At 71.2% G+C, this 56,142-nt stretch carries 55 protein-coding genes and 1 pseudogene (2 of these 56 cut by a window edge); 18 read left to right on the forward strand and 38 right to left on the reverse strand.

The window, feature by feature from the left end:
* Together ACIBBB_RS15180 and ACIBBB_RS15185 are read left to right on the forward strand one after the other, a co-directional pair.
* Positions 1-84, forward strand: partial view of an ATP-binding cassette domain-containing protein gene (locus ACIBBB_RS15180; protein WP_398981920.1) — the end only. It extends 942 nt beyond the left edge of the window; 84 of the gene's 1,026 nt are visible here — the last part of the coding sequence; the start codon falls outside the window, past its left edge; it ends in the stop codon at positions 82-84.
* Positions 81-863 (forward strand): ABC transporter permease, encoded by a 783-nt coding sequence (locus tag ACIBBB_RS15185; RefSeq protein ID WP_398981922.1) that lies wholly within the window; start codon positions 81-83, stop codon positions 861-863. Before ACIBBB_RS15180 ends, ACIBBB_RS15185 begins: the two co-directional genes overlap by 4 nt.
* A gap of 234 nt (positions 864-1,097) precedes the next feature.
* Here the strand turns inward: ACIBBB_RS15185 and ACIBBB_RS15190 are convergent, their stop codons facing one another.
* Together ACIBBB_RS15190 and ACIBBB_RS15195 are read right to left on the reverse strand one after the other, a co-directional pair.
* Positions 1,098-1,358: a hypothetical protein gene (locus tag ACIBBB_RS15190; RefSeq protein WP_189110477.1), complete on the reverse strand. Its 261-nt coding sequence runs from the start codon at positions 1,356-1,358 to the stop codon at positions 1,098-1,100.
* Between the two features lie 268 nt (positions 1,359-1,626).
* On the reverse strand, positions 1,627-2,430 hold the full coding sequence (locus tag ACIBBB_RS15195) for an SGNH/GDSL hydrolase family protein (RefSeq protein ID WP_398981925.1): 804 nt from the start codon (positions 2,428-2,430) through the stop codon (positions 1,627-1,629).
* 607 nt (positions 2,431-3,037) lie between these two features.
* On the opposite strand from ACIBBB_RS15195, the gene ACIBBB_RS15200 reads away from it, so the two are divergent.
* The 7 genes from ACIBBB_RS15200 (at position 3,038) to ACIBBB_RS15230 (ending at position 9,259) form a co-directional block, all read left to right on the forward strand.
* Complete coding sequence (locus ACIBBB_RS15200) at positions 3,038-3,901, forward strand: glycosyltransferase family 2 protein (RefSeq protein ID WP_398982074.1); 864 nt, start codon at positions 3,038-3,040, stop codon at positions 3,899-3,901.
* Positions 3,898-4,989: a glycosyltransferase family 2 protein gene (locus tag ACIBBB_RS15205; protein ID WP_398981927.1), complete on the forward strand. Its 1,092-nt coding sequence runs from the start codon at positions 3,898-3,900 to the stop codon at positions 4,987-4,989. The genes ACIBBB_RS15200 and ACIBBB_RS15205 overlap by 4 nt, the downstream gene beginning before the upstream one ends.
* Entirely contained in the window at positions 4,986-5,825 is an 840-nt protein-coding gene (locus ACIBBB_RS15210; RefSeq protein ID WP_398981929.1) for a polysaccharide deacetylase family protein, read from the forward strand. Before ACIBBB_RS15205 ends, ACIBBB_RS15210 begins: the two co-directional genes overlap by 4 nt.
* 68 nt (positions 5,826-5,893) lie before the next feature.
* Positions 5,894-7,003, forward strand: a complete 1,110-nt coding sequence (locus ACIBBB_RS15215; protein WP_398981931.1) for a DUF5925 domain-containing protein — start codon at positions 5,894-5,896, stop codon at positions 7,001-7,003.
* A 63-nt stretch (positions 7,004-7,066) separates the two neighbouring features.
* Entirely contained in the window at positions 7,067-7,522 is a 456-nt protein-coding gene (locus ACIBBB_RS15220) for a MarR family winged helix-turn-helix transcriptional regulator (protein ID WP_398981933.1), read from the forward strand.
* Positions 7,519-8,439 carry an ATP-binding cassette domain-containing protein gene (locus tag ACIBBB_RS15225; protein ID WP_398981935.1) on the forward strand — a complete coding sequence of 307 codons (921 nt, stop codon included), beginning with the start codon at positions 7,519-7,521 and terminating at the stop codon, positions 8,437-8,439. Before ACIBBB_RS15220 ends, ACIBBB_RS15225 begins: the two co-directional genes overlap by 4 nt.
* Complete coding sequence (locus tag ACIBBB_RS15230) at positions 8,399-9,259, forward strand: ABC transporter permease (RefSeq protein ID WP_398981937.1); 861 nt, start codon at positions 8,399-8,401, stop codon at positions 9,257-9,259. The genes ACIBBB_RS15225 and ACIBBB_RS15230 overlap by 41 nt, the downstream gene beginning before the upstream one ends.
* A gap of 37 nt (positions 9,260-9,296) precedes the next feature.
* On the opposite strand, the gene ACIBBB_RS15235 is transcribed toward ACIBBB_RS15230, so the two are convergent.
* Entirely contained in the window at positions 9,297-9,671 is a 375-nt protein-coding gene (locus ACIBBB_RS15235; protein ID WP_398982076.1) for a GntR family transcriptional regulator, read from the reverse strand.
* A gap of 91 nt (positions 9,672-9,762) precedes the next feature.
* Between ACIBBB_RS15235 and ACIBBB_RS15240 the strand changes: the two genes are divergently transcribed.
* Positions 9,763-10,683, forward strand: a complete 921-nt coding sequence (locus ACIBBB_RS15240) for a GNAT family N-acetyltransferase (RefSeq protein ID WP_398981939.1) — start codon at positions 9,763-9,765, stop codon at positions 10,681-10,683.
* Entirely contained in the window at positions 10,664-11,212 is a 549-nt protein-coding gene (locus ACIBBB_RS15245; protein WP_398981941.1) for a DUF402 domain-containing protein, read from the forward strand. Before ACIBBB_RS15240 ends, ACIBBB_RS15245 begins: the two co-directional genes overlap by 20 nt.
* Here the strand turns inward: ACIBBB_RS15245 and ACIBBB_RS15250 are convergent.
* From ACIBBB_RS15250 to ACIBBB_RS15265, 4 genes are all read right to left on the reverse strand, one after another.
* On the reverse strand, positions 11,178-12,314 hold the full coding sequence (locus tag ACIBBB_RS15250) for a methyltransferase domain-containing protein (protein WP_398981943.1): 1,137 nt from the start codon (positions 12,312-12,314) through the stop codon (positions 11,178-11,180). The genes ACIBBB_RS15245 and ACIBBB_RS15250 overlap by 35 nt on opposite strands.
* Positions 12,315-12,486: 172 nt before the next feature.
* Positions 12,487-13,992, reverse strand: a complete 1,506-nt coding sequence (locus ACIBBB_RS15255; protein WP_398981945.1) for a tripartite tricarboxylate transporter permease — start codon at positions 13,990-13,992, stop codon at positions 12,487-12,489.
* A 3-nt stretch (positions 13,993-13,995) separates the two neighbouring features.
* Positions 13,996-14,535 carry a tripartite tricarboxylate transporter TctB family protein gene (locus ACIBBB_RS15260; RefSeq protein ID WP_398981947.1) on the reverse strand — a complete coding sequence of 180 codons (540 nt, stop codon included), beginning with the start codon at positions 14,533-14,535 and terminating at the stop codon, positions 13,996-13,998.
* Entirely contained in the window at positions 14,532-15,515 is a 984-nt protein-coding gene (locus tag ACIBBB_RS15265) for a Bug family tripartite tricarboxylate transporter substrate binding protein (protein ID WP_398981949.1), read from the reverse strand. Before ACIBBB_RS15265 ends, ACIBBB_RS15260 begins: the two co-directional genes overlap by 4 nt.
* Positions 15,516-15,657: 142 nt before the next feature.
* On the opposite strand from ACIBBB_RS15265, the gene ACIBBB_RS15270 reads away from it, so the two are divergent.
* Both ACIBBB_RS15270 and ACIBBB_RS15275 read left to right on the forward strand, forming a co-directional pair.
* Positions 15,658-16,335: a response regulator gene (locus tag ACIBBB_RS15270; protein ID WP_398982078.1), complete on the forward strand. Its 678-nt coding sequence runs from the start codon at positions 15,658-15,660 to the stop codon at positions 16,333-16,335.
* A gap of 251 nt (positions 16,336-16,586) precedes the next feature.
* Positions 16,587-17,627 (forward strand): lytic polysaccharide monooxygenase, encoded by a 1,041-nt coding sequence (locus ACIBBB_RS15275; protein WP_398981951.1) that lies wholly within the window; start codon positions 16,587-16,589, stop codon positions 17,625-17,627.
* A gap of 64 nt (positions 17,628-17,691) precedes the next feature.
* Here the strand turns inward: ACIBBB_RS15275 and ACIBBB_RS15280 are convergent, their stop codons facing one another.
* The 8 genes from ACIBBB_RS15280 to ACIBBB_RS15315 all read right to left on the reverse strand — a co-directional run bounded on the left by ACIBBB_RS15280 (position 17,692) and on the right by ACIBBB_RS15315 (position 29,364).
* Entirely contained in the window at positions 17,692-18,609 is a 918-nt protein-coding gene (locus ACIBBB_RS15280) for an esterase/lipase family protein (protein ID WP_398981953.1), read from the reverse strand.
* A gap of 172 nt (positions 18,610-18,781) precedes the next feature.
* Positions 18,782-19,627 (reverse strand): class I SAM-dependent methyltransferase, encoded by an 846-nt coding sequence (locus tag ACIBBB_RS15285; RefSeq protein WP_398981955.1) that lies wholly within the window; start codon positions 19,625-19,627, stop codon positions 18,782-18,784.
* Positions 19,628-19,717: 90 nt separating this feature from the next.
* On the reverse strand, positions 19,718-20,725 hold the full coding sequence (locus ACIBBB_RS15290; protein ID WP_398981957.1) for an ImpB/MucB/SamB family protein: 1,008 nt from the start codon (positions 20,723-20,725) through the stop codon (positions 19,718-19,720).
* A complete protein-coding gene (locus ACIBBB_RS15295) occupies positions 20,722-24,174 on the reverse strand; it encodes a DNA polymerase III subunit alpha (protein WP_398981959.1) in 3,453 nt (1,150 codons plus the stop codon). The genes ACIBBB_RS15290 and ACIBBB_RS15295 overlap by 4 nt, the downstream gene beginning before the upstream one ends.
* A gap of 439 nt (positions 24,175-24,613) precedes the next feature.
* Positions 24,614-25,699, reverse strand: a complete 1,086-nt coding sequence (locus ACIBBB_RS15300) for a S1 family peptidase (protein WP_398981961.1) — start codon at positions 25,697-25,699, stop codon at positions 24,614-24,616.
* A 390-nt stretch (positions 25,700-26,089) separates the two neighbouring features.
* Positions 26,090-26,989, reverse strand: coding sequence for a S1 family peptidase (locus tag ACIBBB_RS15305; protein WP_398981963.1), 900 nt, complete (start codon positions 26,987-26,989; stop codon positions 26,090-26,092).
* 321 nt (positions 26,990-27,310) lie between these two features.
* Complete coding sequence (locus tag ACIBBB_RS15310; RefSeq protein ID WP_398981965.1) at positions 27,311-28,111, reverse strand: DUF1684 domain-containing protein; 801 nt, start codon at positions 28,109-28,111, stop codon at positions 27,311-27,313.
* Between the two features lie 41 nt (positions 28,112-28,152).
* The gene (locus ACIBBB_RS15315) at positions 28,153-29,364 is read right to left on the reverse strand and encodes a DUF5685 family protein (RefSeq protein WP_398981967.1); all 1,212 of its coding nucleotides are present in this window, start codon (positions 29,362-29,364) and stop codon (positions 28,153-28,155) included.
* Between the two features lie 277 nt (positions 29,365-29,641).
* Here ACIBBB_RS15315 and ACIBBB_RS15320 point away from each other — a divergent pair, with 277 nt between their 5' ends.
* Positions 29,642-30,076, forward strand: coding sequence for a cell division protein SepF (locus ACIBBB_RS15320; RefSeq protein WP_398981969.1), 435 nt, complete (start codon positions 29,642-29,644; stop codon positions 30,074-30,076).
* 28 nt (positions 30,077-30,104) lie between these two features.
* On the opposite strand, the gene ACIBBB_RS15325 is transcribed toward ACIBBB_RS15320, so the two are convergent.
* Positions 30,105-31,340 (reverse strand): acyl-CoA dehydrogenase family protein, encoded by a 1,236-nt coding sequence (locus ACIBBB_RS15325; protein ID WP_398981971.1) that lies wholly within the window; start codon positions 31,338-31,340, stop codon positions 30,105-30,107.
* A gap of 44 nt (positions 31,341-31,384) precedes the next feature.
* The gene (locus tag ACIBBB_RS15330) at positions 31,385-33,148 is read right to left on the reverse strand and encodes an MFS transporter (protein ID WP_398981973.1); all 1,764 of its coding nucleotides are present in this window, start codon (positions 33,146-33,148) and stop codon (positions 31,385-31,387) included.
* A 437-nt stretch (positions 33,149-33,585) separates the two neighbouring features.
* On the opposite strand from ACIBBB_RS15330, the gene ACIBBB_RS15335 reads away from it, so the two are divergent.
* Positions 33,586-34,572 carry a phosphatase PAP2 family protein gene (locus tag ACIBBB_RS15335; protein WP_398981975.1) on the forward strand — a complete coding sequence of 329 codons (987 nt, stop codon included), beginning with the start codon at positions 33,586-33,588 and terminating at the stop codon, positions 34,570-34,572.
* 78 nt (positions 34,573-34,650) lie between these two features.
* On the opposite strand, the gene ACIBBB_RS15340 is transcribed toward ACIBBB_RS15335, so the two are convergent.
* The 4 genes and pseudogenes from ACIBBB_RS15340 to ACIBBB_RS15355 all read right to left on the reverse strand — a co-directional run bounded on the left by ACIBBB_RS15340 (position 34,651) and on the right by ACIBBB_RS15355 (position 37,782).
* Positions 34,651-34,866 carry an I78 family peptidase inhibitor gene (locus tag ACIBBB_RS15340; RefSeq protein WP_189111692.1) on the reverse strand — a complete coding sequence of 72 codons (216 nt, stop codon included), beginning with the start codon at positions 34,864-34,866 and terminating at the stop codon, positions 34,651-34,653.
* Between the two features lie 396 nt (positions 34,867-35,262).
* Positions 35,263-35,631, reverse strand: a pseudogene (locus ACIBBB_RS15345) (helix-turn-helix transcriptional regulator); the annotation flags it as partial.
* A gap of 64 nt (positions 35,632-35,695) precedes the next feature.
* Positions 35,696-36,502: a hypothetical protein gene (locus tag ACIBBB_RS15350; RefSeq protein WP_398981978.1), complete on the reverse strand. Its 807-nt coding sequence runs from the start codon at positions 36,500-36,502 to the stop codon at positions 35,696-35,698.
* Positions 36,499-37,782 (reverse strand): glycosyltransferase family 4 protein, encoded by a 1,284-nt coding sequence (locus ACIBBB_RS15355; RefSeq protein ID WP_398981980.1) that lies wholly within the window; start codon positions 37,780-37,782, stop codon positions 36,499-36,501. Before ACIBBB_RS15355 ends, ACIBBB_RS15350 begins: the two co-directional genes overlap by 4 nt.
* Before the next feature lie 305 nt (positions 37,783-38,087).
* On the opposite strand from ACIBBB_RS15355, the gene ACIBBB_RS15360 reads away from it, so the two are divergent.
* Both ACIBBB_RS15360 and ACIBBB_RS15365 read left to right on the forward strand, forming a co-directional pair.
* On the forward strand, positions 38,088-38,870 hold the full coding sequence (locus ACIBBB_RS15360; protein WP_398981982.1) for a hypothetical protein: 783 nt from the start codon (positions 38,088-38,090) through the stop codon (positions 38,868-38,870).
* Between the two features lie 221 nt (positions 38,871-39,091).
* Positions 39,092-39,415, forward strand: coding sequence for a hypothetical protein (locus ACIBBB_RS15365; RefSeq protein WP_398981984.1), 324 nt, complete (start codon positions 39,092-39,094; stop codon positions 39,413-39,415).
* 105 nt (positions 39,416-39,520) lie between these two features.
* On the opposite strand, the gene der is transcribed toward ACIBBB_RS15365, so the two are convergent.
* The 5 genes from der to aroH form a co-directional block, all read right to left on the reverse strand.
* Complete coding sequence (gene der / locus ACIBBB_RS15370) at positions 39,521-40,990, reverse strand: ribosome biogenesis GTPase Der (RefSeq protein WP_398981986.1); 1,470 nt, start codon at positions 40,988-40,990, stop codon at positions 39,521-39,523.
* Positions 40,991-41,041: 51 nt separating this feature from the next.
* On the reverse strand, positions 41,042-41,734 hold the full coding sequence (locus ACIBBB_RS15375) for a lysophospholipid acyltransferase family protein (RefSeq protein WP_398981988.1): 693 nt from the start codon (positions 41,732-41,734) through the stop codon (positions 41,042-41,044).
* Positions 41,731-42,456, reverse strand: a complete 726-nt coding sequence (cmk, locus tag ACIBBB_RS15380; RefSeq protein WP_398981990.1) for a (d)CMP kinase — start codon at positions 42,454-42,456, stop codon at positions 41,731-41,733. Before cmk ends, ACIBBB_RS15375 begins: the two co-directional genes overlap by 4 nt.
* A gap of 208 nt (positions 42,457-42,664) precedes the next feature.
* Entirely contained in the window at positions 42,665-43,750 is a 1,086-nt protein-coding gene (locus ACIBBB_RS15385) for a prephenate dehydrogenase (protein ID WP_398981992.1), read from the reverse strand.
* A complete protein-coding gene (gene aroH / locus ACIBBB_RS15390; protein WP_398981994.1) occupies positions 43,747-44,109 on the reverse strand; it encodes a chorismate mutase in 363 nt (120 codons plus the stop codon). The genes ACIBBB_RS15385 and aroH overlap by 4 nt, the downstream gene beginning before the upstream one ends.
* 152 nt (positions 44,110-44,261) lie before the next feature.
* On the opposite strand from aroH, the gene ACIBBB_RS15395 reads away from it, so the two are divergent.
* On the forward strand, positions 44,262-44,948 hold the full coding sequence (locus ACIBBB_RS15395; RefSeq protein WP_398981996.1) for a DNA polymerase beta superfamily protein: 687 nt from the start codon (positions 44,262-44,264) through the stop codon (positions 44,946-44,948).
* Here ACIBBB_RS15395 and ACIBBB_RS15400 read toward each other — a convergent pair.
* From ACIBBB_RS15400 to ACIBBB_RS15455, 12 genes are all read right to left on the reverse strand, one after another.
* Entirely contained in the window at positions 44,945-45,790 is an 846-nt protein-coding gene (locus ACIBBB_RS15400) for a DNA polymerase beta superfamily protein (protein WP_398981998.1), read from the reverse strand. The genes ACIBBB_RS15395 and ACIBBB_RS15400 overlap by 4 nt on opposite strands.
* 3 nt (positions 45,791-45,793) lie before the next feature.
* Positions 45,794-46,816 (reverse strand): ADP-ribosylglycohydrolase family protein, encoded by a 1,023-nt coding sequence (locus ACIBBB_RS15405; protein WP_398982000.1) that lies wholly within the window; start codon positions 46,814-46,816, stop codon positions 45,794-45,796.
* Positions 46,813-47,583: an NUDIX hydrolase gene (locus tag ACIBBB_RS15410; RefSeq protein WP_398982002.1), complete on the reverse strand. Its 771-nt coding sequence runs from the start codon at positions 47,581-47,583 to the stop codon at positions 46,813-46,815. Before ACIBBB_RS15410 ends, ACIBBB_RS15405 begins: the two co-directional genes overlap by 4 nt.
* Positions 47,580-48,662 (reverse strand): AAA family ATPase, encoded by a 1,083-nt coding sequence (locus ACIBBB_RS15415; protein ID WP_398982004.1) that lies wholly within the window; start codon positions 48,660-48,662, stop codon positions 47,580-47,582. Before ACIBBB_RS15415 ends, ACIBBB_RS15410 begins: the two co-directional genes overlap by 4 nt.
* Positions 48,659-49,312, reverse strand: a complete 654-nt coding sequence (pnuC, locus tag ACIBBB_RS15420; protein WP_398982006.1) for a nicotinamide riboside transporter PnuC — start codon at positions 49,310-49,312, stop codon at positions 48,659-48,661. The genes ACIBBB_RS15415 and pnuC overlap by 4 nt, the downstream gene beginning before the upstream one ends.
* A 124-nt stretch (positions 49,313-49,436) precedes the next feature.
* Complete coding sequence (locus tag ACIBBB_RS15425; protein WP_398982008.1) at positions 49,437-50,642, reverse strand: pseudouridine synthase; 1,206 nt, start codon at positions 50,640-50,642, stop codon at positions 49,437-49,439.
* Positions 50,642-51,217: an SMC-Scp complex subunit ScpB gene (gene scpB, locus ACIBBB_RS15430; RefSeq protein WP_398982080.1), complete on the reverse strand. Its 576-nt coding sequence runs from the start codon at positions 51,215-51,217 to the stop codon at positions 50,642-50,644. Before scpB ends, ACIBBB_RS15425 begins: the two co-directional genes overlap by 1 nt.
* 56 nt (positions 51,218-51,273) lie before the next feature.
* On the reverse strand, positions 51,274-52,509 hold the full coding sequence (locus tag ACIBBB_RS15435) for a segregation and condensation protein A (RefSeq protein ID WP_398982010.1): 1,236 nt from the start codon (positions 52,507-52,509) through the stop codon (positions 51,274-51,276).
* Between the two features lie 48 nt (positions 52,510-52,557).
* Positions 52,558-53,136 (reverse strand): hypothetical protein, encoded by a 579-nt coding sequence (locus tag ACIBBB_RS15440; protein WP_398982012.1) that lies wholly within the window; start codon positions 53,134-53,136, stop codon positions 52,558-52,560.
* Positions 53,133-54,257, reverse strand: a complete 1,125-nt coding sequence (locus ACIBBB_RS15445; RefSeq protein WP_398982014.1) for a ParA family protein — start codon at positions 54,255-54,257, stop codon at positions 53,133-53,135. Before ACIBBB_RS15445 ends, ACIBBB_RS15440 begins: the two co-directional genes overlap by 4 nt.
* A 369-nt stretch (positions 54,258-54,626) precedes the next feature.
* Positions 54,627-55,742 (reverse strand): alanine dehydrogenase, encoded by a 1,116-nt coding sequence (ald, locus tag ACIBBB_RS15450; protein ID WP_398982082.1) that lies wholly within the window; start codon positions 55,740-55,742, stop codon positions 54,627-54,629.
* Between the two features lie 140 nt (positions 55,743-55,882).
* A protein-coding gene (locus ACIBBB_RS15455) for a tetratricopeptide repeat protein (protein ID WP_398982084.1) crosses the window boundary here: on the reverse strand, positions 55,883-56,142 show its final stretch. It continues 1,801 nt past the right edge of the window; 260 of the gene's 2,061 nt are visible here — the last part of the coding sequence; the start codon falls outside the window, past its right edge; it ends in the stop codon at positions 55,883-55,885.

Raw genomic sequence — 56,142 nt, forward strand, 5'->3', positions numbered from 1 at the left:
GCGGGGGCGTCTTCGACCGCCGGCGGGACGAGCCGCCCGGCGCGACCCGTGTCCCGTACAACACCCGAGGAGAGCGCCGCATGAGCACCGTCGCCTACGACAGCACCGCCGTCCTCGGCCGCCATCTCCGGCGGATCAGACACTCCCCCGGCGTGGTGATCCTCACCCAGACCATGCCGATCACGATGCTGCTGTTCTTCGGCTTCGTCTTCGGCAGCGCGCTCGCGACACCGGGCCAGGAGTACCGGGCCTTCCTGGTGCCGGGGCTGCTGGCGGCCACCGCGGCCGGCGGCATCATGACCGGCATGTTCCAGTCCTCGCAGGACGTTCAGCGCGGTGTGATGGACCGGTTCCGTACGATGCCGATGAGCCGGATCGCCGTGCCGCTGGGCCAGACCTCGGCGGATCTGCTCACCACGGCGATCGGCGTGGTGCCGCTCGTACTGGTGGGTCTCGCGGTGGGCTGGCGGATCGAGGGCGGCATGCCGGGCGCGCTCGGGGCCTTCGGTCTGCTGCTGCTCTTCCGCTTCGCGACCAACTGGGTCGGCGCGTATCTCGGGCTGCTCATCCGCAACGAGGAGATCGCCGGTCAACTGGGCAGCGTCACCTTCGTCCTGCCGCTGCTCTCGAACGCGTACATCCCCACCGAGGGCCTGCCCGGCTGGCTCCGTGTCGTCGCCGAGTGGAACCCGATCAGCGCGGTGGCGGCGGCCGTACGTGATCTGTGCGGCAACGCGTCGCCGAGTGCCGACGCGGCCTGGCCGCTGGCCAACCCGGTGATGGGTGCGCTGCTGTGGGGCCTGGTGATCCTGGCGGTGTTCGTCCCGCTGACTGTCCGCGCCTACACACGCAGCGGCGAATAGCCGCCCGCTGCTCGCGCGCTGTTACGCCTCCGAAGTCCCCTGTCGCCGCCGCCGGTTCACCTTGCCGGGTGGTGACGCGGCGGCACCTCTGGGGACGGTCCCGGCGCTCGGCGAACACACCGGCGCACCGCCGCGGACCCTGGGAGTGACGGGCGAGCGGGGAGCGGCGCTGCGCCGGGACGGCGTGATCGCCCGAGCGTGGTCCGGGGGTCGGCGACCGCCGACCGGGTGAGGTCAGCGGCGGCTGCCGAAGAGGGACCGTCGCAGCCGCCTGAGCGGTGCGAACAGGGAGACACGCGCGCTCTTGCTCCTGCCGGTGCGTACCTCGTCGCGCGAGGTGAGCTCCCGCATGAGGCTCGTCGCCTCGGCCGTCTCGCGCTGCGGGACGGCAGGGCCGCCGAGCACCGAGAGATGACGGTCGAGCCGTGAACTGGTCGCGCTGCTCCCACATGTGATGGCAGGGACTCGCGCCCTGCTGTGCACTATCTGATCCATGTCACTCCCCACCCGTACGAGGGCACCCGGCTCGGGCAGGTTAACCCTATCGCCCTCATGGGACACACGTGTATCCCGCCTCAAGGATCGACAACACCCGTTGGGGGATGGCGGCTCGCCCGGTGAATCCATTGCATTCCAGGGCGAGTTGGACAATCGACCCCCGAGTAGTTCGATGAGATCGAACGTCGATTCCTGTCCGCCCGCCCAAGGAGGGCGGGCGGACAGGCTTCTCACCGGCAGTCAGTTCGTACGATCCGCGATTGGGTCAGACGGCCGAAGAGAAGGCCGGCAGATAACCACCCGACTGGCCCTGGGCGGTGGGGTGGTACGACTCGCCGATCGGGAAGCTGACGCTGTGCAGCCAGGTCGCCGACGAGCAGATCTCATGACCGGTGAAGGGGCCGGTGACGTCCGCGAAGCTGTAGCCGTGGTCGGCGGCACGCTTGGCGAGCAGGTCGTTGAGGTGGTCCGCGGCCCCGTTGATCGCGCCGCGCTCGGTCTCGGTCATGCCCACCAGGCAGGAGCCGCTGAGCTTGTAGAAGCGGGGGTAGCCGATCACGACGACCTTGGCGGCGGGGGCCTTGGCGCTGATCGCGTTGTACACGGAGTCGAGCTGGCCGGGCAGCGTGTTCGTGACATAGCTGCGGGCCTGGTTCACGCGCGCCACGCAGCTGGCCTCGGACTGGAGGACGCAGGTGGTCATGACGTCGGCGAAGCCGGCGTCGTTGCCGCCGACGGTGATGCTGACGAGGTCGGTACCGGAGTTGACGGGGCCGAGCTGACCGCCCGTCACATCACCCGTACGAGCGCCAGAGCAAGCGGTGAAGGCGAACGACGAGGGTGAGTTGGCCGCGGCCCAAAGGGCCGGATATGCCTTGCTGCTGCGCTTGCAGGAGCCGCTTCCGCTGTCGTACGAACCGGACCCCAGGCCGGAGGAGTAGGAGTCACCGAGGGCGACGTAGTCGAGTGCCGCGTTCTCGGCCGCCTGGGCCTGGCCCGCGCCGGTGAAGGCGAGGACCGCGCCGAGCAGGAGCGTGGACGAGAGGGCGGCGAATCTGGACAGCTTCATGGAACCTCCATTGAGCAGGATCTCTGCCTCAACGTTCGTACCAGGGAAGGGACTTGACCGTAAGTGTCCATGCCAAGTCAATCTGGTGAGAACTTACTGATGGACGCGCGTATACCGAGCGAACCGACTCGAAGCGGATCGCCGGGCGACGGACCGAGTAAACCGGAACACGGATGTTCCGGAAACCGCCGTCGAAGTAAGGCCAAATCGCAAATAGGCACGGTCATGTCGCACCTCTTGCCATACAGTCGTAAGTATCAATACCTTCGGACATCCACCCGCATCGGACCGTCATGGAGAGCGACTTCAGGGAGGGGCTCGGACGTCGCGACGGCTCCCGGTGCGGGGCGCGGTAGGGGGGTGCCGCGCGGTGCTCGCTTTCTCGACTCACCCGGCAGGCAAGGAGTCAACGCTGTCACGTACAGGGTGAGAACCCCCCTTTCGAACCGGCACAACATCCGGACCGCCCGGGGGCGGGCGGTCCACCGGTGGAGAGGGAAAAGATCTCGTGAGCTCATTCCTGCGCCCGGCGACCCCGGGCGAAGACCCGTTAGGCGTGCCGTTTTCCGGTGACGTCCTGGACAACCAGCGGCTCGACGACCATTTGCTGGACGACCAGCTGCTCGAAGAAGAACTGCTCGGCGAACACGTGCTCGACGGCCGGTATCGGCCGGTCTCCTCGTATCTCGCGATCACGCCGCCGGTGAGCGTGGTGATCCCCGCGATGAACGAGGCGGAGAATCTGCCGTACGTCTTCAAGACACTGCCCGACTGGATTCATGAAGTCGTCCTCGTGGACGGGAACTCGACCGACGGCACGATCCGCGTCGCCCGGGAACTGTGGCCGGACGTCAAGGTCGTCGAACAGCGCGGCAAGGGCAAGGGTGACGCCCTGATCAGCGGCTTCGCCGCGTGCACGGGCGACATCATCGTGATGATCGACGCGGACGGCTCGGCCGACGGCCAGGAGATCGTCAGCTATGTGTCGGCCCTCGTCTCGGGTGCCGACTTCGCCAAGGGGTCGCGGTTCTCCAACGGCGGCGGCACGGACGACATGACACTGATCCGCAAGCTCGGCAACGCCGTGCTCTGCTCGGTCGTGAACGCCAAGTTCGGCGCCCGCTACACCGATCTCTGCTACGGCTACAACGCCTTCTGGCGGCACTGTCTGGACCGGATCACGCTCGACTGCACCGGGTTCGAGGTCGAGACCCTGATGAACATCCGGGTCGTCAAGGCCGGTCTGAGGGTGCAGGAGATCCCCAGCCACGAGTACGACCGGATCCATGGCGTGAGCAATCTCCGGGCCGTACGCGACGGGCTGCGGGTGCTGAGGGTCATCCTCCAGGAGAAGGGCGTCCCGAGGGCGGCGCGGCGCAGGCCGCGCGCCGTCCGCCCGGCGCTCCCGCTGCCGCTCTCCGTCCGGACGGGCCTCTCGGGGCCCATGGTCAGGCGGGGAGAGGTGTCTTGATCGACCGTCAGCTGCACCGCTCCTTCTCCGTGGTCGTCTGCGCGTACACGGAGGAGCGCTGGGAGGACATTCTCGCGGCGGTCGCCTCCGTACGGAGTCAGTCGATGCCGGCCACGGAGACGCTGCTCGTGGTCGACCACAACGAGACGCTGCGGATGCGGCTCCGCGCGGAGTACGCCGCCCCGACAGTGACGCCGGGGGACGGCGGGGAGGTGCGGGTGCTCGCCAACGCGGGCCCCCGGGGGCTCTCCGCCGGACGGAACACCGGAATCGCCGCCGCGCGCGGGGAGTTCGTGGCCTTCCTGGACGACGACGCCGTGGCCGAGCGCGACTGGCTGCGGTATCTCGCGGCGGGTTACGGCGATCCGCGGGTGATGGCGGTCGGCGGCAGGACGGTGCCCGCCTGGGCGTCCGGGGGCCGGCCGGCCTGGTTCCCGGAGGAGTTCGACTGGGTCGTCGGCTGTACGTACCGGGGGCTGCCGCCCGGCAAGGTGCGGGTCCGCAACATCCTGGGCGGCAACGCCTCGTTCCGCCGTACCGCGTTCGACGCGGCGGGCGGCTTCGCGACCGGCATCGGGCGGGACGGCGACAAGCGCCCGCTGGGCTGCGAGGAGACGGAGCTGTGCATCAGGCTCAGCAAGGCGCTGCCGCACGCGCTGCTGCTGATCGACGACCGCGCGGTGATCCACCACAAGGTCCCCGAGGCGCGTGCGGGGTTCGGGTACTTCCGGACCCGCGCCTACGCCGAAGGGCTCTCCAAGGCGCTGGTCGCCCGAAGTGTCGGCGCGGGCAAGGGACTTGAGTCGGAGCGGCGCTACGCCACGCGGGTGCTGCCCGCGGGGGTGGCGCGCGGGCTGCGCGACGCGGTACGAGGCCGGGAGCGCGGCGGCGCGGGGCGGGCCGGGGCGATCGTGGCCGGGGTGCTGACGACGGCGGCCGGTTATGTGGTGGGCAGCGCCCGCGCGCGCCGGGGCGCGGTCACGTTCTCGTCCGGCCCGATCAGCCCGGTGGTCTCCTCGGCTCCGTCCACTCCGGCTCCGTCCACTCCGGCTTCGGCGCGGGAGAGTCCGCGAGGTGCCGCCGTATGAGCATGGGCATGGGGGACGGCGCACCGCCACGCCCGGGGCCGGGACCGGAGGAGCCCGTACCGATCCTGATGTACCACGCGATCGCGCACCGGCCGGCCCCGTCGGTGCGCGCCCTGTCCGTGTCGCCCGACGCGTTCGCCGAGCAGCTCGCGCTGCTCGGCGAGCGGGGGTTCACCCCGCTGACGACGGCCGCGCTGGCCGCCGTCTGGCGGGGTGGGGGGCGACTGCCCGAGCGGCCGGTGCTGATCACGTTCGACGACGGCTACGAGGGCGTGCACCGGCACGCCCTGCCCGTCCTTGCCCGGCACGGCTTCGCGGCCACCCTGTTCGTCTCGACGGGGTGGCTGCGCGGCCCGTACGACGAGGGCGGCGCCCTCGACACGATGCTCGACTGGGACCAGGTGCGCCAACTGGCCGCCGCCGGGGTGGAGATCGGCGGCCACAGCCATACGCACCCGCAACTGGACCAGCTCGACGACGTGCGTCTCGGCCACGAGGCGGCGCGCTGCCGGGAGATCGTCGCCGCCGAACTGGGCGCCGTGCCGGTCTCGTTCGCGTACCCGTACGGCTACTCCACCCGTCGCGTACGGCGCGCCGTACGGGCGGCCGGGTTCGCGCAGTCGCTGGCCGTGGGCAACTCCCTGGCCCGCCGGGGGCAGGGCCCGTACGCCCTGGAACGGGTCACGGTGCGGCGCTCCACAGAGATCGGGGAGTTCGGGCGGCTGGTCGACGGCCGGTCCGTCGGCCGCGCCTTCGCCGGCGACCGGGCGCTGACGAAGGCGTACGCGCTGGTCCGCGGGGCCCGCCGGGCCGCACGGGTGATCGGCGGGGGCTGACCGGGCGGGCGGGCGCCGCCGGGCAAAACACCGTGCGGTGGCGGCGCCCGTGCCGGATCATGGGCGACATGTCTGCCAAGCCTCAGGACGCCCTGCCGATCCGGCTGAACGTGGACGACAGCGACTCACCGTCGGATGTCGTCGACGCGCTCTTTCTCGGCCGTTTCGCGACGGGCGAGCAGCCGCACTCGCACAGTTCGTCGATCGACCGGGTCAAGTCCGGTGTCTCCCTGCTGCCGCCGGGCGCCACCGTCCTGCGCTCGGCCCGCGACGACGACCGCAGTGCCACGCTGGCCGAGGGCGACGGCTGGACGCTGCTCGTCTCCCGCTGGAACCGGGGCGCGGACGTCACGGTGACCGCGACCACCTCCGAACTCGCCGAGAAGGTGCACCGCCAGGCGACGGACGGCGCGCAGGACGAGCCCGAGCCGGTCCCCGAGAACGTGACCATGGGGTTCTGGTACGTGTCGCCGCGCCGTGGCCCGCACCGGACGACCCGGCAGATCGCGGCCGGCACCTGGGACGAGGTCCGGGGCAATTACACCGCGCCGGTGGCCGACGCGATGGACCGGCTGATGAAGGTGACACCGGACGACATCGCCGGCCGGCTGCTCCTGCTGCACGGCCCGCCCGGCACCGGGAAGACATCGGCGCTGCGGACGCTGGCCCGGTCCTGGCGTGACTGGTGCCAGGTCGACTGCGTCCTGGACCCGGAGCGGCTCTTCAACGACGTCGGCTATCTGATGGACATCGCGATCGGCGAGGACGAGGGCTCGTCCAAGGGACGCTGGCGGCTGCTGCTCCTGGAGGACTGCGACGAGCTGATCCGGGGCGAGGCCAAGCACACGGCGGGCCAGGCGCTCTCCCGGTTGCTCAACCTCACCGACGGGCTGCTCGGCCAGGGCCGGAACGTCCTGGTGGGCGTGACCACCAACGAGGATCTGGAACGGCTCCACCCGGCGGTCGTCAGGCCCGGCCGCTGTCTGGCCCGGATCGAGGTCGGCTCGCTGACCCGCCCGGAGGCGGAGCGCTGGCTGAGCCGGGAGGAGGGCGACTGGGAGGGAGCGGTGGGCCGGGAGGGCGCGACGCTGGCCGAACTGTTCGCACTGCGCAGGGGCGGCGGCCCGACGTCGGTCCCGGGCCAGTCGAAGGGCGCGGACGCGGGGCTGTACCTGTAGTTGACCCCGCCCCCCGGTTGCACCTTTTGGGCGATTACTCCCATTCAGAGCTAATGTGAAGCCATGGCTTCGGTCGAGTTCCCCGACTCGCTCGCCGATGTACTGGCGGGCGTGCAGCGCATGATCCGGCGGCGGCTGAGCGTCGGCCTGACGGCCCCACCGCTCCGGGGCGCGCAGGTCGAGCTGTTGCGGCTGGTCGCGGCGCGCCCGGGAATCCGGGTGTCGGACGCCGCGAAGGAGCTGTATCTCGCCGGGAACTCGGTCTCCACCCTCGTCAACGAACTGACCAGGGCCGGATATCTGCGCCGCGAGACCGATCCCGCCGACCACCGCGCCGTCCTGCTGGTGCCGACCCACGCGGCGACATCACGCCTGACGGACTGGGAGGCACGGCACTGCGCGCTGGTGCGCGAGCAGGTGGCCCGGCTGACCGAGCAGGAACGGGCGGCCCTGGCCGCCGCGCTGCCCGCGCTGCGCAGACTCGCCCTGAATCTGCGCGAGGAGGTGGAGGCGGCGTGAGCGACGGCGCCCGTCCCGCTCGCGACACTTCCGACGGGTCCTCCGCCGAGGCCGTGAGCTGCCGCGGACTGGACTACTCGTTCGGTGACACCAAGGCCGTCGACAGCCTCGACCTGTCCGTCCGTACCGGCGAGATCTTCGGCCTGCTCGGCCCCAACGGCGCCGGAAAGACGACGGCGATCCGCTGCATCACGACGCTGCTGCCGGTCCCCGCGGACATCGTCAAGGTGTTCGGACACGACGCCGCGAAGGACAAGATGGCGGTACGCCGCCTGCTCGGCTACGTGCCGCAGCAACTGTCCGCCGACGCGGCGATGACCGGGCGCGAGAACGTGACGCTGTTCGCCCGCGTCTTCGACGTCCCGCGCCGCGAGCGAGCCGCGCGTGTCGCACAGGCGCTGGATGTCGTCGACCTCTCCGACGCCGCCGACCGGATGGCCCAGACCTACTCGGGCGGCATGATCCGCCGTCTGGAGCTCGCGCAGGCGCTGGTCAGCGCGCCCCGGCTGCTGATGCTGGACGAGCCGACGATCGGTCTCGACCCGATCGCCCGGAGCAGCGTCTGGGATCACATCAACGCGGTGCGGCGGGCCACCGGCATGACCGTGCTGGTGACCACGCACTACATGGACGAGGCCGAGCAGTACTGCGACCGGGTCGGGCTGATGCACCGCGGCCGGATCCACGCCCTCGGCACACCTGACGAACTGCGGGAGGAGCTGCGCGAGCGACGCCGCGCCGAGGCGGACGAGGCGCCTAAGTCCGGTGAGCCGGGTGAGTCCGGTGAGGCGCGGAGCGACACCCTGCCCACGCTGGAGGACGTCTTCCGCGACGTGGTCGGCCAGGGCCTGGAGGAGGAAGGAGGCACCTACCGCGATGTCAGGAGCACCCGCCGGACGGCGTCCAGACTCGGCTGAGGCCGTCGATCCCGCCCGCTTCGAGCTGTTGCTCGTGCCGCCGCGGCCCCGAACGGGGTTGCGGGTCCTGCCCTCCCGAGTCATCGCCATGTGCGTGGTCGAGCTCCAGAAGCTGCGCCACGACCGCACCGAGCTCTACACCCGGGCCGTCCAGCCCGCACTCTGGCTGCTGATCTTCGGCGAGACGTTCACCCACCTCAGGGCCATCCCGACCGGCGGTATCCCCTACATCGACTTCCTCGCGCCCGGCATCATCGCCCAGTCCGCGATGTTCATCGCGATCTTCTACGGCATCATGATCATCTGGGAGCGGGACGCCGGGATCCTGACCAAGCTCCTGGTCACCCCCACCCCGCGAGCCGCGCTGATCAGCGGCAAGGCATTCGCCTCCGGGGTGAAGGCGCTGATCCAGGCGCTCGTGGTGATCCTCATCGCCGCCGCCCTCGGAGTGGGGCTGACCTGGAACCCGCTGAAACTGCTCGGGGTCGCGGTCGTGGTGATCCTCGGCTCGGCCTTCTTCTCGTGTCTGTCGATCACGATCGCCGGCATCGTCCTCACCCGGGACCGGCTGATGGGCATCGGCCAGGCCATCACCATGCCGCTCTTCTTCGCGTCGAACGCGCTGTATCCGGTGGCGATCATGCCCGGCTGGCTCCAGGTGGTCAGCAGGATCAACCCGCTCAGCTATCAGGTGGACGCCCTGCGCGGACTGCTGCTCGGGACCTCGTCCCATCTGCTGCTCGACTTCGGAGTGCTGATCTTCGCCGCGGCGCTCGGTATCACCGCGGCGTCGTCGCTGCTGGGGCGGCTGGCCAGATGACCCCGGGAGCCCGGCCCAACGCCCCAGGGGCTCTGCCTCAGCGTGAGTACGCCGCCCGCACCGCGTCCTCCGCCAGCGACAGCGCCTCCGCGCGCGCCAGACCGAGCCGTCTGGCCTGCTGCGCGTACTCCTGGGCGGCGGCCGCCGCCTTGCGGTCCGCCGCGTCGCCCGCCGCCGCGATGAACGTGCCGTTGCGGCCGCGCGTCTCGATCACCCCGTCCGACTCCAGCGCCCGGTAGGCCTTGGCGACGGTGTTCGCCGCGAGGCCGAGTTCTTCTGCGAAGCCCCGTACCGTCGGCAGCTTGTGTCCCACGGGCAGCACGCCCGAGCGGGCCTGTTCGGAGATCTGGGTGCGCAGTTGCTCGTACGGGGCGGTGGCGTCGTCGGAGTCGATGGCAATGGCGATCTTCAAGGTCACAGGGCTGATTGTCCCCCATCTCCCGGCTTCGGGAACGGAAAAATAAGGGGCGTTCCAGCGGTGCGACCACGTAGCGTGCCGCTCCATGACTGTGCTCGTTCGTGATTTCCGCCCCGAGGACGCCGCCGCCGTCGTCCGCGTCCGGCGTGCCAGCGTCCGGTACGCCGTGACGACCGAGGACTCCCTGCACTTCGCCGTGCGAAGCGCCAACCCGGCATCGAAGTACCGCATGCTGGTCGCCGAGGACGGCGGGGAGGTGATCGGCACTTCGCATGTCGCGCTCGCCTACGACAGCGAGGAACCCGGTCAGGCCCGGGTCAACCCTCATGTGCACCCCGACCACACGGGCAAGGGCGCGGGATCCGCGATCCTGCGGGCCGCCGAGGAGCATCTGGCCGCCGAGGGCGCGACCACCATCTTCACCTGGGTGAACGACGAGCCCGCGTCCCTCGCATTCGCCGCCCACCGGGGCTACTCGCCGCTGCGTACCGCGCACTTCCAGCGGCTTGATCTGACGGGTGCCACGCTGCCCGAGCCGCTGAGGCTCCCCGAGGGCTGCGCGTTGGCGACGGCGGCGGACTTCGCCGACGACCCGCGGCCGGTGTTCGAGGCCGATGCCGAGGCGACGTCGGACGAACCGGGTGACATCAGCACTACCCTCGACGACTACGAGGACTGGCTGAACAACACCTGGCACCACCCCTGTCTGGACCAGCGCCTCAGCACCCTCGTGGTCGCCGACGGCAGGATCGTGGCCTTCACCCTGGTCCACACCGACGGTGACACGACCTATCTGTCGGCCATGACGGGCACGCTGCGCGACTACCGCGGCCGGAGTCTGGCCAAGGCCGCCAAGGTCGACTCGTTGCGCCGCGCCCGCGCCGCCGGTTTCACGGACGCGTTCACCAACAACGACGCACGGAACGAGCCGATGCTGGCGGTCAACACCTGGTTCGGCTATCAGGTCTCTGCCTCGGAGGTACGCCATGTCCGCAAGCTCGCCTGACCCCGCAAGGGCCTCGGGGGTCCAGGTAGAGGTGCGGCTGGTCAAGGCCGGCCGTACGAAGATCCGCTACCCGGCCTCCCTCGTCGCCGACGACGGCGCACATGTGGTGGTGCGGGCGCCGTGGGCGGCCGAGGGCGTACGGGACTTCGGCTTCGTACGCTTCGAGCCCGGCGACGTCTTCACCGAGCACTACTGGCGTGACCGCTGGTACGCGGTGAAGGAGGTCCGCACGGGCGACGGGATCCTCAAGGGCTGGTACTGCGACGTGACACGACCGGCGGTCGTGAGTGGTCGCGGACCGGGTGAACTCCGGTACGAGCTGCTGGTCGAGGACCTGGACCTCGATCTCTGGGCGTCGGCCGACGGCGGGACGGTCCTGCGGCTGGACGAGGACGAGTTCGAGGAGAGCGGCCTCGCCGAGCGGGACCCGGTGGCGGCCGACGCGGCCCGCCGCGCGCTGGACGAGCTCGAACTCCTCGTACGCGACGGCGCGTTCACGACCCTTCTCGGTCGCCCGCTTCCCTCGTAGCACCCGTGTCCGTCCTGGCCAGCAGGATCGCGCGCCCGATGCCGGCCGGGTCGTGGGCGATCGGGTCGGTGTCGTCGTGCCAGTGGATGACGAAGCGCTCCCCCGCGCGGTACGCCTCCAGGCCCGCGCGGCAGTAGGCGACCATGTCGTCCGGGAGCGCGGAGAGCGGATGCCAGGAGAGGCCCGAGCACTTCTCCGGCTCCCGGTTGTACGGCTCCCAGGCCGTCCGTCCCGCGTCGTGGAGCACCTCGAAGAACCAGCCGGTGCGCGGCCGGCCGCCGGGACCGCGGTGGTGCATGACCAGGGCCGTACGCAGGTCTTCGGGGCCCAGTTGGGCGCCGATCTCCTCGGCCGCCTCACGGATCATCGCCGTACGGACGTCCTCGCCGTCCTCGACGTGACCCGCCGGGCAGTTCAGCAGTCCGTCGCCGTAGCCCGTGCCGGACCGGCGGGCGAGCAGCACCTCGTCGCCCCTGCGCAGGATCAGATGGACGTCGACCACTTCCGTGTGGCGGCGGCGCTGGGCGGCGTGAGCCAGCAGTGCGTACCGCTCGTCGTCCACGGCTCGGCCCCAGAGTCCGGCATCGGCCGAAAGGTGCTCGTGCTGGACGCGCTCGACGAGCGGGGCGACGGACATCGTGACACGTGTCGCCGGGAGTCCGACGCCGGACCAGACACCTTCGATCAGGACCAGCCGCCCGCCGGGTCGCAGCAGCGACAGCCAGTGGGTCAGGGCCCGGTCCGGATCGGGCAGCAGCCACAGCACATGGCGGGCCATGATCACGTCGAACGTCCGCTCCCCCACGGGCGGTCTGGCCGCGTCGCCGACCAGCACCTCGGTGTCCGTGCCGGACAGCTTGGCCCTGGCGAGTCCGACCATTCGCGGCGAGAGGTCGACGGCGGTGACGCGGTGTCCCAGCTCGGTGGCGAGGAGGGCGAGGCTCCCGGTGCCGCAGCCGAGGTCGAGCACCCTGGACGGCTCGGTGGGCAGCCAGCCGGCGAGCTTGGCGGCCCACGCCTTGCGCACGGCCGGATCGAGCAGCCCGTGGTCGGGCTCCTCGTCGAAGGAGTCTGCTGCGTCGTCCCAGTCGATCGGGGTCATGAGTCGATGGTCCCATCCACCACCGACAGTTCGGACCGGCGGGCGCTCGGTCACCGGCCGCACGGCCGGTTCTGTACGCGAACGCCGGACCGGCCAACAGCCGGTCCGGCGTTCTGGTCCACCCGATCACCGGGGCGCCCGCGTCTGAGAAACCCCTGGCCCGACGGCCCTGTTACACCGAGATCTTGGTCTCCTTCCGGCGCCGCGCCAGCACCTTGCGCACCAGCGGCCAGCAGACGATCAGTACGACGACGGCGTAGACGGCCACCGAGAAGGGCGTGTCCACCAGGCCGGTGGCGCTTCCGTCGCTGATCTGAAGGGCCCTGCGCAGTTGTTGCTCGGCGGCGGGGCCGAGGATGACGCCGATGACGGCCGGCAGCACCGGCAGCCCGTAACGGCGCATCCCGAACCCGATCAGTCCGATGATCAGCAGGATCACCAGGTCGAGCGCCTCCCCGCCGACCGCGTACGCGCCGACCGCGGCGAAGAAGAGGATGCCCGCGTAGAGGTAGGGGCGCGGGATGCGCAGCAGCTTCACCCACACCGGCGCGAGCGGCAGGTTCAGGGCCAGCAGCAGCACCATGCCGACGAACAGCGAGGCGATCAGCCCCCACACCAGTTCCGACTCCCGCTCGAACAGCAGCGGTCCGGGCTGGATGCCGTACTGCTGGAACGCGGCCAGCATCACCGCGGCGACCGCGGTCGTCGGCAGTCCGAGGGTCAGCATCGACACGAGCGTCCCGGCGGCCGACGCGGACGCGGCCGACTCGGGTCCGGCGACGCCCTCGATGGCGCCCTTGCCGAACTCCTTCTTGTGCTTGGACAGCCGCTTCTCGGTGACGTAACTGAGGAACGTCGGGATCTCCGCGCCGCCGGCCGGGATCGCGCCGAACGGGAAGCCGATGACCGGCCCGCGCAGCCACGGCTTCCAGGTGCGCCGTATGTCGTCCTTGCCCAGCCAGGGGCGGCCGACCGGGACGGGCTCGCCACTGGAGCGCCGCAGATGGGCGGCGACCCACAGCGCCTCGCCGATCGCGAAGAGACCGACCGCGACGATGACGACGTCGACCCCGTCGGCGAGTTGGAGCGAGCCGAAGGTGAGCCGCTGCTGGCCCGTCATCTGGTCCAGGCCGACCAGACCGATGGTGAGGCCGATGAGCAGCGAGGCAAGCCCGCGGATCCGGGACGAGCCGAGGACGGAGGTGACGGCGATGAAGGCCAGCACCATGATGGCGAAGTAGTCGGGGGCGCCGATGTCGACGGCCATGGAGGCGACGGTCGGTGCGAGGACGACCAGCAGGATCGTGCCGATCATGCCGCCGACGAAGTGACCGCCCGCCGCAGCGGCGAGCGCCTGCGCGCCGCGTCCCGCCTTGGCCATCGGGTTGCCCTCGATGGCGGCGACGACCGCCGCGCTCTCGCCCGGGGTGTTGAGGAGGATCGAGGTGGTGGAGCCGCCGAACATGGCGCCGTAGTAGATGCCGGCGAACATGATGAACGCGCCCGTCGGCTCCAGGCCGTAGGTGACGGGCAGCAGCAGGGCGACCGCCATGGCGGGGCCGATGCCGGGCAGGACGCCGATCGCGGTGCCCAGCAGTACGCCGATCGCCGCCCAGAGCAGATTGATCGGCGTCAGCGCCGTACCGAAGCCGTCCATCAGGGAGTTGAGGGAGTCCATGGCTTAGATCACTCCCATCAGCGGGCCACCGGGGAGGGGGACGCCGAGCAGGTTGTTGAAGATGAAGTAGGTGACGAGGGAGAGGCCCGCCGCGATGAGCGGGTCGCGCTGGAGATGGCGGCTGCCGAGCGCGTACGCCGAGCCCCAGAAGAGCAGCGCCCCGGATATGGGGAAGCCGAGAGGGCCGATGAGTACGGCGTTGCCGAGGAAGACCCCGGCGAGCAGCAGCACGGTCCGCCAGTCGCTCGGTTCGCTCAGGTCGATGTCCTCGCCGCCCTCGGCCTCGCCCCGGCCGCCGCGCAGCACGTCGAGGCTGAGGAGGACGGCGACGACGAGCAGGCCGATACCGACGACGATCGGCACGGTCTTGGGGCCGACCGGGCCGCGCTGGGTGATGTCGACGTCCATGGTGAGGGCGTCGGTGAGGACGAGGACCCCGAGGACGAGCAGCATGAGGCCGACACCGAGTTCGGAGTGCTCGCGCAGCCAGCCGCGGGACCCGGGGGTCTCCTCCTTGGGAGGGGTGTTCGGGTGGGTGGTCACAGTCCGAGCTCCTTCAGGACGGATTCCACGCGCTTGTCCTCGGCGGCGAGGAAGTCGCCGAATTTCTCACCGGTGAGGAAGGCGTCGTCCCAGTTGTTCTTCTTGAGCGAGTCCTTCCACTGAGGAGAGGCGTGCAGCTCCTCGAAGAAGCGGACGAGCTTGTCGCGTTCGGCGTCGGAGAGTCCGGGGGGCGCGACGACGCCGCGCCAGTTGGTGAAGTCGGTGTCGAGGCCCGCCTCGCGCAGGGTGGGCGCGTCCATGCCGGGGGTCCGCTCGGGGCCGGTGACGGCCAGCAGCCGCAGCTCGCCGGCCTCGATCTGGTCGCGGTACTCGCCGAGACCGGAGACACCGAAGGCGACCTTGTTACCGAGGATGGAGGCGAGGAGTTCGCCGCCGCCGTCGAAGGGGACGTAGTTGACGGTCTTCGGCGCGATCCCGGCCGCGCGCGCCATGAGCATGGGCGCGAGGTGGTCGGGTCCGCCGGGCGAGGAGCCGCCGCCGACGGGCAGTTCGGCCGGATCCTTCTTCCATGCGGTGAGCAGGTCGTCGATCGTCTTGTACGGGGAGCTCTTGCTGACGACGACGATGTCGGTCTCCTCGCTGATGCGGGCGATCGGCGTCGTGTCGGCGAGGGTCTCGTGCGAGTTGTTGGTGCGTACGGCGCCGACGACGCCGAGCCCCATGGAGACCACGAGCTTGCCGTTGCCGTGTTCGCTCACGGCGCGGGCGAGACCGACGGTGCCGCCGGCGCCCGGCAGGTTGAAGACCTCGATGTTGTGATTGAGTCCGGCGTCCTCGGCGTTCTTGGCCATGGTGCGGGCGGTGATGTCGTAACCGCCGCCCGGCGTGTTGGGGACCATGAAGCGCAGGCCGGGTATCTGGGTACCGGTGTCGCCGCCACTGCCCAGGGAAAGCAGTGGCGGACCCACCAGCACCATCAGCGCGGCCCCGAGGAGGGCGAGGGGAGTGCGGAAACGCACGGGTGCCGCCTTTCAGGGGAGCAGGTCACAGGGCAGTGAGATGGCCCACATGTTGCCTTCGCGTTAAGAAGCTGTCTCTCTTCCGGAATCAACGGACGTTGTGGTCGTTGCGGTCGCGGCCTAGCGTGACGACGTGACAAAGGTGCTGGTGGTGGACGACGACTTCATGGTCGCGAAGCTGCACGGCCGCTACGTGTCCGAGATGGACGGGTTTGAGGTTGTCGGTCTGGTGCACAACGGCGCCGAAGCGCTGCGCGCGGCCGAGCACCACCGGCCCGACCTGGTGCTTCTCGACATCTATCTGCCAGACATGGACGGGATCGCCGTGCTGCGCGAGCTGCGGGCGGCGGAGGAGCGGGACGCGACCCGTACGAGCGTGGACGCCCTGTTCATCACGGCGGCGCGGGACGCGGGCGTCATCCGCGCCGCTCTGCGGGCGGGGGCGGTGCACTATCTGATCAAGCCGTTCAGCCGGTCGGCGCTCCAGGAGCAGCTGCGGCACGCGGCGTCGCTGCGGACCCGCCTGGACCGGCTGGGCGAGGCGCGCCAGCAGGACGTGGACCAGATCTTCGGCACGCGCCCGCCGGGCTCCCGGGAGCTGCCGAAGGGGCTGGCCGCGCACACGGCGCAGCTGGTCGAGCGGACGCTGCGGCGGCACGAGGAGGGGCTGTCGGCGACGCAGTGCGCGGACGAGGGGGCGCTGTCGCGGGTGAGCGCACGGCGCTATCTGGAGTACTTCGCCGATACGGGCCGCGCGGAGGTGACGCTTCGGTACGGCGGGACGGGCCGCCCGGAGCGGTGCTACCGCTGGGTCGGCTGACGGGCCGCACGGGGTGTGCGCGGGGTCGGTTCCGGGGCAATCTCAGCGGTCTCTTAGCCGTGTCTTAAGCGGACCATAAGGATCCCCTTCACCCCGCCCCAGCAGGCCGTTCCGGCGTTTCGAGGGGCTAGCTTGCTGAGGACCGGAGCGGGACGAGCAGCGGTGGCGCCGTGTGCAACGGAGGTCACGCCGCCGGGAGTTCGTCCCGCTCCGCTCCCCCAGCTCGTGCCGCTCAGAAGGAGAACGTATCCATGACCGCTCGTCGCAGGACCGCCGGGATCGTCGTGCTGGGCGTCGCGCCGCTCGCGCTCGTCGGGCTGGCCGCCGGGCCGGCCGGGGCCCACGGGTCGATGACGGACCCGGTCAGCCGTGTGTCCGCCTGTTTCGCCGAGGGTCCCGAGAATCCGCGGTCGGCGGCGTGCAAGGCGGCGGTGGCGTCCAGCGGGACGCAGGCGTTCTACGACTGGAACGAGGTCAACATCGCGGACGCCGCGGGCAACCACAAGTCGATCATCCCGGACGGCAAGCTCTGCTCCGCCGGCCGCGACAAGTACAAGGGGCTCGACCTGCCGCGCGGCGACTGGCCGTCGTCGACCTTCACCGCGGGCAACCGCACCTTCACCTACAAGGCCACCGCCCCGCACAAGGGCTCCTTCGAGCTGTACATCACCAAGGACGGTTACGACCCCGGTCAGCCGCTGAAGTGGTCCGACCTGGAGGACAAGCCGTTCGCCAAGGTCACCGACCCGAAGCTGGAGAGCGGCGCCTATGTCTTCGACGGCATCGTCCCCGCCAAGTCGGGCCGCCACCTGATCTACTCGATCTGGCAGCGCTCGGACAGCCCCGAGGCGTTCTACACCTGCTCCGACGTGGTCTTCGGCGCCGACAACGGCGGTTCGGCCGCCGCTCCCGAGGCGTCCGCACCCTCCGAGGCCGATGTCGAGGAGGGCGCGGCCAAGTCGACCGTCGACCACAACGGGCACGGCGGCGACAGCCCCGAGGAGACCGGGGGCGGTGCCGAGGTGAAGGGCGCCGGGAAGGACGCCGGTGGTTACGAGGACGCGGCCGAACCCGCCGCCGAGCCCGAGGCCAACGCCCCTGAGGTGAACGGCGCCGACGCGGCCGAGCCGCAGCCGGCGGGTGGTTCGGAGAACCTCGCCGAGACCGGTGGCGACAGCACCACGCCGTACATCGCGGCGGGTGGCGCGGCGATTCTCGCCGCCGGCGCGGCCGTGATGTTCGGTACGGTCCGCCGCAAGACCCAGCCCGCGGGCGGCCGGCACAGCCGCTGACGGTAGGTACGCGACACCGCGGGGCTCCGGGCCGACCGGCCCGGAGCCCCGCGGCATGTCATGTTCAGCCGATGACCGAGGCGCAGGTCGTCGGCGTGGCACGGCCGGGATCGAGCGCGTTGGCCACCTCGTGGAAGGCGATCCGGTCGATCAGCCCGATCGCCAGGTGCTCGGAGAGGTTCACCGCGCACAGGTCCTGGAGGGTGACGTTCCGTACGTCGGGCCCGGTCAGGAACTGGCTGCGGTACGGCGTGACCACCTGGTCGTAACGGGTCGCGATGACGGTGTACTTGACCCCGGGCACCGTGTCACCGCCCGCGTTGAGCTTGGTGAGGAAGGGCGATCCGGCGATCTGGTCGGCGAGGCCCGGGGTGTTCTCGCTCAACAGGTCCTCGGCGCCCGGGAAGTGCGGCAGGAGCTTCGTCAGTCCGAGCAGGGTCGTGCCGTGGTTGTCCGGCGCGAGTCCGACGAGGGCGTTCACCTTCTGCGCCCCGCCGAGGAACTTGAGGTAGTAGCGGGGCATCATGCCGCCCTGCGAGTGGCCGACGATGTCGGCCTTCGGCGCGCCCGTGGCGGCGAGCACCCGGTCGACGTACGCGCTCAGTTGCTCCGCCGACTTGTCGATGGGGCCGAGGCCGTTGAAGAACGGCACTCCGGGGAGCTGCCCGTAGTCGAGGGAGAAGACGCAGTAGCCGCGGTTGACCAAGTACGGGGCGAGACCGAGCCAGTTGTCGACGGAGTTCGCGAAGGTGCCGTGGACGAGGACGACGGGCCGGGGGTGAGCGGTGGAGGGCTTGCAGGAGAAGTCGTTCCAGCCGCTGCTCGCGGCGGCGGCGGTGCCGGAAGCGGGTGCGAGGGCCGGGGCGGTGACGGCTGTCGGGGGCGCGGTGGGGGTGGCCGCGACGGCGGGTGCGGTGGTGGCGGCCGAGACCGCAAGCAGCAGCGCCGCCAGTGGTCCGAACGCGCGTTTCCAGGGCAGCATCGAGCGATCTCCTTGCGGCTCAAGGGAAGAGGGGAAAGCTGTCAATGCTGTGGCCCGGACCACATTGGCTGTGCTCATGCCAAGTTACGCACGGGTAGTAACTGGAAGGGAAGTTACGCGTCAGTAAAACTATTGAACGCCCGACGGCCCGGCCCCGGTCCCGTCATCGCCGTCATCGCCGGCCGGGCGGCTTGCGCCAGGTCATGATCTCGGTCGGCGGAAGATGCTCCGCGAAACGGCCGTCGGACGACGCCTCCCGCAGCACCAAGCGCAGGTCCCGCTCGAAGTCCGGCAGCCGGTCGCCGAACAGATGGGGCGCGGAGTCCGACCGGGAGAACACCCATGCCACGACAGCGTCCGCCGGGCGGTCGACCATCTCCCCGGCCGGTACGACATGCCGCTCGAAGTCCTCGAACCCGGCCCGCGCCAGGACCAGATCCTCCCGTCCTGGCGTGCCGTTGAGAAGCGTCCCCTGCCCGGCGCGCCGTACCGGCCCCAGGTAGCGGCGCACCAGCTCCGCGATCCGCTCGTACGGAGGGGCGGGCAGCGGCAGCGGCGCAGACGGGGCGGGAGGATTCTTCAGATCGCTGATATGAACGAACGCGCCTCCCGGCTCCAGCATCCCCAGCACGGCGGCGGCGGTACGGTCGCGGTCCGTCCAGTGGAACGACTGGGCGAACACCACGGCCCGGAACTCCCCCAGCCCGGCCGGCAGCTCCTCGGCGCGGGCCGTCACCCAGCGCGCGTTGCCCACGCCGAGCCGCCCGGCCCGCCGTTCCGCCTCCGCCAGCATGTCCTCGTCCGGGTCCATGCCGACCACCTCGGCGACGTACGGCGCCATGGCGAGCGTCACGATCCCCGGCCCGCAGCCGACATCGAGAAGCCGCCCCCGCCCGTCCAACCCGAGGATCCCGGCCAGCGTCTCGGCGAAACCCGGGGCGTACGGCAGCCGCCCACGCTCGTAGTGCGCCGCGCTCCCCCGGAACAAGGTGCTGTCCCACCGCCATCCGTCAGGCATGCCGTTTCCGCTCCGCTCGGTCGGGTGTGGTTGGTGTGGTGCGAGAACTCTGGAGTCGCGCCACCCCGGGCGTCGGGGTTCCTGAAAGCGCTACTCGCGGTGCGGTGCGCGGTCGTTGGCCAGGGTGGCGGGATACAGGGCCCTCGGTCCGAAACGGTGGCGCGCGCGGTCCGCGGCCTTCTCCACCGTACGGGCGCGGGCGTCGCCCGGGTCCAGGGAGAGCTGGCGGGGAGCACCGCCGGCCGGCAGCAGGTCGTCGGCGCGGACCACGAAGGCGCGGACTCTCGCGCGTTGCAGCCCGAGCGCGGCCAGCAGGCCGAGAAGAGCCGCCGCGAGCGCGGGTGAGTGGTCGGTCGGCTCCGGGAGCGTACGGGTGCGTGTGGTGGAGCTGCGGTCGGCGTAGCGCACCGTGAGAGCGAGCCGGCCGGTGACCTGACTCTCACCGCGCAGGCGTTGGCCGATCTGGTCGGCGAGCCCCAGGACGGCCCGGTGGTGCCCTTCCGGGTCGAGGCAGTCCCGGTCCAGGACGAGATCGGCCACCAGATGTGCCGCCGGTTCCAGCGGGGTGACCGGGCGGGGGTCGTGGCCCCGGGCACGCTCGGCCAGCAGGCGGGCGGGACCGGCGCCGAGGAGGCGTTGCAGGGTGGCCGCGGGTGCGTCGGCGACCTGGCCGACCGAGTGCAGGCCGTACTTGCCGAGTGTGGTTGCCGTGGCGCGGCCGATCCCGGGCAGCGCGGTGACCGGGCGGGAACGCAGCCAGACGGCGGCCTGTTCGGCGGGTACCCAGGTGGCGTGGCCCGGCGCCGACGCGTCGGCCGCCATGGTGGCCAGCATGCGGTTGGCCGCGAGCCCCGCGCTGCTCTCGATGCCGTACAGGGCCATCAGCCGTAGCTGCGCCAGTTGGACCAGGTCGTAGGGGGACCGGTCGAAGTATCTGAGCGCGGAGGTCAGGTCGAGCTGGACGGCGTCGGGCGAGACCGTCTGGACATGGGGGGTGATGCCGGTCAGCAGGTCGGTCACGTCCGCGTGCTGTCCTTCGTCCGGTACGGCGTTCAGGTGCAGATGCAGGTGGGCGATGTACCGCGGGCGTGTGGTCATCCCGCGCTCCCCGGGCTGGTGTGGCCGAACTTCTTCAGGTCCGCCGAGCGGCTGCCGGGCGGCTGCAGATCGGCGTAGGGGTGCAGACGGGCGCCCGTGGTCCCGTTGGCGAGGGTCCGCCGCGGCTGGGCGGGGGTCGGGTGCGGGTGACTCGCGCCGAGCAGGGCGAGCGCGGCCTCGGGGCCGTTGTCGCGACGCGCGGCGGCGATCTCGTCCAGGTCCCAGACCATGGTGCCGACGATGGTGCGACGGGTACCGCGCACTTGTACGGTGCCGCGGACCAGCAGCAGTCCGCTGTGGAAGATGGTGTGCGCGCAGGCGGGGTGGGAGTCCTCGAAGAACGCCAGGTCGACCAGGCCGGAGCCGTCCTCCAGGGTGACGAAGATGATGCGTTTGCCGCTGGCGATCGGTGGGGTCTGGGTGGAGGCCCGTACTCCGGCGACAAGAACCTGCCGGCCCTGGCGGGCCTCCGCCAGGTGTGCCGCGTCGATCGCGCCGATCTCCCGCAGCAGCCGGTGGTGGTGCTCCATCAGGTGCTTGGAGACATCGATGCCGAGCGTGTTCAGCTCCGCGTTCAGGGCTTCGCGTCCGGTCATCTCCGGCAGTCCGCTCGGCCCGGCGCCTCCGACCGCGTCCGCGTGGATGGGCAGTTGGCCCTCGCCCGCGGACCGGACGCGGGACTGCCGGTGGAGTTCGGCGATCTGCAGCAGCAGGTCACGGCGGGTGAGGCGGCCGTCGTGGAGAGAGTTCAGGGCGCCTATCTCCGCGAGGCGTTCGGCGACCGGTCTGCTGGGACGGGCCCGCTGCCAGAAGTCCGACAGCGAGTCGTACGGCTGCCCCTCCTCGATCCGGGCGTACTCCTCCTCGCTGATTCCGTGCACGGCGGACAGCGCGAGCCGTACGCCCCACCGTTCTCCTTCGGTCCGCTCGACGGTGTGCTCCGTCCTGGACTGGTTGACGTCGACGGGCAGGAGGGGGACTCCGCGCCGGCGGGCGTCCGCGACAAGGACGCGCTTGGGCCACATACCGGGGTCGTGTTCGAGCAGTCCGGCCAGCAGGAACGCCGGGAAGTGCGCCTTCAGCCAGGCGCTCTGCAGGGCCGGTACGGCGAAGGCGACCGCGTGCGCGCGGCAGAAGCCGTAGGCGCCGAAGGCCTCGACGGTCTTCCACACCGCGTCGCGGACCCCGGAGTCGTAGCCCCGGGCGGTGGCCTGGCGATGGAACCAGTCCTTGATCCTGGGCAGCCGCTCCTTGTTGCCGAGCGCCCGCCGGGCGATCTCGGCCAGCGCGTAGTCGCAGCCGGTCATCACCGACAGAGTCTGGATGATCTGCTCGTGCCAGATGGTCACGCCGTAGGTGTCGGCGAGCACCGGTTCGAGGTCCGGATGGGCGTAGCCCGGGTCGCCACCGTGCCGGGCGGCGATGTACCGCTCCGGCATCCCCCCGGCGACCGGCCCCGGGCGGAAGAGACTGATGTCGGCGATGACGTCCTGCGGGTCGCGGGGCTGCAGCCGGGACAGCAGATCCTGCTGGCCGGGCGATTCGAGCTGGAACAGCCCCAGGGTCTGGCTCTGTTGGATGATCTTGAACGCGAACGGGTCGTCGAGCGGCACCTGCCGCTGGTCGTCCAGGTCGATCCGGTCGCCGGTCGCCCGTTCGATCTCGGCGACGGCATGGGCCATCGCGGACTGCATCCGCACTCCCAGGACGTCCAGTTTGATGTTGCCCAGCGCCTCGATCTCCTCCTTGGCCGCCATCGCCATCGGGTAGTTGCCCTGCGGGGTGGGCTGCACCGGCAACCGGTCCAGGAGCGTCGCGTCACTGATGACCACTCCGCAGGGGTGCATGGCCATGCCGTGGACCAGGGAGTCGAGGCCCTCGGCGAGTTCCCACAGTGGCCCGTACCGATCCGCCTCCGCCGCCAGCCCGCGCAGTTCGGGCAGTTCGGCGAGGGCTCCGGTGATGTCCGACGCCCGCAGGTGCGGGAAGCTCTTGGCGATCCGGTCGACGTCCGCGGGCGCGATCCCCAGCGCCAGGCCGGTGTCCCGCAGGGCCCGGCGGGCCCGGTAGGTCTCGGGCATCGCGGTGACCGCGACCCGTTCGCTGCCGAACCGGTCGAAGATCGCGTCGTAGCACTCCAGTCTCCTGGCGGATTCCACATCGATGTCGATGTCCGGGAGCGATGCCCTGCGCACGCTCAGGAAGCGTTCGAACAGCAGGCGGTGGTCGAGCGGGTTGGCCGTGGCGACGCCCAGCGCGTGGCAGACCATCGATCCCGCGCCCGAGCCACGGGCCGCGACCCGGATGCCCAGTTCCCGGATGTCGGCGACGACCTGGCCGACCGCGAGGAAGTACGAGTCGTAGTTCAGCGTGGAGATCACACCGAGTTCATCGTCCAGCCGGTCGAGCGCGGCACGGTCACGGTCCAGACCTCGCCGGACGAGCCCGTCCTCGCACCGCCGGCGCAGCACCCGCGCCGCGCCGTCGGCGCCGGGCTCGGCGCCGAACACCGCCGGTTCCGGAAAGCGCGGCGTGCCCAGGCTCAGGTCCGCCGCGGCGTCGACGGTGCAGATGGCCGCCGTGGCCGCGGTGTCCGCCAGCAGACGGTGCGCCCGCCGGCCGTCCGCTCCGGCGCATTCGGCGATCCGTCGCGCGATGTCCACCATCGCTCCCTCGTCCTTGAGCCAGCGGTGCCCGCCGTCCAGGTGGCGCCGGTCGATCGGCCTCAGCAGCCGCGCGGCGTCCAGGACATCGGCGAGCCGGTGCTGGTCCGGGTCGGCGTAGCGGACCGCGTTGGAGAGAACGGCGGTGGTGCCGGTGCGGTCGGCCAGGGCCAGGGTGCGGGCGGCCAGCCGCAGTGAGCCCGGCCCGGTGCCGGACCGCTCGTGCAGGACGGTCTCCAGCCGGATCCCGGATCCGAAGATCTCCCGCCACGGCGCCAGCAGCTTCGCCGCGCTGTCGTCCCGGCCCGCCGACAGCGCCCGTACCGGCTCCGAGAGCGGCCCGAGCAGCACGATCAACCCGGGCCCGCCGTGCTCCCGCAGCGCTTCCCACGGCACCACCGGCGGCGTGCCGGCGAGCGCGCCGACATGGGCGGCCGAGGTGATACGGCACAGCCGGGCCCACCCGGCGCGGTCCTGCGCGAGCAGGACGAACCGCAGGGGCGGCTCGATCACATGGGCGCCACCGCGTGTCGGGGTACGGCGGCGGCGCGCCGGAGGCGGCGGGGCGAGGGCCTCCACCGCCAGGTCGATCCCGAAGATCGGACGGACACCCTCTTCGGCGGCGGCCAGCGCGAACCGCACCGCACCGGTGACGGTGTCCCGGTCGGTGAGCGCGAGCGCCGGCTGGCCCCGCTCGGCCGCCCGCCGGACGAGGTGTTCGGGGTGGGCGGCGCCGTACCGGACGGAGTAGCCGGACGCGGCGTGCAGATGGGAGAAATGCCCCATGGCACACCTCCATCTCCACCCCATTCCAGCCATACGCCCGATACATCTATCGCACGTCCGTTCGATTACTCTAACTCCATCGCCCCTAGTCAGCGACCTGACTCGAACATGTGATCGACCTCGCGAGCCCTGAAACGGGTGGCCGAACAGCTATCACCCCGTCACTTCCACGAACATGAGACGAAGTTGGCGACGGCGACTTCCCGGCGCCTCGGCACCCGTACACCGCGATGAGCTTCGTCACCCTTCACGGGGCCCTCGAACACGGACTCCGGCCGTTCGACGAGCGCGGACCGGCGCGCCTTCGGCCCCACACACCGAAGCCGCCGGGGGCCTGTCCCAGCGGCTGCGCGCACACCGAAAAGCCCGGCCCGCCGATGACGGCGGGCCGGGCTTCTTGTTTCCGTACGGTCGGTCTGTCCGGCCGGTCGGCCGGGTGTCAGCCGATCTCGGCGCCGAACGCCGAGAGCGCCTCCGGGACCGGCTGGAAGAACGTCTCGCCGCCCGAGGAGCAGTCGCCGCTGCCGCCCGAGGTCAGGCCCAGCGCGGTGTCACCGGCGAAGAGCGAGCCGCCGCTGTCGCCGGGCTCGGCGCAGACCGTGGTCTGGATGAGTCCCTCGACGACGTCGCCGCCTCCGTAGTCCACGGTGGCGTCGAGCGCGGTGACCTCACCGTCGTGCACCTGGGTGGTGGAGCCGCTGCGCTCGACCGTCTGGCCGACGGTCGCGTCACCCGCCTGCGCGATGGCCTGCGTGCTGCCGTCGTACAGGTCGACCTCGCTCGGGTGCTCGGCGGAGCCGGTGTACTTGACGAGCGCGAAGTCGTTGCCCGGGAACTGCGAGTCCACCATGGAGCCGATCTCGGCGCCGCCGGCGGAGTCGGACCAGGAGCTGCCCGCCGTGCCGCAGTGGCCCGCGGTGATGAAGTGCGGCTCGCCGCCGACGACCACGTTGAAGCCGAGGGAGCAGCGGCCGCCACCGGAGTGGATGGCCTCGCCGCCGGCGATGAACTTCTTGAACTCGCCCGCGGTCTTCTTCAGTTCGGCCTTGGCGCCGAGCTTCTCCACAGCCTTGGTGAGCTTGTTCAGCGCGGCGCCCTTGACCGTACGGTCCGCGGTGACGACGACCTTGTTCGACACCGGGTCGACGGCCACGGCCGTACCGGGGGTGCTCGCCTTGCCCGTGAGGGAGCCGCGGGCGTCCTTCAGCTCGGCGAGGGAGTGCGTCACGACCTTCACCTTGGCGCCGGCCGCGCGGACGGCCTCGGCGGCCGTCGCGTCGATGACGTTGACGACCAGGGCCTTGGTCTCGCTGTCGTAGTACGAGCCTGCCGCGTCGGCGCCGAGGTCGCCGACAAGGGTGGATGCGAGCTTTCCGGCCGCGGGCGCCGACAGGGACTTCGCCGTCGCCGTGGTCGCGTCCTCACTGGCGTTCGCAGTCTGGAAGGAAATCCCGGCCACGACCAAGGCGGTGACGGCGCTGCCGGCGATCGCCACACGCTTCCTGGAAATGCGTCGGTGCTTCAACTGATACCTCCTGTGGGGGCCGCGTCATCGCATGTGGGGTGCGGTGACACGGAGGATGAGGCGCCCACTATTCCTAAACTCGCCAGTAGCACACAAGGTCGACTTCCGGACGTGCACACGACGGGTTCATTTCCCTCCCGACCCGTTCACGTGCGGAGGTCAGGGCCGTGACGGTTCCATTCGTAAACACTCGGTGCAATCACTTGTTCGGCGATGGGTGAGGACTAGTCCTGTCCTGAAACTGCCTCCCTGGCACGGGAGTTCACCGTGCGCGAGTTCGCCCCGCGAACGCGTCGAGTCCCCGCCCGGAGCTCACGGGCGGGGACTCGTCTCGGCTCAGCCGGTCAGGCCGGAGGCCAGGGTCGTGCTCGGGTCACGCTCAGACGGTGCTCAGGTGATGCTGACGCCGTACGCGTTCAGCGCCTCGACGACCGGCTGGAAGTACGTCGTACCGCCGGAGGAGCAGTTGCCGCTGCCGCCCGAGGTGAGGCCGATGGCGCGGCTGCCGGAGTAGAGCGGGCCGCCGCTGTCGCCGGGCTCGGCGCAGACGTTGGTACGGATCAGCCCGGAGACGATGTCGCCGCCACCGTAGTTGACCGTGGCGTTGAGGCCCTGGACGCTGCCGCTGCGGGTGCCGGTCGTGGAGCCGCGACGGGTCACCGACAAGCCCACCGTGGCGTTGGCCGCGCTGGTGATGTCGACGCTGCCGACGGTGCCGGGACGCGGGACCGAGGCGTTGGAGTAACGCACGATGCCGTAGTCGTTGCCCGGGAAGCTGGAGCCCGCCGTCGGGCCGATGAGGGTGGTGCGCGCCGAGTTGGTGTACCAGTTCGGGTTGCCCTCGGTGCAGTGACCGGCGGTCAGGAAGTAGTCGGTGGTGCCGCTGCGTACGTTGAACCCGGCGGAGCAGCGTCCGCTGGGCGAGTAGATCGCGTCGCCGCCGGAGAGGAGCTTGGAGAGCTTGCCGGGGGTCCGCTTGATCTCCAGGGCTCCGGCGTTGGTGCCTGCCTCGCGCTTGATCTCGGCGATCTCGGCCGCGCTGACGGTGGTGTCGGCCTCGACGACGAGGGCGTTGGTCGCCTTGTCGACATACCAGGCGGTGCCGGCCACGTCGGCACCCAGGACGGCGTCGCTCGCCGCCGTCAGCTGGTTCGCGCTGAAGGTCCCGGCCGTGTCGGCGCTCGCCGTGGGAACGGCGAGTGCCGCGGCGGCGACGAGACCGGTGGCGATGGCGAACAGCCGCGTATGTCTCGCAATACCACTGCGGGGGGTGGTGCGCTTGATCCTCACGTGTCGTTCCTCCGAAGGAATCTGGGGCCTGATTGGGTGGTCTGGCCCGTGAGGCGCAGTCAGAGACACGTCCGTATTCCGGATATGCCGTGCCCCTGACAAGCGCTGTGAGGGAGTATTGGATGGGCCAACTGACCGCGCAAGGGCGCCTTCCGGCCACCCCAGCGGCTGGAATAGCGCTTGAGCGTCCTGAAATCGTCGCCGGGGCGCGATCCACGCGGTGCCCACATGTCGGGATGACCCGTCCGTGCGGTACGGACCAAGGCCGTTCCAGGGGCACCGCCGGACCCACCGCAGGACCCGCCACCGAACCCGCGCGACTCAGCGGACGATGACGTTCCGCTCCCCCGCCGTGACCTCGAACGACAGCGTGTTCCCGGGCGGCGGGAGGGGGCAGATGAAGTGGTCGGCGAAGGCGCAGGGCGGCAGCAGGACCCGATTGAGATCGACGCTCACCGAGCCGTCCGCGGCCGGCGGCGCGGGCCGCAGAAAACGGAAGCGATAGCTGGTCAGCCCGCTGGTCCCGTCGGCGAAGACCGCCCAGAGGGACCCGTCGGGCTCCACCGCGGCCTGGAGCGTGTGCTCCGAACCGTCGACGGAGAAGGCGAGTTCACCCGTGAGCCCCAGACCGCGCTCGCGCCCGTCGGCGTTCTCCACGCGTACGGTGCGGCTCTCGTCGTACGGACGGAAGCGGCCCGGCAGCACCCACCGCTCGTCGTACGGCGTGGCCTCGACGGTCATGAACGCTCTGCGTGCGGGGGACTCCGGGTCGAAGTCACGTACCGCCCAGAGCCCTTCCCGGCGCATGACCACGAGCCTGCGTCCGCCGCAGGAGACGCGGGACTCGTCGATGGGACCCCGGTCGGCGGCCAGAACCACCTCGCCGGTCGGCGGCCGGCCGTCGACATCGAGCCCCTCGCCCGCCGTGGCGGTCAGCACCACACCGTCCCCACGTTCCCGCCACACTCCGGGCACGGCCGGAATTCGACCTTCCGGGTAGTCGGAGAGCCAGTGGGTGCCGGTCAGCGAGAGCGGTCCGTGCGGCGCCGCGACGGCGGCGATGCGTCGTTCGTGCCAGTTCGTCCAGTTGCGCACGGGATCCAGGTCAGTGTCTGTGCTCATGCCGAAGCAGCCTTCCACACGGGCGCCGCGGCGGCCGGAACTCAGCAGTCGCAACCGCAGTCGCAGCAGTCGCAGTCACAGTCCCGGCAGCAGCCCTCGCGCCTCTTGCGCGACCACGGGCCCTCGTACTCCTTGGCACAGCAGAGCTTGCAGGTGCAGCAGAGACCGATCGCCACCGCGCAGCCGGCCCAGAAGCCGCGCCGCTCCGGCCGGGGCGGCTGCGGAAGGGGGTCGGGCCCACCGCCGCCGGGGCCGCCGGGGTTGCCGCCGCCGTACGGGTTCCCGCCCGACGGATCGCCGCCCCCGTACGGATTGTTCGAGCCGTACGGATTCCCGCCCTGGCCTCCGTACGGATTTCCGCCGCCCTGGACGGACGCCTCCCCCACGTGCGAGCAGGACGACGTCCCGAAAGCGCGGTCTACGGAGGTACGCAGTTCGTGGGCGAGCAGCACATGCGCCAGCTTGTCGTCCACGAACTCCGCGTCGCGCAGCGCCAGCCGGATCCCGTGCAGCGCGTCGTCCGCGAGCCGCCGCGCCTCGGCGAGTGAGGTGCCGGTCGCCGTGAGCGGGTTCCAGGCACCCGACGCGGCGTCAGCGGTCTGGTCCTCCACGGCGTCCAGCAGATGGGCGAGCCGCCCGAAGAGCCGGCCCGCCTCGGCGAGCGGCGCCATGTTGCCCGGCCGGCCGGCGAGTACGGCGGTGTGCGCGAACGCGGCGGCCGTCGCCGTCTCGGTCGGCTCGGTGACGGCGAGCAGCGGGGTGCCGGGTCCGGCGAGCGCCTCGATGCCGGTCTGCCGGTCGACCGCGTCGACGAGCACCGCCGTGTCGAAGCCCAGCTCCGCGCCGGTCCGCGCGCCCGCGCGGTCCCAGCCGCCGGCTATCCGGCGCGCGGCGAACGCCACCGGCCGGCGCTTCAACACCCCGTCCCCGTCGGCGACGTGGTCCCGTACCTTCGCGGAGGCGAGCACCAGCGAGACAGCGGCCGCGAGGCGCGCTCCCTCGCCTTTCGCGACCGGAGCGGTTCGCATGCCGCGAAGTGGGCAGGGGCCAGCTGTGCGGCGCCATCCGGTGCCGCGCTCGGCCTGAGCCTCCGTCAGAACAGAGACGATCAGGCCGTCATAGTTGGTGACAATGCGGGAGAACTGTCCGTGGTCCGAGCGAAGTGCCAGGCAGAGCCCGCACAGATGAGCCATCCACGAGGCCTTGAGTCCTTCCGAGAGTCGGTGGCTGCAAGGCCTCACAATTCCGAACACGCTGGTTCCCCCGGGGTGTGGTTCGACGGTGCGCCTGGCATCGTATCGACCGGACGATTCACTCGTACGTCCCCATCGTCACCCGTCTGGCCGGACTTTCATATTTTCATTACGCCAGGGCCCGTACACAGGAAGAACCCTGACGAATCGCCATATCTTCTGCACCAGTACCGTCACGAATCCCCTGCGTGCCGACAATCCACTTGGCGCGCAATCCGCATCATGGACAACCATAGGGATGCGGAACCACAAGCGACCGCGGTGAAAGGAGGCGTCCATGGGATCGGTGCGCAAGGCGAGTGCCTGGCTGGGCCTCGTTGAGGACAACGACGAGCGTTACTACGACGACGAGTACTCCGAGGGTGCCGAGAGCAACGACACCTGGAAGACCGATCCGCGGGTGCGGATCGCCGCCGAGTCGGCTCCCGAACAGGACCGCAGGATCGCCACCGTCTCGCCGGAGAGCTTCCGGGACGCGCGTGGCATCGGCGAGCTCTTCCGGGAAGGCGTCCCGGTCATCCTGAACCTCACCGCGATGGAGCCCGCCGACGCCAAGCGCGTCGTCGACTTCGCCGCCGGTCTGATCTTCGGTCTCCGTGGCTCGATCGACCGCGTCGCCACCCGGGTCTTCCTCCTGACCCCCGCCGACACCGAGATCGTCAGCGGGGAGTCGAAGGCACACGGCCGGGACGGCTTCTTCAACCAGAGCTGAGCGAGGTACTCACCGGGTCACCCCCCGGTCACCGGAAGGCGTCGAGACCGGTGAGTGCCTTGCCCAGCACGAGCTGGTGCATCTCGACGGTGCCCTCGTAGGTGAGCACCGACTCCAGATTCGTGGCGTGGCGCATCACGGGATATTCGAGCGAGATCCCGTTGGCCCCGAGGATCGTCCGCGAGGTGCGGCAGATCTCGATCGCCTCCCGCACATTGTTGAGTTTGCCGAAGCTGACCTGCTCGGGGAGGAGCCTCCCCGCGTCCAGGCGCCGGCCGAGATGGTGTGCGAGCAGGATCCCCTTGTGCAGTTCGAGCGCCATGTCGGCGAGTTTGGCCTGGGTGAGCTGGAAGCCGCCGATCGGCCTGCCGAACTGTTCGCGGGTCTTCGCGTAGTCCACCGCCGACTCGAAACTGGCGCGCGCCGCCCCCATCGAGCCCCAGACGATCCCGTAGCGGGCGTGGCTCAGACAGCTGAGGGGACCGCGCAGACCGGTCACCCCGGGGAGTACGGCGTCGGCCGGGAGCCGTACCTCGTCCATGACCAGCTCGCTGGTGACCGACGCGCGCAGCGACCACTTGTGCTTGATCTCGGGCGCCGAGAAGCCGGGGCTGCCGGCCGGTACGAGAAAGCCGCGGATGCCCTCCTCCGTCCGCGCCCAGACCACGGCGACTCCCGCGACCGACCCGTTGGTGATCCACGTCTTGCGGCCGGTGAGCAGCCAGTCGGTGCCGTCGCGCTTGGCGTACGTGCGCATCCCGGCCGGGTCGGAGCCGTGGTCGGGTTCGGTGAGACCGAAGCAGCCGATGATCTCGCCGGCCGCCATGCCGGGCAGCCACCGCTGCTTCTGCTCCTCGGAGCCGAACCGGTGGATCGCGTACATCGCGAGGGAGCCCTGTACGGAGACGAGCGAACGGATGCCGGAGTCGGCGGCTTCCAGCTCCAGACAGGCGAGGCCGTACTGGACGGAGCTGGCCCCCGCGCAGCCGTAGCCCTGGAGCGACATGCCGAGAGCGCCGAGGGAGCCGAGCTCACGGCTGAGCTCACGGATTTCGGGCAGCTCGCCGCGCTCGTACCACTCGGCGATGTGCGGCATGACCCGGTCGGTGGCCCAGGAGCGCATGGTGTCGCGGACGGCCAGGTCCTCGGGCTCCAGCAGATCGTCGAGGCCGAGGGGGTCGCGGGGATCGAAGGGCGGACGTTTCGAGGACGACGGCTTCGAGGAGGACGGCTTCGGCGCCGAGGGTGCTGAGGATGCGGACATGAGGGCTGCCTCCGGCGGCTCGCGGATCAGTAAAACTAGCAGCGCTAGTTACGCTCGGCGCCGACATTACGGCGCAGGGCCGGGACCCGTCCAGAGTCCCCGCCGCGCGCGGAGCCCCGGCCTCCGGGGACAGCGGCCCCGACCGCCGCGCCGTCCGTCCCCGCGCCGTCCGTCCCCGCACCGTCGCGCGGCGCCGGTATGCCCGTCCCCGCCGGGTCCACCGGATCCGCGGCCTCCCCGCGGGGAGGTGCGCCGCAGTCCATCACCCGGGGCAGCCGCAGCGCCGCCACCGCGCCGAGCAGCAGCAGGGCCGCGCTGACCAGGAGCGTGACATGCAGACCGTGCACGAAGGACTGACGCGCCGCGATACGCAGGGCTTCCCCCGTCGGACCACCCAGCTGGGCGGCCACGTGGTACGCCTCCCCCAGCGAGTGGGAGGCGGCCGACCCCGCCGCCTCCGGCACCCCGTCGACCGCGCCCGACGACAGGCCGGGCGCGTACGCCGCGTTCATGACGCTGCCGAGCAGCGCGATACCCATGCCCGCGCCGAGCTGGTACGACGTCTCGCCGATGGCGGCGGCGCCACCCGCCTGCTCGGGCGGTGCCTCGCTGAGCATCGACTCGTACGCGCCGAAGAGCGTGGACTGCAGACCGAAGCCGAGCAGCACGAAGGCCGTCGTCAGCAGCGCCGGCCGGTCGTGGTCGCCCATCATCACCAGCAGCAGTACGGCGCCCGCGGTGAGGACGAAACCGCAGGCGACCATCCGGCGCGGGCCGACCGCGCGCAGGGTGTACGACCCGGTGGCCCCGGCCGCCATGGCGGCGAAGGTGAGCGGCAGCAGCCGCAGTCCGGTCTCCAGCGGGCTGAGCCCGAGCACCAGCTGGAGGTACTGCACGGCGATCAGCTCCAGGCCGACCAGCGCGAGCATGGCGAGGACGATGCAGCCGACGGACGTGGAGAAGGCCGGCCGGGCGAACATCCGTACATCTATGAGCGGATGCTTCCGGCGTTTCTGCCGTCGTACGAAGAGGAAGAGCAGGACCGCCCCGAGCAGCAGTGGGCCGAAGGTCTTGACGTCGAGCATCGAGGCGCCGGCGCCGAGGCGCTTGACCCCGAGGACCGCGCCGAGCACCCCGGCCGCCGCCATCAGCGCGCCGGCCACGTCCCAGGGGCCTTCGCAGCCGCCCTTCGACTCGGGCAGCAGGAAGCGGGCGACGGGGAGGATCAGCGCCATCAGCGGCACATTGATCAGGAAGACCGAACCCCACCAGAAGTGTTCGACGAGGAACCCGCCGAGCACCGGCCCGGTCGCGGCGCCGACGGCCGCCACGGCCGTCCAGATGCCGATCGCCATGGCGCGCTCGCGCCGGTCGGGGAAGACGGCACGGAGGATGGAGAGCGTGGCGGGCATGATCATCGCACCGCCGACGCCCAGCAGGGCGCGGGAGGCGATCAGCATGCCGGGCGACGCGGCGAGGGCGGCGGCCACCGATGCCAGTCCGAAGATGCCGTAGCCCATGAGCAGGACCCGGCGCCGGCCGATGCGGTCCCCGAGGGTGCCGAAGAGGATCAGCAGCGCGGCGCAGACCAGCGGATAGGCGTCCACGATCCACAGCAGTTCGACGCCGCTGGGGCGCAGGTCCTCGGTGACGGCGGGGATGGCGACGTGCAGCACGGTCGCGTCGAGCGCGACGAGCAGCAGACTGACGCAGAGGACGACCAGGACGGCCCACCGGTTGACGCCGTCGCCGTGACCGCCGCCGACGGCGGCACGCAGGCGCGCTCCGGCCGTGGTGGTCCCGGACATCTACCTACCTCCCAATGATTCTCGCGCTCGGTGGACCAGCCGGGGACGGTGGCGGTCCCCCGGGGCGGCCCGGCATCGACGGGCGAGTGCCGGACAGAGTACGCGAGTTCCTCCGCCCCGAACGTGGCCCAGGTCACCCGCCGGACGTCGAAGTGTGGCGTACGGGGACGGGCCTCGGGCGGCCGGGGGGTCACCTCGGCGCGGTCAAGCTTCGGTCAAGCGGCCGGAAAATTCCGTGCGACGCCACGGTGAACTAATTCTGTTTTGCAGATAGACAGTTACCGGAGCCCTGCCACGGGCAATAGGGCGGAAGGTCACAGGAAATTGCGGAACCGCCTCGGATAAACAGCGATCCGAGACACACTCCACATCACATCGTCATCACAAAGAGACTGGAACGACCGAGTCGGCCGTTCACTCGCTGTAACGTCGATTGGGTGCGTACCGACATCTTCGCCCGACTGGACCGGGAGCCGGAGCCGCCGAAGATAGAGATCCCGCGGATGAGCCGTACCCGCGCGACCCTCTTCGGCGGGACTTTGGCGATCTATCTCGCCATCGTCGTCGCCGTCCTCGCCTCGTCCTGGCTGGTGGTACTCGACTGGAAGATCATGCTGTTCCGGCCGTACCAGCAGTGGCAGCAACTGCACGCCTTCCTCGACTACTTCGTGGTGCTCGGCCAGCGCGGCCCCACCGCCGTGATGATCGCCGCCTGGCTGGGGTGGCGGTCCTGGCGCCAGCACACGCTGCGTCCGCTGCTGGTTCTCGGCGCGTCGTTGCTGCTGCTCAACGTGACCGTGGGCGCGGTGAAGCTCGGCCTCGGCCGGCTCGGCCCGCACTACGCGACGCAGATCGGATCGGCCGAACTCTTCGCGGGCGGCGACATATTCCCCTCAGGACACACCGCGAACGCCGTGGTGACGTGGGGCATCCTGGCCTATCTGGCCACCACGCCACGGGCCAGGCGCTATCTGTCGATCGGGTCGTCCGTGGTCGCCCTCGGGGTCGGCGCGACAACCGTGTATCTGGGTACGCACTGGCTGAGCGACGTGCTGCTCGGCTGGGTCGCCGGTCTGCTGATCCTGCTCGCCCTGCCCTGGTTCGAGCCGACGATCGCCCGTACGGAGGCGGCGGTATTCACCCTGCGTGAGCGGTGGCGCGAGCGGCGCAGGACGGTGTCCGAGCCGGCCGCGGCCGGCGAGCCCTGGCCCGTGATAGTCCCTCAACTCCCGGCGCAGGAGGGCGAGGACGCCGGCCGTTCGACCGTCGGCACCGCGCACTCGGGACGCAACGCGACCGGCAGGAACACCACCTCGCAGCTCACCCAGCCCCGCCCGCACGCCACGGCGCGCTCGGAACGGACACCGACCACCCCGGCGGGCAGCCGCCGTCCACCGCGCTCACGGCCGGTGACGGGCGGCTGAACTCCCAGGTCATGGCAGCGGAAGACCCCGGCGCGCGCGCCGGGGTCTTCCCGCTTGTGAGCCCTCGTACGGGCGGGTTCAGCCGAGCCAGCAGCGGATGACGGTGTCGTTCTCGACCTCGAAGTTCAGCCGCCCCTGCAGGAACTCCAGGGTGATGATGGCGCCGGGCGGCAGCGCCCTGACGGTGGTCCAGCCGCGCTCGCGTGCGATGCGCTCGGCCTCGACGGCGGTGAGGCCCACATAGGAGTCGGGCGCGTCGTCGGGCTGTGCGGGAGGTGTCGGTATCGATGCCATACGGCTCAGCCTAGGGGGTGTCGGCTCTCCCGGCCCGGTCGGCGGGCGACGTCGGACGGTGACGGAAGTGGTGAGTGGGGCGGCTGCCCGGTCACCGTCCCCACTCACTCGCGTACGACAGCGGTCACACTTGTGTCACAGGATCACGACATGTGTTCGGTGACTCCCCGGTGCCTTCCGGGGGCCGTACACACATCGGCTGTAAGTAAGCGATAAGCAATTCGGCAGACTCGAAGATCACCGTATTTTCCATGCCCCGAATTCCCCCGTTCGACGGGCCTCCGGTAATTGACACGCGGTGTGGAATTAACCTCCGCCTCGCACAATCACGGGCGGTACGACACGTTCCGGATGTCGGTGATCGCGGTCACTCCCGTCCCCTTGTTACGGAGCGTCCCCCAGCGCCCGGGAAAGGCGGTCACGCGCCGTCCTCATGTACGCGGTCAGCTCCTGCGGTTCGACCACCTCGAAGTCGACGCCGTCGATGCCGTTGCCCGCTGCCGTACGCAGCCCGACGGCGACGGCGACGGCCTCCTCGTCGTCCAGCAGCAGCGGTGGCAGTTCGGCCCCGGCGCCGAGCCGGTAACCGCCGCCGGTGCCGGGGCCGGCGTTCACCGGGTAGCCCAGCTCAGGGAGCCGGTCGACGTCGCGCCGTACGGTGCGCGGTGACACCCCGAGGCGTTCGGCCAGCTCGGGGCCGGACCATTCGCGGTGGGCCTGGAGCGGGGAGAGCAGACGCAGGAGTCGGGCCGAGGTGTCCAGCATGCGGAGATCCTGTCAGCTGTCGAGGACAGGATCTGTCCGCATGGGGGGGGACGGGCCGGGGTGATCAGTTCCGTGGGTCCAGGCGTACGTGGAGGTTGTTGTCACCCGAGTAGCAGGGGGCGGCCAGCCAGCCGTCCGCCCGGTACACCGGGTAGACATGGATGCTCTTGCGGTCCCATACGTCGTCGAGGATCCGGGAGAGGCGGACGGGGTCCGCGCCGTGCGCGGGCAGCAGCCACAGGTCCCACAACTGCCGTGCGGTGACGGCCGGTTCGGCCAGTTCCTCGTACGGCAGCGTGAAGCTGAAGGCGCCGTCCGCACCGCCGGTCAGGGGGACCCGGTGCGTGCGGGGCGCCGCGGCCGTCCCGCTCCCCCCGCAACGGCTCGCGTTCCGCCGCGCCTCGACCCCCGCGCCGTCTCCCGCCCCGGCGCCGTACAGCACGCCCCGTACGGTCATCGCGCCGTCCGCCAGGTCGATCGCCCCGGCCTCCGCGTGCGGTGCCCGGACCCAGCAGCGCAGCGCGAGACGGCCGTCGGCGGTCGGGTACGGGACGCGGACGGTGACCGGACCCTCACCGGGGACCCGGTCGACGAGCGCGCGTACGTCCCTGGTGCCGGGCCGGACGGGCTGTCCGTCGCGGTCGCCCGGCTCCGCGACGTGGACGATGTCCCAGCGGCCCTCGGCGAGCGGGGTGGCGCGGTCCAGTACGGCGTGCGGCCCGGTCATCGGCAGGCGGACCTCGTCGGCCCGCGCGGCGCCACCGCGCCGCCGCAGCACCAGCTCCGTACCGGCGGCTCCCGTCGTTCCGGCCAGTTCGAAGGCGACGGTGCCTGCCGCGTCGGCCGTGCAGTGTGCGACGAGGGCGCTCATGCGGTCCTCCCCTTGCGGACGGCGGCCGCCGCCAGTTCGCGCACCGTGTGCGCGCCTCCCACGAGGAGGCCACGGCCGCGCCGTACGGTGCCGCGCACCGTCGCCCGCGGCCCCCCGTTCCGGCCCCGGGCGACCAGATCGGCGTACAGCGCCTCGTGGCGCTCGGCGATCCGCGCCGGATCGAACCGGGCGGACGACTTCAAGGCCGCCAGGCCCGTACGCCGCCGCAGTTCGTCGTCCTCGATCAGGGTGAGGAGTCCGTCGGCGATCGCGTCCACGTCACCGACCGGCACCAGCCGGCCGTCGACCCCGTCCTCGATGATCTCGCCGGGCCCGTGCGGGCAGTCGGTGGAGACGACGGGTACGCCGCAGCGCATCGCCTCGACGATGGTCATGCCGAAGGATTCGACGCTCGATGTCACGACCGCGATCGAGCCCTTGACCCACTCGGGCTCCAGCGGGTTCGCCGTACCCATCAGCTGTACGTGGTTGTAGAGGCCGCGCTCGTCGATCAGGGCGCGCAGCGCGTCGCGTTCGTCGCCGGTCGCGTCGCCCGCCCCGTAGATCCGCAGCCGCCAGTCCGGCCGCGCGGCCACCACCTTGGCGAAGGCCGTGATCAGCAGGTCGTAGCGCTTGACCGAGGTCAGTCTGCCCGCCGCCACGACCCACTTCCCGGTGGAGTCGGCGGGGGCGACCGTGGGCTCGGGCACACTGCCCGGCACCGCGTCGATCCGTACACCGGGCAGCCGCAGCCGGGTGCGGTAGGCGCGCGCGTCGGCCTCGGTGACGGTGGTGACGGCGTCGAGCAGCACGTACCGGTGGGCGATCTCGCGGCGCAGCCGGTGACTGTGGGTGTTCAGCGTCAGGTGTTCCTGGCCGACCCGGACCGGGCCGCGCCCGGTCTGCCGGGCGATGTGGCAGTTGAGACCTGGGCGCGTGCCGACGACGACATCGGCCGTCAGCGACCGCAGATGCTCGGCGATACGGGTGTCCGTGAGCCGGCTGTACTGCTTGTGCCGTCCGTCGCCGCGCGGGAAGACGGTGGCGGGCCGGGCCATGTCGGGGTGGCCGCCGTCGTAGTCCGGGCTGTTCTTGCGCAGATCGACGAGATGGCGGAGCAGGACGCCTTCCGGCGGGCTCAGCGTCGGCTCGTCGCGGTGGCGGAAGACCGAGACGATCTCGACGTCGTGCCGCGCGGCGAGCGCCCGCGTGAGATTGAACGTGGTGCGGATCGTTCCGCCGACGCCGAACGCGTTGTGGAGCAGAAAAGAGATGTGCATGGGCTGCGGTGTCTCCCTGGTCAAACTGGAGCGACTGTAGGCCGGGAACCGGCCCGCCCCGGCGCCCGCGCGAGCGGCGCCGTCGGCCGCGCGCCGGGTGCGGCGGCGTCGTCGCACCGTGGCGCAGCACGGCGGCGGCTCCCGCGCGGCAGGGCGGGGGCGGCCGGAAGCTTCACCCGTACGTGCGAGCCTGGCTGGTGGTTCGATTCGCCCGGCTTCGCGCGTGACCCCGGCGACAGCTCACCCGTTGTCTCTTTACGAGCCGGGAACAGCCCGGCCCACGCACCGAGTTCGAGGAGCCACCCGTGCCGCGCATGCTCGACGTCAGCGCAGACGTACGCGCCGAGATCGGCGACGAAGAAGCCGATCGCCTGCTCGTCGGCGAGAACTCCCCGGGCAGCTACGACTGCACTTCCTGCCGTACCCCGGGCGACTCCGAAACCGAACGCACCAGCACGGTGCTGTTCATCGGCGAGGAGACCGCTGTCCTCGCCTTCGCCCACGCCACCTGCATCCCCTCCCAGGTCGTCAAGGTGGCCGAGGACCAGCTCCAGGGCGCCGTCCGCAGCATCACCGGCGGCGAACCCCAGGCGGCGGCGCCGGGCACCGGCGGCGACCAGGCCGTCCTCGGTGTCACCAGCGGTCTGGTCCTGATCGACAACCAGCTGCACCCCGCCCTGGTCGTCGAACCGACCGGACCCATCGCCCGGCCCGGCTCGGCCGGCGAGGAGGACGAGTTCCTGCCGCTCCTGGTGGAGCAGGGCTTCCAGCCGGTCGGCGATCTGAGCCGGGCTCCGGGCGCACTGTCCGGCTGGTCGGTGCTGCTCGCCATGGGCCAGCTGCACGCGGTCCTCCAGCCCGGTACGGGCGGTGGCACCCCGGTCGCCTGGTGGCAGGCCCACCAGCCGCTCCAGGTCACCGGCGACTGGCGGGCCGCCGCCAACAAGTCGCGTACCGTCCTCGTCTTCGCCGCGCCGGTCGGCTCGATCGGGCAGCAGCCGCGGGAGGACCTGCTGCGTGACGCGCTGGACAAGGCGGCGGCCAACGGCCGCCTGGTGGCGGCGGCGATGCCGCTGGCCGGCACGTGACGGACGACGGACCAGCCCCTTCGGAGGAGTACCGGGCCGGGGACCACCGGGCCGGGGACCACCGGGCCGGGGAGCGCCACGAGGGGCAGCACCGCGGCGAGGAGCGGGAGCGTGCCGAGGGCCCGGCCCACACCCCCGACGGCTCCTCCGCCCAGCCCTCCCGACCAGCATTTTCGCCGGTCAGGCCGCATCCGACGGACGGCGGGTTCGTTGGCACCTACGTGCACTCATACGACCGTTCCCACCAGCAGTACCAGCCCCAGGTCCCCGCGATGCGCCCGGCCCAGGACCCTCCGGCCGGGTACTCGTCCGGATACTCGGCCACGCCGATCTACGACGCCCTGTACTCCGAGTATCTGCGGTCGTTCAGGACACTGCCGGGCGACCGGAGCGGTGAGGAGGGCCTGGGCTTCACCGCCTTCGGCACGGGGATGCACGGGTCCTCCTCGGGCCAGCAGGCCCCGTTCACCTGGCAGAGCGGACGGCAGTACCCGGGAGGCCGCCCGCAGATGGCCCTGCCACCGGCGCCCCGCCGGGGCATGTGACCGGCCGGGCCCTGACCCGGTCGTAGCGGTACGCAGAAGCCGGTGGGCCGGCGCGGATGTCGTCCGCGCCGACCCACCGGCTTCTTCTCGCATCGCGACCGCGCGTCACTTCTTACGGCCGCGCTTCTCCCGCACCCGTACCGAGATGTGGATCGGCGTGCCCTCGAAACCGAACTCCTCACGGAGCCTGCGCTCCACGAAGCGCCGGTAACCCGCCTCGATGAAGCCGGACGCGAAGAGCACGAACCGGGGCGGCCGGGTGCCCGCCTGCGTACCGAACAGGATCCGCGGCTGCTTGCCGCCGCGGATCGGGTGCGGATGCCCGGCGACGAGTTCGCCGAGGAAGGCGTTGAGCCTGCCGGTCGGCACACGTGTCTCCCAGCCCCGGATCGCCGTCTCGATCGCGGGGACCAGCCGCTCCATGTGCCGCCCGGTGTGCGCCGAGACGTTGACGCGCGGCGCCCACGCGATCTGCGCCAGCTCGGTCTCGATCTCGCGCTCCAGGTAGTAGCGGCGCTCCTCGTCGAGGGTGTCCCACTTGTTGTAGGCGACGACGAGGGCGCGGCCGGCGTCGACGGCCATCGTGATGATGCGCTGGTCCTGGACGCTGATGGACTCGCTCGTGTCGATCAGTACGACGGCGACCTCGGCCTTCTCGACGGCGGCCGCGGTGCGGAGCGAGGCGTAGTAGTCGGCGCCCTCCTGGAGGTGGACGCGGCGCCTGATGCCCGCCGTGTCCACGAACTTCCAGACCTTGCCGCCGAGTTCGATCAGCTCGTCGACCGGGTCGCGGGTGGTGCCGGCGATCTCGTTGACGACGACACGCTCCTCGCCCGCGACCTTGTTCAGGAGCGAGGACTTGCCGACGTTCGGGCGGCCGATCAGCGCGATGCGGCGCGGGCCGCCGACGGTGGTGCCGAAGGTCTGCTCCGGGGCTTCGGGCAGCGCTTCCAGGACGGCGTCGAGCATGTCGCCCGTACCCCGGCCGTGCAGTGAGGACACGGGGTGCGGCTCGCCGAGACCCAGCGACCAGAGCGCCGTCGCGTCGGCCTCGCCGCTCTGGCCGTCGACCTTGTTGGCGCAGAGCACGACGGGCTTGCCCGCGCGGCGCAGCAGCTTGACGACGGCCTCGTCGGTGTCGGTGGCGCCGACCGTGGAGTCCACGACGAAGACCACGGCGTCGGCGGTCTCGATCGCGAACTCGGCCTGGGCGGCGACGGAGGCGTCGAGTCCGAGGACGTCCTGCTCCCAGCCGCCGGTGTCGACGACCTTGAAGCGGCGCCCGGACCACTCGGCCTCGTAGCTGACGCGGTCGCGCGTGACGCCGGGCTTGTCCTGGACGACGGCCTCGCGGCGGCCGATGATGCGGTTCACCAGGGTCGACTTGCCGACATTGGGGCGGCCGACGACCGCGAGGACGGGCAGCGGGCCGTGACCGGCCTCGTCGATCGCGCCCTCGATCTCCTCGGGGTCGAACCCTTCGTGCGCGGCGAGCTCCATGAACTCCGAGTACTCGGCGTCGCCAAGCTCTCCGTGCTCGTCGCCGGAGTCGCCGGAGTGAATGTGGTCGTTCATGAAGTCCGTACCTCGTTCATCGTGATCGGTGCACCGCGCGGGCGCGGTGCACTACTCAAGTCCTGCCCGGCGCCCGGTGAGGCGCCTGGCGTGGTCCAGATGGGCGGTCAGCCGCTTCTGGATCCGCAGCGTGGCGTTGTCCATCGCCTGCCGCGTGCGCCGGCCACTCCCGTCACCGGCCTCGAACGCGTCCCCGAAGACGACGTCGATACGGCTGCGCAGTGGTGGCAGCGCGGATACCAACCGCCCGCGGCGGTCGGTGCTCCCGAGCACCGCGACCGGGACGATCGGTGCCCCGGTGCGTACGGCGAAGTACGCGAGTCCGGACCGCAGGGAGGCGAAGTCGCCCTCTCCCCTGCTGCCCTCGGGGAAGATCCCCAGAACCCCGCCGCCCCGGAGCACCCCGAGGGCGTCGGTGACGGCGGCGCGGTCGGTGGTCGTACGGTCCACCTTCAGCTGTCCGATGGACAGCAGGAACGGGTCGAGCGGACCGATGAAAGCTTCTTTCTTGACCAGGAAGTGCACGGGCCTGGGCGCGGTGCCCATGAGCATCGGCCCGTCGATGTTGTGCGAGTGGTTGACGGCCAGGATCACCGGGCCGGTCGCGGGGACCCGCCAGGCGCCGAGCACCCGTGGCTTCCACAGGCCGTACATCAGCCCGATGCCGATACGGCGGCCGACCGCCGCGCCCTTCGGGGAGGGCGCGACCGAGCGGGACGGCTCCGGCCGGGAGGGTCCGCTCACCGAGCCGCCCGCTTCTCCTCGACGAGGGTGACGACGCACTCGATGACCTGCTGGAGCGTGAGGTCGGTGGTGTCCACCTCGACCGCGTCGTACGCCTTGGCCAGCGGCGACGCCTTACGTGTGGAGTCGATCGCGTCCCGCTTGATCAGCGCTTCCCTGGTGGCCGCGAGGTCCGTGGCCTCCTTGCCCTTGAGTTCGCCGGTGCGGCGCGCGGCGCGCGCCTCGGGCGAGGCGGTGAGGAAGACCTTGAGGTCGGCGTCGGGCAACACGGTCGTGCCGATGTCACGCCCCTCCACGACGATGCCGTTCCCGGCGGCCGCGGCGATGGAGCGCTGAAGTCCGGTGATGACCGCCCGTACCTCGGGGACGGCGCTGACCGCGCTGACCTTGGCCGTGACCTCCTGCGTACGGATGGGTCCCGAGGCGTCCACGCCGTCGACAGTGATCGTCGGGTTCGCCGCGTCGGTGCCGGACACGATGACCGGCTTGCCGGCCGCCGTGGCGACGGCCGAGGGGTCCTGGACGTCGATTCCGTTGCTGATCATCCACCAGGTGATCGCCCGGTACTGCGCACCCGTGTCCAAGTAGCTCAGTCCGAGCTGGGTGGCCACGGACCGGGACGTGCTCGACTTGCCGGTGCCCGCGGGCCCGTCGATGGCGACGATCACGGCGGCCGGGGCGGTCCTGGCGTCGGTTGCAGCGGTTTCCACGGGGGCGGACACCTTCCTGGTTCACGGGGCGCGGAGTCGTACGCGAAGTGGCTCGCGGATGATTCTCGGAACGTTCCGGGGGTCGTTTCCCAACGCCCAGACGTCAGTACGCCCCCGCACAAGGTTACCGAGTGCTGGGGCCCTCCCTTACACCCCCGCGAAAGCCCGCCCTCGCACCCGTCCGCGCACCCGTCCGGCGCGCGTGCGCGGGGGCCCGCCGTCAGCGGCGGATCGACCAGCCGCGCTCGCGCAGCGACGCGGTCAGTACGGGGGCCGCCGCGGGGTCCACCATCAGCTGGACCAGACCCGCCTCCTGCCCGGTCGCGTGTTCGATCCGGACGTCCTCGACGTTGACCCCCGCGCTCCCGGCGTCCGCGAAGATACGGGCCAGCTCGCCGGGCCGGTCGCTGATCAGGACGGCCACCGTCTCGTACGCCGCCGGGGCCGCGCCGTGCTTGCCCGGGACCCGCACCCGGCCCGCGTTGCCGCGCCGCAGCACGTCCTCGATGCCCTCGGTGCCGCCGCGCCGCTTGGCCTCGTCGGCGGACTGGAGCGCCCGCAGCGCCTCCACCGTCTCGTCGAGGTCGGCGGCCACGCCCGCGAGGACGTCGGCGACCGGCCCCGGGTTCGCGGTGAGGATCTCGACCCACATCCGGGGGTCGGAGGCCGCGATCCGGGTGACGTCTCGGATGCCCTGGCCGCAGAGCCGTACGGCCGCCTCGTCGGCGTCCTCCAGGCGGGCGGCGACCATCGAGGAGATCAGCTGGGGGGTGTGGGAGACGAGCGCGACGGCCCGGTCGTGGGCGTCGGCGTCCATCACGACCGGTACGGCGCGGCAGAGCGCGACCAGTTCGAGCGCGAGGTTCAGCACCTCGGTGTCGGTGCCGGGGGTGGGGGTCAGCACCCAGGGACGGCCCTCGAAGAGGTCGGCGGTGGCGGCGAGCGGCCCGGAGCTCTCCTTGCCGGCCATGGGGTGCGTACCGATGTACGCGGCCAGGTCCAGGCCCAGCGCCTCCAGCTCGCGCCGGGGGCCGCCCTTGACGCTGGCGACGTCCAGATAGCCGCGCGCACGCCCGGCGCGCATCGCGGCGGCGAGCGTGTCGGCGGTGTGCGCGGGCGGCACGGCGACGATCGCGAGGTCGACGGGGCCGGCCGGCGGCTCCTCGGTGCCGGCGCCGAGCGACGCGGCCGTACGCGCCCTGGCCGGGTCGTGGTCCACGAGGTGGACGGCGACGCCGCGTCCGGCGAGGGTCAGGGCGGCCGAGGTGCCGATGAGGCCGGTTCCGATGACGAGGGCGGTTCTCACTGGGCGATGTCCTTGCGGAGGGCTGCCGCGGCGCCGAGGTAGACGTGCGCGATCTCGGATCGGGGGAGGTCGGACTCGATGTGGGCGAGGATGCGGACCACGCGCGGCATGGCGCCCTCGACGTCCAGCTCCTGGGCGCAGATCAGCGGGACGTCGACGATGCCGAGTCCGCGCGCGGCGGCGGCCGGGAAGTCGCTGTGCAGATCGGGGGTGGCCGTGAACCAGATGCTGATCAGGTCGTCCGCCCCGAGGCTGTTGCGCTCCAGGATGGTGGAGAGCAGCTGGGCGACCTGTTCGTCCATGTGTCCCGGCTCGTCCCGCTCCAGCTGGACGGCCCCTCGGACAGCTCGTACCGGCACGTCGTGCTCCTCGTCCCGCTCAGTGATCGTGTGCTCCGTCCAGGTTAGACAGATGTACGGGGGTACGGCCGGGCGCGACCGCCCCGCGAGACGGCCGGGGCCCCGGGCCCGGCAGCGGGCCCGGGGGTGCGGCCCCCGTAATCTCCGTGCGTATGAACCCCGAGGACCTGGTGCGCGAGCACACCGTCTACGCGTGCGTCATGGGCTCCCGCGCCTTCGGTCTGGCGACCGAGGGCAGTGACACCGACCGCCGGGGTGTGTTCCTGGCGCCGACGCCGCTCTTCTGGCGCTTCGAGAAGCCTCCGACGCATGTGGACGGGCCGGCCGAGGAGCAGTTCTCGTGGGAGCTGGAGCGTTTCTGTCTGCTCGCGCTGCGCAGCAATCCCAACGTGCTCGAATGTCTGCACTCGCCGCTGGTCGAGCACGTCGACGACACCGGCCGTGAGCTCCTCGCCCTGCGCGAGGCGTTCCTCTCCCGGCAGGCGCACGAGACCTTCGTGCGCTACGCGATCGGCCAGCGCAAGAAGCTGGAGGCGGACGTCCGGCAGCACGGCGCGCCCCGCTGGAAGCACGCCATGCATCTGCTGCGGCTGCTCGGCTCCTGTCGCGATCTGCTGCGCACGGGGCGGCTGGACATCGACGCCGGTGAGCAGCGTGAGCCGCTGCTCGCGGTCAAGCACGGTGAGGTCTCGTGGGCCGAGGTGGAGCGGCGGATGAACCGCCTCGGCGAGGAGGCGGACGCCGCGCTCGCCGGCTCCCCGCTGCCGGCCGGGCCCGACCGCGCACGGGTGGAGGACTTCGTGATCCGCGCGCGACGGGCCTCGGCGCTCGGTGTCTAAGGGCTGTCCAGCCGGGTGCGCACCACGAGGTCGTGGAGGGCCTCGTATCCGGCCGGGGAGTCGGGGAGCCGCGTCTCGGCCCTCGCCTCCGCCAGGACCTCGTGGAGGGCGTCCACGTCGCTCTGCAGACGGGTCGGGGCGAGGCCCGTCGCCGCGCCGTGTTCGGCCTCGGCCTTCGCCTCGATCAGCTCGGGCAGATAGTCGGGCGCGCTCACCTCGGCGAGCAGTGTGGGCAGATGGGCCTGCACCTCGCCGCTGCGCATCAGATGGACGCCGGTGAGCAGCGCCCTGAACGTGTAGAGCAGCGGCTTGAGTTCGCCGGTCTTCTCGAAGAGCCGCCACTGGGTCGCGGCGAATCCGCGGTAGTGGTGGGCGTGGTGGCCGGTGAGCACGCCGGGCGCGAGCGACAGCAGTTCGCGGTGCGCCTCGGTCGAGTGGACGATCAGCGGCGAGTGGAGCTGTTCCAGTACGTAGCCGTTGCGCCGCATCATCATCCGGACGAACTTCCGCAGGTCATGGCTGACCAGGTCCATCTCCACGCCGTCGCGGTCCCACATGCGCGAGCGGGTCTCGTCGGGCTCGTGCAGTCCGATGAGTTCGGCCACCGGCAGCAGGTGGGCGCCGCGCAGGTCGACGTCGGAGTCCGTGGAGGGGAATCCGTAGAGGTGGGCGCCGGAGACGGTGGCGAACAGCAGCGGATCCGACTCCTCGGCGAGGACCGGGCCGAGGTCGGTCACCGGCAGCCCGGCGCGGTGCAGGCGCCGGGCGCGCTCGGCGGCTGGTTCGTCGAGGCAGTGGCCGGGAGGGCCGTCGTCGGCCACGTGTTCGTCATCCATACGCATGGATCAAGCGTCCCAGAGTGCCCCGAGTTCCAGCAGCTCCTCGCGGTACTCGATCCGGTCCGCCCACTCCTTGGGCCAGGCGGCCGCCCCGAGGTGCGCGCCCGCGAACGCGCCCGTCAGGCAGGCGATCGAGTCCGAGTCGCCCTTGGTGCAGGCCGCCCGGCGCAGCGCCGTGACCGGCTCGTCGGGGAAGAGCAGGAAGCAGAGCAGTCCGGTGGCGAACGCCTCCTCGGCGATCCAGCCGTCGCCGGTCGCCAGGCACGGGTCGGTCTCGGGGGACGGTGTGCGCAGGGCCTGCTGGAGCCGTTCGAGCACGGCCAGGCAGTCGTCCCAGCCCCGCTCGACGAAGTGTTCGGGGGTCGGGTCCTGGCTGTGGGTCCAGAGGTCGCCGAGCCAGCTGTGGTGGTAGCGGGACCGGTTCTCGTACGCGTACGAGCGCAGTAGGCCCACCAGGCCCATCGGCTCGGTCCCCCGGGCCAGCAGGTACACCACGTGGGCCGTGAGGTCGGAGGCGGCCAGGGCTGTCGGGTGGCCGTGGGTGAGGCCGGACTGCAACTGGGCGGCGCCCGAGCGCTGTTCGGCGCTGAGGCCGGGAGCGAGCCCGATGGGTGCGACCCGCATGTTGGCGCCGCAGCCCTTGGAGCCGATCCGGCTCGCCTGCTGCCAGGGTCGGTCGCTGTCGAGCAGCTGACAGGCCGTCATACAGGTCCTGCCGGGGGCCCGGTTGTTCCGCGGGTCGTGGAACCAGTCCACGAACTCCTCGCGTACCGGCCGGGCGAGACGCGGCGGTCCGAGCGTGCCCCGGTCCATGGCGGTGCGCAGACCGCGCCCGAGCGCGAGTGTCATCTGGGTGTCGTCGCTGACGATCGCCGGCTTCAGCAGGGGGATCTCCCGCCACGGACCGAACTTGGCGAGGATCGACGGCACGTCGTTGAACTCGGTGGGAAAGCCGAGGGCGTCGCCGAGCGCGAGCCCGGTCATGGCGCCGGTGGCGGCTCTCTTGTGGCCCGTGACCGTGGCGGTCATGAGGTGGTCCGTCCTTCCGGTCGAAGCAGCGGCGGGTGGAGTGCGGTGGCCGCGCCGGCGCGGTAGAGGGCGGCGGGTTTGCCCCGGCCGCCGGTGCGGCGCGGCGGGCCTTCGACCGGTTCGACGAAGCCGGGTGAAGTCAGCACCTTACGGCGGAAGTTGGGCCGGTCCAGCACCACGCCCCAGACCGTCTCGTACACCTGCTGAAGCTCCCCGAGGGTGAACTCGGGCGGGCAGAACGCCGTGGCGAGGCAGGTGTATTCGAGCTTGGCGCCGATACGGCGCCGGCCGTCGGCGAGGATCCGGCCGTGGTCGAAGGCGAGCCGGCCGAGTTCGTCGTAGGGCGTCCAGCGGGCCTGGGCGGCGTCGCCGCCGCCCCGGGGCTCGGGGAGATCGGGCACGAGCGCGGTGTACGCGACGGAGACGACACGCATCCGGGGGTCCCGGTCCGGGGCGCTGTACGTACGCAGCTGCTCGGGCCGCAGTCCGGCCACGGTGTCCGGCGACAGGCCGGTCTCCTCGGCGAGTTCCCGCCTGGCCGCCTGCCCGGCGGACTCACGGGGCCGTACGAAGCCGCCGGGCAGCGCCCAGTGGCCCAGATACGGCTCTTCGCCGCGTTCGACCAGCAGGACGTGCAGACGGCTCTCGCGGACCGTGAAGACGGCGAGGTCGACGGTGACGGCGAACGGCACGAAGTCGGCGGGGTCGTAGTTCTCGGGCACACGGGGCTGTCCGGACGGCTGCTGAGGTGGCTGAGGGGGTGTCATCTGTTCTCCGGCAGGGGTGCGGCGAAGTACCAACCCTGGCCCAGGAGTGCGTCCACGGCGGCCACCGCCTCGGCGAGCCGCTTCTCGCGCGGCCCTTCGAGCGCGACGAACGTCCGCCCCGTGCGGGCCAGTTCGGCCCTGAAGCGGCCGGTCATCCAGGGCCGCAGCTCCTCGCCGTCCCGCAGTCCGTCGTCCTCGAAGGCGACGCCCTCGTGGCCGGTGAGCAGCCACAGATGGTGCGGCACCCGGTCGGCGACCTCCTCGACGAGCGGGTTGCGGCCGCCCACGTACCGCTCGTGCCAGACGGTGGTGGCGAAGGAGTCGGTGTCGCAGACGAGGACGGGCGAGCCGGTACGGGCCGCGGCCTCCTCCCGCTCGTTCTGCCGTCGGGCGATCAACGGGAAGTCCCCGGTGGTGAATTCGACGTCCTCCCACTGCGCGCCCGGCCGGCGCTCGCGCAGGGAGGCGAGCTTCCGCTCGCTGAACTCCCGCCCGTACTCGGGAACGTAGCGCGTACGGCTCCACACGCCGCCGCGCGCCCGGTAGTGCTCGGCCATCGCCAGCGCGAGGGTCGTGGTGCCGGTGGACTCGGCGCCGAGCACCACGACGCGGCGGGTGAGCGCCGCCCGGACGGGTGGGGCGAGGAAGTCCCAGCAGCCGACCGGGTCCTTGCGGACGGCCGTCCCCGACACCGGGTGGAGCGTGCGGTCCGGGTCCAGGGTGACGGACTCGGCGCCGAAGCGGCGGGCGAGCTCGTCCCCGTACGACTCCGAGGTGAAGACGGCGTCCACGGGCTCGGGGACGGCGGCCCGGAAGACCGCCATGTGCGCGTCCCAGACGGCGGGGTCACGCAGATCCATGGGGGTGTCGTCGACGGCACCCACGACCCGGACGTCGGGGTGGATCTCGCGCATCCAGGCGACGCGGTCGGCGAGCGGCACCGACTCGACGGAGGCGGCGCAGACGAGGACCGTGAGCCGTTCGCAGCGCTCCCGCGCGGTCCGTACGAGGTGGTGGTGGCCGGCGTGCGGTGGGTAGAACTTGCCGAGGACCAGGCCGTGTTGGTGGCTCCCGCTCATACGGTGACCTCCTGCGGCGCGGCGGGCCGGCCGGTCAGGTCGCGCGACCAGTTGCGCAGCCCGATGAGGCACAGGGTCAGGAAGCCCACGTACAGGATCGATGTCAGGTAGAGGTCCTTGTGCGCGTAGAGCGGGATGTAGACGACGTCGGCCGCGATCCACAGCCACCAGGACTCCAGCCGCTTACGGCACTGCCCGTACGTCGCCATCAGCGACAGCGCGGTGGTGACGGCGTCCCAGAAGGGGACCGTCGAGGAGGTCTGGTGGTCGAGCAGCAGCGTCAGTCCGAGAGTGCCCACCGCCCCCGCCACGAGCAGCCAGCCCCACTCGGTGCGCGTCGTGCGCCGCACCGGGAGAGTCGGTGAACCTGGTCCACCCCCGTGGGTCCAGGTCCACCAGCCGTACGTGGCGAGGGCGATGAAGACGACCTGTAGCCCGGCATCGGCGTACAGGCCCGCCTGGGTGAACAGCAGGATGAAGAACAGGTTGTTGGCGATGCCGATCGGCCAGTTGGCGATGTGCTGGCGGGCGACGAGCCAGACGCAGAGCGCTCCGCTGCCGAAGCCGAGCACCTCGGTCCAGCTCACCGGGGTGTCGAGAACGGTCACCAGCGGCTGCTGCAACGGGTCGAGGAAATCCGCGAGGCTCACGCCCGCCTCCTTAATAGTCACAGTGACTATAAAGGCGAACCGGCGCGCCCCGCAACCGAAAAAGCCCGCGGCCTGAGGCCACGGGCTTTTCCCGGCTGCTGCGGTTCCGGTCGAACGGGCCTGCCTACAGGCCGACTTCCTGCATCAGCATGCCGACCTCCGTGTTGGTGAGGCGACGCAGCCAGCCGGACTTCTGGTCACCCAGCGGGATCGGCCCGAACGCCGTCCGGACCAGACGGTCGACGGGGAAGCCCGCCTCGGAGAGCATGCGGCGCACGATGTGCTTGCGGCCCTCGTGGAGGACCACCTCGACCAGATAGTTCTTCCCGGTGTTCTCCACGACACGGAAGTGGTCGGCGCGGGCGTAGCCGTCCTCCAACTGGATGCCGTCCTTGAGCCGCTTGCCCAGATCACGCGGCAACGGGCCCTGGACGGCGGCGAGATACGTCTTCTTCACGCCGTACCGGGGATGCGTGAGGCGGTGGGCCAGCTCACCGTGGTTGGTGAGCAGGATGATGCCCTCGGTCTCGGTGTCCAGCCGGCCCACGTGGAACAGCCGGGTCTCGCGGTTGGTGACGTAGTCGCCGAGGTTCTGCCTGCCGTCCGGGTCGCCCATCGTGGAGACGACACCGGCGGGCTTGTTCAGCGCGAAGAAGAGATGCGACTGGGTGGCGACGGTCAGCCCGTCGACCTTGATCTCGTCCCGGTGCGGGTCGACCCGCATGCCCTGCTCCATGACGATCTCACCGTTGACCTCGACGCGCGCCTGCTCGATCAGCTCCTCGCAGGCCCGCCGCGAACCCATGCCGGCCCGCGCGAGGATCTTCTGCAGCCTCTCGCCCTCCTGCTCGGCGTCGGGGTTGGTCCTCGGGGTCCTGATCTCCGGCTTGTCGGCGTACCGGTCACGGTTGCGCTGCTCGATCTTGGCGTCCAGCTCGCGCGGGCGCGCGGGCTTGCCCTGGGCCCGGCGCTTGGCCGCGATGCTCGGGGTCTTGGGACCGCCCTTGGCGCCGCCGCGGGCCGCCGCGCCACGGCTGCCGCCGCCCGACGGGCCGCCGGAGCCGCCCTGACCGCCACCCTGGCCACCGCCGGGACCGCCGCGCCCCACGTCGTAACGGCGCTCCTCGGGACGCGGCGTACCCTCACGCTTCGGCTGCTTGTCGCCGCGCGAGCCGGCGCCGCCGCCGCTCCCCCGGCTCCCGGCGCTCCCCCCGTTGCCGCCGCGACCGCCGCCGGCCCTCGACTGAGGTTTGCCGCCCGCGGCTCCCCGGCCGCCGCCACCGCTCCGGTTGCCGCTGCCGCTTCCGCTGTTCCTGCCGTTGCTTCGCATCAAATGTCCGTCTTGTCGTCTGCGTGAGTGTCCGGGGCGTACGGTGCGTCCGGATCGAACGACGGAACGCCTTCCAGGGTGTCGGCCTCGATCGCGTCCGCCTCCGGAAGGAAGGGCGCGAGTTCCGGAAGCTCGTCCAGACCGCGCAGGCCCATCCGCTCCAGGAAATAGTTCGTCGTCCTGTACAGGATCGCACCTGTTTCGGGTTCCGCTCCCGCCTCCTCGACCAGACCGCGCTGGAGGAGGGTCCGCATGACCCCGTCACAGTTCACTCCGCGTACCGCCGAGACCCGGGACCGGCTGACCGGCTGGCGGTACGCCACGACCGCCAGGGTCTCCAGCGCGGCCTGGGTGAGGCGGGCCTGCTGCCCGTCGAGTACGAAGCCCTCGACGGCCTCCGCGTACTCGGCCCGCGAGTAGAAACGCCAGCCGCCCGCGACGAGGCGCAGCTCGAATCCGCGCCCCTGGACGGTGTACTCGTCGGCCAGCTCGCGCAGTGCGTCCGCCACCGCCCTGCGCGGCCGGTCCAGGACCTTGGCCAGGTGATCCTCGGTCGCGGGCTCGTCGACGACCATGAGGACCGCCTCCAGGGCGGGCTTGAGATCGAGGTCGGCCACCGTCCGTTGCTCGCTCACACCATCTCCTCGCTCGTGTCCGTCGCGTCGTTCGTCTGCTTCGTGTCCTTCGTGTCCGTCACGGGGTCGGGGGGACGGTCGAACTCGTCCGTCACCCGCGGCAGGTCGTCGTCCCCGCCCGTCCAGCGCACCATGAGGGAGCCCAGGGCCTCGTCCTGGTCGAGAGCCACGGCCTTCTCCCGGTAGAGCTCCAGCAACGCGAGGAAGCGCGCCACGACGGTGAGCGTGTCCGGGGCGTCCTCGGCGAGTGTCAGGAAACTCACCTCGCCGGCCGCCCGCAGCATCGCCACGACGATCCCCGCCTGCTCCTGGACGGAGACGAGCGGCGCGTGGATGTGGTCGATGTACACCTGCGGCTTGGGCTTGGGCTGCATCGCCTTGACCGCGAGCCGGGCGAATCCCTCGGCGCCGATGCTGATGACGACCTCGGGGAGCAGCGCGGCGTGGTGCGGTTCCAGGCCGACGGTACGGGGGTAGCGCCGCGACTCGGAGTCGAGCCGGGTGCTGAAGATCTCGGCGATCTGCTTGTACGCGCGGTACTGGAGCAGCCGGGCGAAGAGCAGGTCCCTGGCCTCCAGCAGCGCCAGGTCGCCCTCGTCCTCCACGTCGGCGGACGGCAGGAGGCGTGCCGCCTTGAGGTCGAGGAGCGTCGCCGCGACGACCAGGAACTCGGTGGTCTGGTCGAGGTCCCAGTCGGGGCCCATGGCGTGTATGTGCACCATGAACTCGTCGGTGACCTTCGAGAGCGCGACCTCGGTGACGTCCATCTTGTGCTTCGAGATCAGCTGGAGGAGCAGATCGAACGGCCCCTCGAAGTTCGCGAGCCGAACGGTGAACCGCCCGTCGTCGGGCTCGGGTTCACCGTCGGCCGCCGGGGCGGCTTCCGGCTCGGGCTCGGTGTCCGGGTCAGGTGCGAGTTCGGGCACAGACGGAGGATCCGGCTCCGGTACGGGCGCGGGTTCCTGCTCCGGCTCCGGTACGGGCGCGGGTTCCTGCTCCGGCTCGGCGGCGGGCGCGGGTTCCCGCTCGGCGGCGGGCGCGGGCGCTGGTACGTGTACGGCCTCCGGCTCGGGCACCGGCTCAGCCGCCGCGGGCTCCACGACCACCGGCGCGGCCGATTCCACGACCGGCTCGGACACCGTCGGCGGCTCAGCCGCCGCACCGCCCGCCCCCGGCCCGCGGCCCAGCGCGCGGCGGGGCGAGCGGGCTGTGGGTTCGTCGCTCGGTGGCATGGCGGTCCTGGAGGCGGGAGGGCGGGTCTCGGTCCGCCGAGGCTACCTTCAGCGCCCGCGCAGGCGCCGTACGAGAATGCTCGCGTCGCCGCGCGACTCCAGGTCGGCCAGAACCACGGCGACCGCCTCGCGGACGATCCGCCCCCGGTCCACGGCGAGACCGTGCTCGCCGCGCAGCACCAGACGCGCGTGCTCCAGGTCCATCAGTTCCTCGGCGGAGACGTAGACCGTGATCTTCTCGTCGTGCCGTTCGCGTCCGCTGGGGCGGCGATTGGCGCCGCGGCCCCCTCGGCGGCGCTGGCCGCCCTGCTGTCCGGCGGCGGCCGTACCACCGCTGTTGCCGCCCGCGCTCCCGCCGCTGTCCTGGGGCCGGCGCTGCGGCTGTTCCCTTTCGGGGGTGCGGCTGCGGGACGTGGCCGACGAGTCCGCGTCGGTCGCCGAGTGCTCCTGCGCCGGCGCTGCCGCCTGTGCGGCCCCCGGCTGTTCGGCGACCGGGTCGCTCTCCTGGGCGGGTGCCGGGACCCGCGGCTCACCGTTCGCGGTACGCCGCCGGTCTCCCGGTGAGGAAGCCTGGAGCGCCATGCCCCCGGTCGTACGGAACAGCTCGTCGGCCCCGGGCAGACTCACTCGGCGTGACACCGGGCGAGCACCTCCCTGGCGAGCTGGCGGTAGGCGGCGGCGCCGACGGAGTTGGAGGCGTAGGTGGTGATGGGCTCACCGGCGACGGTGGTCTCCGGGAAGCGCACGGTCCGGCCGATCACCGTGTGGTACACGTGATCGTCGAAGGCCTCGACGACCCGCGCCAGGACCTCGCGGCTGTGGACCGTGCGGGAGTCGTACATCGTGGCGAGGATGCCGTCGAGCTCCAGCTCCGGGTTGAGCCGCTCCTGGACCTTCTCGATGGTCTCGGTCAGCAGCGCCACTCCGCGCAGGGCGAAGAACTCGCACTCCAGCGGGACGATCACCTTGTGCGCGGCGGTCAGCGCGTTCACGGTCAGCAGACCGAGCGACGGCTGGCAGTCGATCACGATGTAGTCGTAGTCCTGCATGAGCGGCTTGAGCGCCCGCTGGAGCGTGGACTCCCTGGCGACCTCGCTCACCAGCTGCACCTCCGCGGCCGAGAGGTCGATGTTGCTCGGGAGCAGGTCCATGTTGGGCACCGCGGTCTTCAGGAGGACCTCGTCGGCCGACATGCCCCGCTCCATGAGCAGGTTGTAGACCGTGAGGTCGAGCTCCATCGGATTGACCCCGAGCCCGACGGACAGGGCGCCCTGCGGGTCGAAGTCCACGAGCAGCACGCGCCGGCCGTACTCCGCGAGCGCGGCGCCCAGGTTGATGGTCGACGTGGTCTTGCCGACGCCGCCCTTCTGGTTGCACATCGCGATGATCTTCGCGGGGCCGTGGTCGGTGACCGGGCCGGGGATCGGGAAGTACGGCAGGGGGCGCCCGGTCGGGCCGATTCGCTCGCGGCGCTGTCTTGCCGCGTCGGGCGCGAGCGTGGCCGCGTACTCGGGGTCGGGCTCGTACTCGGCGTCAGGGTCGTAGAAGTGCCCCTCGGGCACCTCGTCGAAGTCGGCGAAGTGGGTGGACTCTCGGCCACTCTCGTTGCCGGCCATGGCGTTCACGTGTTGGCCGTCCATCGTCTGGTGGGCTGTCGTCATGTGCTGATGGGTGGTGAAGGTGCGGACAGCGACGGAGCCGACGGCCTCTAGCCCGGACGACGGGCTCCGGTGGCCCATCGCAGGCATTCCTGGTTGACCACCCCCGGGAGTAAATGTCGACTCATTCACAAGTCGTCTTACCTCCTTGGACGTGACCAGGAAACTTATCGATAGGTCAGCGTGGCACCATGCCGACGGTTGGCGACTCTATGGCGTGTCACCACTCCGCAGCAACACAATCCGCCGGACCCGGCCCGATGTGTCGGCAACCGAACACCCTTGTGTCAAGGGCGCGCAGGGCTCCGTCGGCACGTTTCACACGGGTGCGAAAGGGTTAAAGGGTCACGTTCGAGGCGAGTTGAGCGCGGGCTCGGAAGTGGCCGGACACACAGTCGGCCGGACCTCGCCGAGCAAGATCCGGCCGGGGGCGCGAGGTTGACGGGCGCCGTTGACGGGTCAGCCCAGAACCGTTGCCAGTTCGGCGTACGGAAGGCCGTGGGCCTCGGCCACGGAACCGTAAGTGACCTGCCCGTCATGGGTGTTGAGGCCCTTGGCGAGCGCCGGGTCGCGGCGCAGCGCCTCGGCCCAGCCGAGGTCGGCGAGAGCCACGATGTAGGGAAGCGTGGCATTCGTCAGCGCGTAGGTGGAGGTGTTGGGGACGGCGCCCGGCATGTTGGCGACGCAGTAGAACACCGAGTCGTGGATCCGGAAGATCGGCTCGGCGTGGGTGGTGGGGTGCGAATCCTCGAAGCAGCCACCCTGATCGATTGCAATGTCGACAAGTACACTTCCGGGCTTCATCTTGGCCACGAGCGCGTTGGTGACCAACTTGGGCGCCTTCGCTCCGGGGATGAGAACGGCGCCGATGACGAGGTCGGCCCCGACGACCGCCCGCTCCAGTTCGTACGCGTTGGAGACGATGGTCTGTACCTTCGTGCCGAAAATCTTGTCGGCCTCGCGCAGTTTGTCGATGTCCTGGTCGAGCAGGGTCACATGGAAGCCCATGCCGACCGCGATCTGGGTCGCGTTCCAGCCGGAGACGCCGCCGCCGATCACGACGGCCCGGCCCGGAGCCGTACCGGGAACGCCGCCGGGCAGCACGCCACGGCCGCCGACCGAGCGCATCAGGTGGTACGCGCCGACCTGCGGGGCCAGCCGGCCCGCGACCTCGGACATCGGGGCGAGCAGCGGCAGGCGGCGGTTCGCGGTCTCGACCGTCTCGTACGCGATGGCGGTGGTGCGGGACTTCAGCAGCGCGTCCGTGCACTCGCGGGAGGCGGCGAGATGCAGGTACGTGAAGAGGGTCTGGTCCTTGCGGAGGCGGTGGTACTCCTCGGCGATGGGCTCCTTGACCTTCAGCACCAGGTCGGCGGTGGCCCAGACGTCGTCGGCGGTGGGCAGGATGCGGGCGCCGGCGGCGGTGAACTCCGCGTCCGTGATCGAGGAGCCGGCGCCGGCGTCCCGCTCGATGACGACCTGATGGCCGTGGCGCACGAGCTCGTGCACTCCGGCGGGGGTGATGGCCACCCGGAACTCGTTGTTCTTGACCTCACGGGGGATGCCGACGAGCACGATGATCACGGTCCTTGGCTCAGGGGTTACTCGGGCAATGCCCTACAAACCCATACGCCGAGGGCGCATCGGAAGGCATCGCTGACTTACGACAGAGCCAGTCTAATGAAGGACTTCTCGCTGTCTAGCCTTGCAATGCATCAACCTTCTGCCGAGGTGCTGCGGATTTCGTAGGCGGAGGTCTCCGTGGAGAGCAGACGATCGGAGGCGTTGCGGTGCAATCGGGCCGCCGTCGGGTCGCCGAGGCGGTCCAGCGTGTCCGCGAGCCGGAGCTCCAGTGCGGCCTGGAGCCGGGTGTCGCCGGCCCGCCGGGCGTACTCCACGGCCTCCTGGCAGGTCCCCAGCGACTCCTCCGGGCGGCCCGCGTACTCCTGGATCCTGGCCGCCTCGCTGAGCGCGC

The organism is Streptomyces sp. NPDC051217, from assembly GCF_044455465.1.
Classification (GTDB): Bacteria; Actinomycetota; Actinomycetes; order Streptomycetales; family Streptomycetaceae; genus Streptomyces.

Coding starts and splice junctions, on each gene's coding strand:
- scpB (WP_398982080.1), bottom strand. CDS start 51,217: ATGGTCGTCGACGAGCCCGCGACCGAGGATCACCTGGCCAAGGTCCTG.
- ACIBBB_RS15195 (WP_398981925.1), bottom strand. CDS start 2,430: ATGAAGCTGTCCAGATTCGCCGCCCTCTCGTCCACGCTCCTGCTCGGC.
- ACIBBB_RS15405 (WP_398982000.1), bottom strand. CDS start 46,816: ATGACCGCCACGGTCACGGGCCACAAGAGAGCCGCCACCGGCGCCATG.
- ACIBBB_RS15290 (WP_398981957.1), bottom strand. CDS start 20,725: ATGACCACACGCCCGCGGTACATCGCCCACCTGCATCTGCACCTGAAC.
- der (WP_398981986.1), bottom strand. CDS start 40,990: ATGAACGACCACATTCACTCCGGCGACTCCGGCGACGAGCACGGAGAG.
- ACIBBB_RS15190 (WP_189110477.1), bottom strand. CDS start 1,358: ATGGATCAGATAGTGCACAGCAGGGCGCGAGTCCCTGCCATCACATGT.
- ACIBBB_RS15395 (WP_398981996.1), top strand. CDS start 44,262: ATGAACCCCGAGGACCTGGTGCGCGAGCACACCGTCTACGCGTGCGTC.
- ACIBBB_RS15295 (WP_398981959.1), bottom strand. CDS start 24,174: ATGGGGCATTTCTCCCATCTGCACGCCGCGTCCGGCTACTCCGTCCGG.
- ACIBBB_RS15320 (WP_398981969.1), top strand. CDS start 29,642: ATGGGATCGGTGCGCAAGGCGAGTGCCTGGCTGGGCCTCGTTGAGGAC.
- ACIBBB_RS15350 (WP_398981978.1), bottom strand. CDS start 36,502: ATGAGCGCCCTCGTCGCACACTGCACGGCCGACGCGGCAGGCACCGTC.
- ACIBBB_RS15210 (WP_398981929.1), top strand. CDS start 4,986: ATGAGCATGGGCATGGGGGACGGCGCACCGCCACGCCCGGGGCCGGGA.
- ACIBBB_RS15255 (WP_398981945.1), bottom strand. CDS start 13,992: ATGGACTCCCTCAACTCCCTGATGGACGGCTTCGGTACGGCGCTGACG.
- ACIBBB_RS15400 (WP_398981998.1), bottom strand. CDS start 45,790: ATGCGTATGGATGACGAACACGTGGCCGACGACGGCCCTCCCGGCCAC.
- ACIBBB_RS15215 (WP_398981931.1), top strand. CDS start 5,894: ATGTCTGCCAAGCCTCAGGACGCCCTGCCGATCCGGCTGAACGTGGAC.
- ACIBBB_RS15435 (WP_398982010.1), bottom strand. CDS start 52,509: ATGCCACCGAGCGACGAACCCACAGCCCGCTCGCCCCGCCGCGCGCTG.
- ACIBBB_RS15240 (WP_398981939.1), top strand. CDS start 9,763: ATGACTGTGCTCGTTCGTGATTTCCGCCCCGAGGACGCCGCCGCCGTC.
- ACIBBB_RS15355 (WP_398981980.1), bottom strand. CDS start 37,782: ATGCACATCTCTTTTCTGCTCCACAACGCGTTCGGCGTCGGCGGAACG.
- ACIBBB_RS15285 (WP_398981955.1), bottom strand. CDS start 19,627: ATGCCTGACGGATGGCGGTGGGACAGCACCTTGTTCCGGGGGAGCGCG.
- ACIBBB_RS15415 (WP_398982004.1), bottom strand. CDS start 48,662: ATGAGCGGGAGCCACCAACACGGCCTGGTCCTCGGCAAGTTCTACCCA.
- ACIBBB_RS15275 (WP_398981951.1), top strand. CDS start 16,587: ATGACCGCTCGTCGCAGGACCGCCGGGATCGTCGTGCTGGGCGTCGCG.
- ACIBBB_RS15325 (WP_398981971.1), bottom strand. CDS start 31,340: ATGTCCGCATCCTCAGCACCCTCGGCGCCGAAGCCGTCCTCCTCGAAG.
- ACIBBB_RS15330 (WP_398981973.1), bottom strand. CDS start 33,148: ATGTCCGGGACCACCACGGCCGGAGCGCGCCTGCGTGCCGCCGTCGGC.
- ACIBBB_RS15185 (WP_398981922.1), top strand. CDS start 81: ATGAGCACCGTCGCCTACGACAGCACCGCCGTCCTCGGCCGCCATCTC.
- ACIBBB_RS15340 (WP_189111692.1), bottom strand. CDS start 34,866: ATGGCATCGATACCGACACCTCCCGCACAGCCCGACGACGCGCCCGAC.
- ACIBBB_RS15280 (WP_398981953.1), bottom strand. CDS start 18,609: ATGCTGCCCTGGAAACGCGCGTTCGGACCACTGGCGGCGCTGCTGCTT.
- ACIBBB_RS15230 (WP_398981937.1), top strand. CDS start 8,399: ATGTCAGGAGCACCCGCCGGACGGCGTCCAGACTCGGCTGAGGCCGTC.
- ACIBBB_RS15250 (WP_398981943.1), bottom strand. CDS start 12,314: ATGACCCCGATCGACTGGGACGACGCAGCAGACTCCTTCGACGAGGAG.
- ACIBBB_RS15245 (WP_398981941.1), top strand. CDS start 10,664: ATGTCCGCAAGCTCGCCTGACCCCGCAAGGGCCTCGGGGGTCCAGGTA.
- ACIBBB_RS15410 (WP_398982002.1), bottom strand. CDS start 47,583: ATGACACCCCCTCAGCCACCTCAGCAGCCGTCCGGACAGCCCCGTGTG.
- ACIBBB_RS15310 (WP_398981965.1), bottom strand. CDS start 28,111: ATGAGCACAGACACTGACCTGGATCCCGTGCGCAACTGGACGAACTGG.
- ACIBBB_RS15445 (WP_398982014.1), bottom strand. CDS start 54,257: ATGCCTGCGATGGGCCACCGGAGCCCGTCGTCCGGGCTAGAGGCCGTC.
- ACIBBB_RS15425 (WP_398982008.1), bottom strand. CDS start 50,642: ATGCGAAGCAACGGCAGGAACAGCGGAAGCGGCAGCGGCAACCGGAGC.
- ACIBBB_RS15220 (WP_398981933.1), top strand. CDS start 7,067: ATGGCTTCGGTCGAGTTCCCCGACTCGCTCGCCGATGTACTGGCGGGC.